We start from the raw sequence: 57,671 nt of genomic DNA, 5'->3' as shown, positions 1-57,671 counted from the left end.
TTGCGGACCTTGCCGTCGCTACATCAAGCAGCTCAAGCAAACAATCACGATGCTGTCACATTGGCGGATGAAGCAACCTACTACCGAACAACTTGAACAATTGAAAAGTAACTACCAGAAGGCCGTTTCAGAGGGATAGAGCGGGAAAAAGCAGAAAAATAGGGTGGAAGGGCTAGCCACTCTCTTTAAAAGCAAGAATGGCTATAGAGTCCAATTACGATTCTTTTTCCGGCTTAATAGTGCCTTCCATGCGCTCTAACTTATTATCAACAAAATGAAGAATTAGGCGTTTCGAGCGAGTTTCACCACTCGTCGGCTTCATGTAATACAAGTAATACCATGTATTTTCTTCTAAATTCGTGTCCAAAGCCGGCTTACCCAGAATAAAAGCGATTTGCTCTTTAGTCATCCCAGGTTCAATTTTATTGACTTCTTCTTGTTGTAAAATATTACCCTGTTGGATGGCTGGGGTATAAACACAAGCCGTCGAGAGCGCGATTAGTAGCGATAAACAAAACAGTTTTTTCATGGATTACCTAATTTCTTGAGTTATTTGTGATTTTATAGGTTCTTATTTAACTTTCCAACTTACTTTCTATACAATCTGCTGACTAGTATAATCATTTAGTCGCTCAAATCTATTGGAGGATGTATTTTTGGAAAGTAAACAGTTACGAAAAGCAGGTCTTAAAGTAACCTTACCGAGGGTTAAGATTTTGCAAATACTGGAAAGTTCCGAGGAACGCCACTTAAGTGCTGAAGACGTTTACAAGATGCTGCTTGAAGCTGGAGATGATGTAGGTTTAGCGACGGTATACCGTGTCTTAACACAATTCGAAACTGCTGGGCTGATTGTTCGTCATAACTTTGAAGGCGGACATTCTGTATTCGAACTAGACGATGGCGAGCATCATGATCACATGGTTGACGTCGAAGACGGTACTGTTACGGAGTTCATTAACGACGAAATCGAACGCCTACAGCACGTAATCGCCGAAGAACATGGTTACGAGATTGTGGAGCATAGCTTGGTTTTGTACGTTAAAAAGAAGAAATAACCTCAAAATTATCTTTTGGCGCGATTGCTTTGTTAAATCCGCCTGCTCACTCAGTCATGCATTGAGTACGCACTCCCTCGTTGCGCGGCGAACTTGCCGCGCACTCACACCAAAATCTGAATTTTGTATCATCCCTCAAAATAAAATCTAGTTTTTGAGCCGTGGCGTATTTACAACACATAAAGGTATTCCTTCCAGTCTCGCACTTCTAACTATTCGTCTTTGCAAGCGAAGCGCGGCAAGCTCGCTTTTAATCAAGAGGGCGAACTAAACCTATTCGAACTCATACCCAAAGTGCCATTTCAGCTAGTCATGAAATAGCAAACTTCCTCGCAATGACAACATCCAAGATTTTGTAAAAAAAACTGACTGTTTGTTTTTTGTACAGTTGGGCGTATACTTTTTGCCTTGGAGTCCAATTTGAACTCTATATAACGCTTGCGCTTGTGTGTTTTTATCTGAGTTATAAAAAGGAGTTAACGATGTACAAGCGTATCCAAACTATCTGCCTATTTGTGGCAGTCATACCATTTGTTTTATTCATGAGTCATTCCGTCGATGCAGCTGATGAACCTCCACCGGCAATGGCAGAAATGTGGCATTTTAAAATTGATGGAGCCGATCAAGCCAAGTTCGAGAAAGCTTTAGAAGCTCATGCGAAATTTAGAAAAAGCAAAGGTGATCCTAGGAATTGGGCCACTTTTACACCGCATACCGGCGTCATTGGGCGTGACTACTATATCCGACATTGTTGTTTTACCTGGAGTGACCATCAAAAATACAATGAACTTGAGGTGCACCAGGACTTTGTTAACCATTGGAATAATGGGCCGGGTAAATATGTGAAATTAAGTCGTCACTTTTACTCTTGGTTCGATCATAAGAATAGTAATTGGTCGAAAAACACCAAATCCAATCTGCTTCGCTTAACGCATCATAAACTAAAACCAAACTCTGATATCGGGCCAATTGTAAAAGAAATTTCAGATCTGGCGCGGGATATTGGATGGAAGAGATCTTGGGGTTGGTCTTATGAACGCGACATGGACGGAATCTATTTAACCCTAGCCATGCCAAGTGAGAATTTTGCAGGTTTTGAAGAGCCGAAACCAGGCTTTGAAGAGCTTGCTTCTAAAAGGTTAGGTGAAGATAAGCTAAGAGATTTATTTAGTCGCTTCGATGAGCATGTTGAAAGTTTAAGCTTTAGAATCATGAAGCATAGACCCGAGTTTTCAGTGGTACACGATAAATAGAACGCTGTATCTAGGTTAAAACAGCCTCAAAGACTGTTGCTTTGGGGCTTTATTCTAGGGTTTAAACCTCGATTACGCGTTGCTAATCGAGGCTACGCAGTGGTTGACCCTCAAAAGCTTGTCATTCCGGCCTTGAGGGGGAATCTAGTGACTATAATATTGTAAGCGAATCAAGCTGTAAGCTTGGTAATGTCGGTAAATCGTCTGTATGGGCTAAATAATTAGTCTTCTAAGGTTATCTTAAAGCTCTGATCCATAAATTCAATAACGTCACCAGACACTATTTTTTTTCGCTTCTGAGTCTCGACAGCACCATTAAGCTTAACCAATCCTTCGCTGATGACCGTTTTAGCCTCGCCACCGCTACCGACAATCCCTTCAAACTTAAGGATTTTAAATAGCTCGACGGGTTCTTTGTTGATAATGATAGTTTGCATAATAGGCCTACTGAATCTAAAGGTAATAATTAATATGTGAGGTAGAGGTTATTAATTTAGTAACTCTCTTGCATGATTCCGGATGGTTTCGGTTATTTCGACGCCACCAATCATTCGGGCTAATTCTTCCACACGCTGCTCTGTACCCAGCTCTTGAAGTTCGGTTTGTGTGCTTTTCTTGTCTTGGGATTTTGCCACCATCAGGTGTTGATGGCCTTGGGCGGCGACTTGCGCTTGGTGCGTGACGCAGAGGATTTGCGCCTTCTTGCCTAAGTCTGCCAAAAGCTTGCCAACGATTTCTGCGGTGCCACCGCCAATACCAACGTCGACCTCATCGAAAATCAGGGTTGGCAGCTGTATGGTTTGTGCGTTTATCACCTGTAGCGCTAAGCTGATACGGGATAACTCACCGCCAGACGCGACTTTGCGGAGCGGCTGTGGTTGTTGGCCGGGATTAGTGCTAACCATAAACTCGGCAGTTTCTAAGCCATTGGATTTATAGGTTTCTTTGTCGACTGGGTTCAAGGCAACTTCGAATACACCATTACCTAAACCTAGATCTTTCATCAGCTTCACAACTTGCTTTTCGAGGTTTTTAGCGGATTTAGCACGCTCTTTCGATACTTTTGAAGCAATTTTGTGGTATTTCGATTGCTGAGCTTCGAGTTCTTTTTCAAGCTCGTCGAAGGTTTGCTCGTCGCCGGAAAGCTGCTCGAGTTCTTGCTCAATGGCTTGCTTAGTTTCCGGCAAATCAACCATTGTCACTTGGTGTTTACGCGCTAAGTCGTGCAATAGTGTTAGCTCTTGGTCTAACTGCTGAAACTCTGCTGGATCGATATCGAGATGCTCAATATAGTCGCGCAATTCGTGGCTAGCTTCTTCAATTTCGACTAGCGCCGACTGCAACAGATCGTGTGTATTAGTAACACCTTGATCCATTTGTTGCATATCGCTGATGATATGAATAATGCGACCAAGCTGACTCGCTAGATTGTCGTCATTTTCGTGAAGCGCCATCAAGCTTTGTTGCCCTTGCTCTAATAGCTTACTGGCATTGGCTGCGCGCTTATGATCGTTTTCGATATCTTTTGCGCGGTCAATCGGCGCCTTTTCAAGCTCTTCCAACTGAAACGTCAACAAGTCGCGACGATCGTTTTTGTCTTTTAAAGATTCCTTAAAAGAAGTTAACTTCGTTGAAATGGTGCTTATTTGTTTTGAAATTTCGCGTAACTGTGAAGTGTCTTGCGTTAAATCGGCGAAACGGTCGAGAAGCTGTAAGTGAATCTGGGGTTTAAACAGTGATTGATGTTCATGTTGGCCATGAATATCCACTAGAAAATCACCAAGCTCATTGAGTTGAGTCAAATTAACCGGTTGGCCATTGATAAAAGCCCTTGAGCGACCATCATGGTTAATGACGCGACGAAGAATACAATCTTCTTCCTCATCTAGCATCTGCTCTTCAAGCCATTTTTGTACGGGTTTTAGCTTAGAAATATCAAACACGGCACTAATCTCAGCGCGTTTAGCGCCATTTCGCACCACGGCACTGTCGGCGCGAGCTCCCAGCGCGAAAGAGAGTGCATCCACCATGATGGATTTACCCGCACCAGTCTCACCGGTGACCACTGTCATACCTGATTGGAGGTCCAAATCAAGTTGTTCGATAATGGCAAAGTCTTTGATATGAATACTTGAGAGCATAGGCAGTATTATTGTTTAAGTTTGATGAGCTACAGTCGAAATATTTGGTCTTTTCCAAATATAGCAGAACCAGAAAAAAAGCATTGCAGGGACATGAAACACCACAATCGCAATAGTCCACAACATTTTCTTATCTTTTGGAACACGATTCGATTTAAACATGAAGGCTGTGTAGCCTACTATTAATGTGATACTAAGAATGACATAAGGGAGTATTAGGTTCTGGATTGATTCAATGTCCCCATTTGCAAATGGAGCCGTAACAACCGTTGAGTAAGCATAAATAATTTTCGCCAAGGGTAATAATGTCACCAGTAACGCTATAGTCGCAACAAGTCTGTTAATCATGCAAGTCCTTATTTTTATTGACTCTTTACTGAGCTAAAGCTTCGAACCCCAACCTAGCTTAGTACGAAGCAGGCTGAAGTAGTCGTAATCTTTAGGGTGCAATAGCCATAAGTCTTCTTTGCGTTTGCGAATACAAATCTTCTCCCCTGGGGCGACCGGGAATCGCACCTGTCCATCACAACTTAAGCGAGCTTCGTTCTCATTAGCTTGGCTGAATACGATATCAACTTTGCTCTCTGCGTCAATGGAGATTGGGCGACTGGATAGCGTATGTGGGAACATGGGGACGAGCGATATGGCGTTAATTGACGGTGACATAATAGGACCGCCAGCGGATAAAGCGTAAGCCGTAGAACCCGTTGGCGTCGAGATAATTAAGCCATCGCCGCGCAGACTGTAGACGAAGGAGTCGTTAATATAGACCTCGAATTCGATCATGCGCGAGATTTCACCAGGATAGAGCACGATATCGTTTAAGGCATCGCTGTAGCGTTCTTTATTGTTTTCACCATCAATGTCAGCCTCGAGCAAAAAGCGGCGTTCTTGGCTGTATTCACCACTTAACACTTCACTGACTTTTTCGGTCACTTGTTGTGGCTGTATGTCCGTTAAGAAGCCAAGATAACCACGGTTTACACCTAGCAGCGGGATATTGTAGCTCGCCATCAAACGTGCAGCATAAAGCATTGAGCCGTCGCCACCGACTACGATAACTAAATTAGCGTTCTCGCCAATCGTCTGCCAGGTCGCTTGATGATCGGCTTTAACGTCCAGATCAGACGCAACAGAGTCTTCGACGAGCGGTTGATAACCTTCGTCTAGCAAATGGCGATAGAGTGTCATAATGGTTTCGCCGACTTCTTTATGTTTCGGTTTCCCCATGATGCCGATAGTTTTAAAGCTTAAAGCAGGAGCCACGTTTGCTCATTATCCCTTGTAATTGCATTATTGACCCACATTTAAGAATATATACAGCCAATAGGCAAGGGTTTTACTCAATCAGAATTGAAACTAACGACAACACCTTAATAAGGAACTGACTGATATCCATGAGCAAATTTGACCAGCGTGCGCAGATCTTGATGAAAACCTTGGTGGAGACTTATATCTCCAGCGGTCAGCCCGTGGGCTCAAAAACCTTACTGGAGAACTCACAGTTAAGCGTCAGCTCAGCGACCGTGCGCAATGTAATGCAAGATCTTGAAAGTATGGGCTTACTAACCGCGCCGTACACGTCAGCCGGGCGAATTCCAACCTCGCAGGGCGTTCGCTTGTTTGTCGATCAGTTGCTTACCGTCTCTGATGTGGAAGAGATTTACTTGCAGCAGCTACAGCAACATCTGGGCAAAGTTTCGGAAACGGGCGAGATGTTGTCGAGCGTCAGCAATATGCTGTCTCAGGTTACTCAAATGGCGGGGCTGGTGCGAGTACCGCGCCGCGATGTGACACGAGTGAAACAAGTGGAGTTTGTACCTTTATCACAGGACGCAGAAGCGCAGAATAAAGTGTTGGTGGTGTTGGTATTAAGTGATGGTGAGGTGCAAAACCGTGTAATCCAGCTAGATACGCCGGTAACGCGCTCAGAGCTACAGCAAGCATCAAACTATGTGAATCACCATTTTGCCGGCAAGGAGCTGGACACAGTACGCCGTGAATTGCTGAACGAGCTTAAGGCAGATCGTGCGAAGATGGATCAGATGATGGCGTCGATGGTCGAAGTTGCTGAAAAAAGTTTTACAGGCAACGAAGACGACGAAGTCCAGGTCACCGGCAAATCACAACTATTAAACTGGGTGAATTCTGGTGATATTTCGGACTTACAGTCGGTATTTAACGCCTTTTCCGAGAAAACACAGATGTTGACCTTGTTGGATAAATGCTTGAACGCCGATGGTGTTCAGCTCTTTATCGGCGAAGAGTCGGGCTACGACGTCTTTTCCCAGTGCAGCGTCGTCGGAGCGCCTTACAGCATTGATGGCGAAGCGGTTGGAGTTTTAGCGGTGGTGGGGCCGACCCGCATGGACTACAACAAAGTGATCCCCATGGTCGATATTACCGCAAAATTAATATCGGCAGCCTTGAATAATGACGATGAATCCTCATATTGAGTGACACTAGAGAATTCGAGTTCGCTTGCTGCCTTTAAAGGTTTCCAGCAGGCGTTGATAGCGAGTAAGAGATAACGTTTGGAGAGACCTATGTCTGAGAAAGACAAGCAAAATCAAGAAGTTGAAAAAAACGAAGCACTAAGCGAAGAGCAAATGGAAGCTGCTGAAGAGCAAGTGAAAAAAGTTGTGGACGAAGCTTTAGAAGAAGCAGTAGAAGCGGCTGAAGAAGATAACTTAGCGGATCTAAGCGATGAAGAGCGTAAAATCATTGAGTTAGAAAAAGCGCTAGAAGAAGCAGAAGCTAAAGCTGCTGACAATATGGATTTGGCACTGCGCACCAAAGCTGAAGCTGACAACATTCGTCGTCGCTCTGAAAAAGAAGTGATCAGCGCGCGTAAGTATGCGATCGAGAAATTCGCTGAAGAGTTGTTGGCGGTAGTCGATAGTCTTGAGCAAGGCCTGCAAGCAAAGGCTGAACACGAAGAGTCGAAAGCTATGAAGGAAGGTATGGAGTTGACTTTGAAGTTAGCCCTATCGACCTTGAACAAGTTTGGTGTTGAACAGTTAAACCCTATGGAAGAAGTGTTTGACCCACAGTTACACGAAGCTATGACCATGGTTCCGAGCCCTGATCATGAGAAAAACACCGTGATCGACGTCTTCCAGAAAGGCTACTCACTCAACGGTCGTGTTATTCGACCAGCACGTGTCGTGGTCGCTCAATAGCGTAAAATAAAGTAGTTAAAAGGTGTTGAAGGAAGCTGTCTCCATAAAAAAGGGACAGCTTTTTTTATATCTATCCGTTATAAATGCCCACTTTCTGAGCATTTCGTAATACAATACCCCAAATTTTGAAACCATAATCACGAGAGAATAAAGATGGGTCGAGCCTTCCAAAACCGTAAAGAGTCCATGGCGAAAACGTCTGATCAAAACGCCAAGGTCTACAGTAAATACAGTCGAGAAATTTATGTGACAGCTAAACAGGGTGGATCTGAGCCGGAAAGTAATCTGGCCTTAAGAAGCTTAATGGACCGTGCTAAGCGTGATCAGGTACCAGCCCATGTTATCCAAAAAGCTATCGATAAAGCTGAAGGTGGGGCGGGCGAAGACTTCGCGGTGGCACGTTACGAAGGTTACGCTCCAGGCAATGTTATGGTTATTGTGGACTGTTTAACTGATAACCCAAACCGTACTTTTGGTGAGGTTCGCCAGTGTTTCGTTAAAACTAAGTCAAAAATTGGCACAGAAGGTAGCGTGATGCATATGTTCGACCACAGCGCTATTTTTGTCTTTGCTCATGATGATGAAGAAGCAGTTCTCGAAGCGTTAATGATGGCGGATGTTGATGTGACCGATATCGAACATGAAAACGGCAAAATTACCGTTTTTGCACCACAGCAAGAGTACTTTAAAGCCAAACAGGCATTACTCGATAATTTTGAAGGCATCGAGTTTGACGTTGACGAGATCCAGTTTATTCCTAAAGTGATGACGCAGATTTCTGGTGAAGATAAAGAAATGTTCGAGAAGTTTTTGGAAATGGCTGATGATCAGGATGATGTGCAAAACGTTTACCATAACGCTGAGTATTAATATTTAAGTAAATATCAGAATAAGGCTTAAAATGATTACGAAAAAGCTGGTCTTTGGAGCAGCTTTTTTTATGATTTTTTAAAAGATACCCCTTGAAAAAAGTGCCCCACCACCAATATTCCATTCTAAGTTGGGTCTGCTCGATTATTACGATAGACATTTGAGTGGCCTTTTTGAGTAACCATAAAAAAAGTAGGCTTAAGGGGTTGATCTACCTTACCCAGCCCCCACATAAGCTACAAGCAAGATTTAAAGACCCTTTTGGAGTGAAAACATGGCCAAAATAATCGGAATTGATTTAGGTACAACAAATTCATGTGTTGCCGTTATGGACGGTGACAAACCTCGTGTTATTGAAAATGCTGAAGGCACACGCACGACCCCATCGATCATCGCCTACACCGACGGTGAGACTTTGGTTGGTCAGTCTGCGAAGCGCCAAGCAGTAACTAACCCAGAGAATACCTTATACGCTATCAAGCGTTTGATCGGGCGTAAGTTCAAAGATCAGGTAGTTCAAAAAGATACGGGTATGGTTCCTTATAAAATTATCGAAGCCGACAACGGTGATGCTTGGGTTCAAGTAAACGATAAGAAAATGGCGCCGCCTCAAGTTTCTGCTGAAATCTTGAAAAAGATGAAGAAAACAGCGGAAGACTTCTTAGGTGAAGAAGTTAAAGAAGCAGTAATTACAGTTCCTGCATACTTTAACGATTCACAGCGTCAAGCGACTAAAGACGCCGGCCGTATCGCTGGTTTAGACGTAAAACGTATTATTAACGAGCCAACAGCGGCAGCGTTAGCATACGGTATGGATAAAGAGCGTGGCGATCGCACGGTAGCTGTTTATGACCTTGGTGGTGGTACTTTCGATATCTCTATCATTGAAATTGCAGAAGTTGACGGCGAGCATACGTTCGAAGTTCTTTCGACCAACGGTGATACATTCCTTGGTGGTGAAGATTTTGATATGCGCGTTATCGAGTACTTGGCAGAAGAGTTCAAGAAAGACTCAGGCATCGACCTTAAAGGCGACGCACTAGCGATGCAACGTTTGAAAGAAGCTGGTGAGAAAGCGAAGATTGAATTGTCTTCAAGCAGCCAAACGGAAGTAAACCTACCGTACATCACGGCTGACGCTACAGGTCCTAAGCACCTTAACATCAAGCTAACTCGTGCAAAATTAGAAGCATTAGTTGAAGACTTGGTAGAGCGTACGCTTGAGCCTGTAAAGCAGTCACTAAAAGATGCAGGCGTTTCTACGTCAGAAATCGACGACGTTATCTTAGTCGGTGGTCAGACTCGTATGCCTAAAGTTCAGGAAGCTGTTTCTGGATTCTTCGGCAAAGATGCTCGTAAAGACGTTAACCCTGATGAAGCAGTTGCCGTTGGTGCAGCAATTCAAGGTGCGGTACTAGGTGGTGATGTGAAAGACGTTCTACTACTAGACGTAACGCCACTAACGCTTGGTATCGAAACAATGGGTCAGGTAATGACTCCGCTGATTGACAAGAACACAACGATTCCGACTAAGGCATCGCAAACCTTCTCAACAGCAGAAGATAACCAAACAGCAGTAACGGTTCACGTCCTTCAAGGTGAGCGTAAAATGGCCTCGCAGAACAAGTCACTAGGTCGTTTCGACTTAGCCGACATTCCACCAGCGCCACGCGGTACGCCACAGATTGAAGTTACGTTCGACATCGATGCCAACGGTATCATGCACGTTTCTGCGAAAGATAAAGCGACTGGTAAAGAGCAATCGATTCAGATTAAAGCCTCTTCAGGTTTGAGCGATGAAGAAATCGAGCAAATGGTAAAAGATGCTGAGGCGCACGCTGAAGAAGATAAAAAGTTCCAGGAGCTAGTCGAAGCGCGTAACCAAGCGGATGGCCTAGTTCACGCTTCTCGCAAATCGTTAAACGACGAAAGCATTACGTTTGAAGACGGCGAGAAAGAAGCGATTGAAAAAGCGGCTAATGAGCTTGAAGAAGCGATCAAAGGCGACGACTTAGAAGATATCAAAGCGAAGACTGAAGCGTTAAGCCAGGCATCTGCGAAGATGGCTGAGCGTATGTACGCAAACGCACAGCAGCAAGCTGAAGCTGGCCAACAGGCTGGTGGTGAGCAAGCATCTGACAGCAATGCTGGTGATGATGTGGTTGATGCTGAGTTCGAAGAAGTTAAAGACGATAAAAAGTCGTAATTAAAACGTCTTTTTGACTCGATAGCTTTGTTGCTGAGTTTTCTGCGAGTGCTCATTTACCTGAGTAAACTCCGCTTCTCGAAAACTCAGCGCCTCGCTCTCAAGCCAAACAGCTCGTTTTAAGAGATTATCTTTTGGATATGATGTCCATGGATAAAAAGTTAAGGTAAACGCAGGATTTGGTTCCTGCGTTTGCGGTTTAAAAAGATTGAAGAAAAGTAGCTAATTATGTCGAAACGCGATTATTACGAAGTATTGGGTGTGTCGAAGGGCGCTGACAAAGCCGAGTTGAAAAAGGCTTATCGTCGCTTAGCGATGAAGAACCACCCTGATCGTAATCCAGATGATAAAGAAGCTGAGCAACGCTTTAAAGAAGCGAAAGAAGCCTATGAGGTTTTGAGCGATCCACAGAAGCGTCAAATGTATGATCAGTACGGTCATGCCGGCGTTGACCCAAGCATGGGTGGTGGTGCTGGTGGCTTCGGCGGTGGTGGCGAAGACTTTAACGATATTTTCGGCGATATTTTCGGCGATATCTTTGGTGGTGGCGGTGGTCGTCGCGGCGGTGGTGGCAGACGCCAAGCCCGCGGTAACGATTTACAGTACAACTTAGAGATAACGCTTGAAGAAGCAGTTAAAGGCGTTGAGAAGGAAATTAAAGTTCCGACTTACGTCAACTGCGATACTTGTGACGGCGATGGTGCAAAGCCAGGCTCGGGCACTACCACTTGTACGACTTGTGCGGGGCAAGGTGCTGTTCGCATGAGCCAAGGCTTCTTCTCAGTGCAACAAACTTGCCCAGATTGTCAGGGCACGGGTCAGATGATTAAAGATCCTTGTAACGACTGTCATGGTCAAGGTCGCGTACACAAGACGAAAGAACTTAAAGTCACGATTCCTGCGGGAATTGATGACGGCATGCGAGTTCGCTTAAGCGGAGAAGGTGAAGCTGGCGGACCTGGTGCCATTACAGGTGATTTGTATGTTCAGGTTTACGTAAAAGAGCATCCGATCTTTAAGCGTGACGGCGTTAACTTATACTGTGAAGTACCGTTAAGTTTTGTGACGGCAGCACTCGGTGGAAAACTCGATGTACCAACCCTTGAAGGCAAGGTAGCCTTAACTATTCCAGCCGAAACGCAAACAGGCCGTATGTTCCGCTTGAAAGGCAAGGGTGTTAAAGGGGTTCGCAGTAGTATGGTTGGTGACTTACTATGCCGCGTGATTCTTGAAACGCCGGTAAAGCTGAGCAAGAAGCAAAAAGAGCTTCTAGAAGAATTCCAACAAACGGTCAATGATTCGGATGGTAAAAACAGCCCGAAGCAAACTTCTTGGTTCGATGGCGTTAAAAAGTTCTGGGACACCATGACCAACTAAATCTGATCAATCTTTTGAATTGTAAAGCCCGCCTTGTGCGGGCTTTTTTGTAATTGGCGGAAAAACCATTTATGCTCATGAGCATATTTTTATGTGATTGATGGATAGAGATGATAGAGCGATTGTTGAATACTAAGATACTCATTTTTGGGGCGACGCTGGTGTTGTTAGCCGCTTGTTCGGGTAAGAAAAAATTAGAGCCGTTACCAAGTGACGCTACTATTGTTGCTTTTGGCGATAGCTTAACCGATGGCGTTGGCGCTTCAGCAGGTAAATCCTATCCAGATGTGTTATCACAGTTGTCGGGTCTAGAAGTTATTAATGCTGGGGTGTCGGGGGAAGTAACCGCTCAGGGAGTTCAGCGATTGCCTTTAGTTTTGGAAACGCACGACCCTGATTTAGTGATATTGATGGAAGGTGGCAACGATATTTTGCGTAATCTAAACCAAGCCCAAACCAAGTCTAACCTTTCGAAAATGATAGAAATGATTCGATTGTCTGGTGCCGAAGTTGTTTTGATTGGCATTCCAGAGAAAAGCTTGTTTTCAGATTCAGCGGGCTTTTATGAAGAATTAGCGCTTGAGCATCAAGTTGTGTTTGATGGTGAGACTATGTCCGATCTCTTGAAAACCCGATCCTACAAGTCCGACTCGATTCATCTTAATAACGAAGGTTACCAAGTCTTAGCTGAAACCATTTATGAACTGCTTCAAGAGCAGGGCGCACTTTAACAGTAAGATAATCAATATGAGTAAAGCACAAATAATTATTAATGCTGCAACGGGCCGCATGGGCAAAGAGCTGCTGATTGCGACGGTCAATGACAAAGATGCGGAGTTGGTCGGTGCCATTGCGCGCGAAGATCATCCTATGGCGGGCAATGATATAGCCTATCTAATCGGTGCGGAACCACAAGGTGTGCGTATCAGTGCTGACTTACCGAAGCTGTTAAGCAACGATAAGGTACTGATCGATTTCAGCCTTCCGGATTACTCAATAGAGTCCTTAGAGCACTGTGTGGCGGCAAAGACTCCAATAGTTATCGGCACCACAGGCTATTCAGAGGAACAGTTGCAGCAAATAGAAGGTGCTGCAAAGGAAATCCCCATTGTCTTAGCGGCCAACTACTCGGTCGGGGTAAACAGCCTTATAGGCTTAGTTAAGCAGGCGACGGCCTTGCTCGGCGATAAAGCTGATATTGAGATATTCGAAGCACACCATAAGCACAAAAAAGATGCACCATCAGGCACTGCGTTAGCGCTAGGCGAAGCTGTGGCTAAAGAGCAAGGAAAGGAGCTCAAAGATGTCGCTGAGTGGACTCGCCAAGGCGAATCGCCTAGAAAAGATGGCAATATCGGTTTCTCCGTGATGCGTGCCGGCGATATTGTGGGTACGCATGACGTAGTCTTTGCCTTAAACGGAGAAATGGTGACCTTAAGACACGAAGCACAGTCACGACAATGTTTTGCTAGTGGTGCTGTCGTTGCCGCCAAGTGGCTCGAGAATAAGCCTGCTGGGTTATATAGCATGCAGGACGTATTGGGGCTTCAAGTCGTCTAATTATTGCGAGTGCTAACACTTAGATAACACCTAGCTAACATCTAGAACGGTACAATCAACGTTTGTGAGACATTGACCATTCTGCTTGTAGGATATCTCGCAAAGACAGGTAATCTCGAGCGGAATTATCGAGCCGATATTGGCGATCGAATGTAAAAGTAAAAGGCTAAGTGATTGTAACTAAAAATAATTGAGAAATCACTGGATGTGGTCTACAAATTAGAGCTCTTGTACTTTAAAGGATAAAGCGTAGAGTAACAGTTGTGCAAGGGACGCACATAAGGAAGATTAGCCGAGGGACTTGGTGAAACAGGAAGTCGCAGGGAGCAACATGAAAAAGGCATGAGGCCACTCGAAAATGGGCGGAATTACCGCCCTTTTTCTATTTATAGGCTAAAAATAATGAAAAAATATCTATATTCCGATGGCTCAGAGCAGCAGTGCCGCGTATGCGAGAATCTTGTGGGGCTACTATATATCCTAGGGATTGTTGCAATTACCTGGGGAGTCGTTGACTTTATCATCACTTTCTTTACACCGCGTGGTTCATTCACTTACTGGCTCACAACAATAATGTGGTCAGGCTGGTTTGGTAGCGCAATGTTGTATGTTTCCATACGAGATACTCTACCCCTCTTGGCTCTAAAGAGCGATAAGCTGATTATTTATACAGGTCTGGTTTCCAGAGACCGAATAGAGATAGAAGATATCAAGCACTTGGAAACAGAGTATCAAGAAGAAGCAGGACTTCAGATACTTATCACTTTAACTACCAATAGCAAGTTCTATGCAGAGATCTACGATAATAGTTGCAGCATAAGGAGCTGTACTATTTTCTTTAGGAAGTATGTTCCTAGTCTTAAAATTAAGTCAGGCTATAGGTTGGGCCCTGAATTAATGGATAAGGCTAATATCGGAGAAGACTTTGAGAGTCTTACAGATAAAGAGTTATTCGAACAAATGGATCTAGCAATAAAGCGAGGGAATGATGAATTAGCCCTAAATATACTTCACTGCTTGCACAAAAAAGACTATCTAGTAGAGGGGTTAATGGAAGATATTTATTTAGGAAGTGGCGGGGAGTTTAACGATAAGAAAGCCTTGAGGCTTTACAGAGAGGGTTATGAAAGAGGAAGCAGGCATGCCGCGATTGGGTTAGCAACCATGTATTATCATGGCATTGAAGTAAAGGCAGATAAGAAACGAGCTATGGAATACCTAAAGTTTGCTGAGGGGTTTAGAGATTCAAATAAGTACTACTATCTGGGCCTGCTGCATTTTGACGGTGTTGCCAGTGGTAGCCCAAATGAGGAGAAAGCATCGTTTTATTTTAAAAAAGCAATTGCATATGGCTCTGGGAACGGCTATCTGGGGTTAGCAATGATATCTGGTAAGAAGAAACAATTTTGTAAGACCTTTAAATTAGGCCTTAAACAGATAAAAGCCGAGCAAGTTTCATAGACATGAATAAAGTGATCCCTTACAATACACGGAATTTGCCGAATATTTGTCTTTCTTGTAAAAAATGTGCGGAGTCAATGGGGTCTAAACTAACCAGATCCTGAATGAATCCGATTTTTTTGCGCCTAAAAAACGGAGGTTTCTTTGCCAACACAAGAGTCTCAGCAGCTACTTTCAAGTCTGCAACCCGCCATTTTAGTTCTCGAAGACGGTAGCGTTTTTCATGGTTCATCAATTGGTTTTGATGGACAAGCTGTCGGAGAGGTAGTTTTCAACACAGCCATGACTGGCTACCAAGAGATATTAACCGACCCTTCTTACGCTAAACAAATAGTCACTCTAACTTATCCCCATATTGGAAATACAGGTATCAACAGTGAAGATGTTGAGTCTGACCAAGTGTGGGCGGAAGGATTGATTATTCGTGATTTGCCTTTGCTACACAGCAACTGGCGTAGCGAAGAGTCACTTACTGACTATTTAAAGCGTAACAAAAAGGTCGCTATCGCAGATATCGATACTCGCCGTTTAACCCGAATTTTGCGCGATAAAGGTGCGCAAAGTGGGTGCATTATTGCAGGCGATGTGGATGAAGCCCGAGCCTTAGAACTAGCTAAACAATTTCCAGGCCTAAAGGGTATGGATCTAGCTAAAGTCGTTTGTACTAAAGAGCAGTACCAATGGAGTCAAACGAGTTGGGATTTGGTCGAAGGTTATGGCGAACGCAAGGAATCAAAATTTAAAGTCGTCGCGTACGACTTTGGTGTGAAGAAAAATATTCTTCGCATGCTCGCGGACCGCGGTTGTGATTTGACCGTTGTTCCAGCGGAAACACCAGCTAAGGATGTGTTGGCTATGAATCCGGACGGTGTTTTCTTGTCAAATGGCCCAGGTGACCCAGAGCCATGTGATTATGCAATTCAGGCTATCCAAGAGTTCCTAGAGACTGACATTCCTATTTTTGGTATTTGCTTAGGCCATCAATTACTAGCCTTAGCAAGTGGCGCAAAAACCATCAAAATGAAGTTTGGTCATCATGGTGCAAACCATCCGGTAAAAACTCTGGAAACAGACCGCGTAATGATTACGAGCCAGAACCACGGCTTCGCGGTTGATGAAAAGAGCTTACCTGATAACTTGGTAGCTACTCATCGTTCGCTTTTTGACGATTCTCTACAAGGTATTCATCGCACTGATAAGCCAGCCTTTAGCTTCCAGGGACACCCTGAAGCCAGCCCTGGCCCACAAGATGCCGCGCCATTGTTCGATCATTTTATTGAGCTAATGGAACAAGCCAAAGCCTAGGAGAGATAAAGAATATGCCAAAACGTACTGATATAGAAAGCATCTTAATTTTAGGCGCTGGCCCAATTATCATCGGTCAGGCGTGTGAGTTCGATTACTCAGGTGCACAAGCGTGTAAAGCGTTAAGAGAAGAGGGTTACCGAGTCATCTTGGTTAACTCTAACCCTGCAACCATTATGACTGACCCTAACATGGCCGATGCGACTTATATCGAGCCAATTGAGTGGGAAGTTGTTTCGAAAATTATTGAGAAAGAAAAGCCTGACGCGATTCTTCCTACTATGGGTGGTCAGACTGCACTAAACTGTGCCTTGGACTTAGCCTCTCGTGGTGTTCTTGAAATCCATGGCGTGGAGATGATTGGTGCTAACCGCGAAGCGATTGATAAAGCGGAAGACCGTGAATTATTCGCCAAATCGATGGCTAAAATTGGTCTAGACCAACCACGACAAGATATCGCAAGAAGTTTAGAAGATGCTTGGAAAGTACAAAAAGAAGTCGGCTTCCCATGTATTATTCGCCCATCGTTCACCATGGGTGGTACAGGCGGCGGTATCGCCTATAACAAAGAAGAGTTCGAAGAGCTTTGTACGCGCGGTTTAGATTTATCACCAACGAACGAGTTGTTAATTGATGAGTCGTTAATTGGTTGGAAAGAGTATGAGATGGAAGTGGTTCGCGATAAGAACGACAACTGTATCATCATCTGCTCGATTGAAAACTTTGACCCAATGGGTGTGCATACGGGTGACTCGATTACCGTAGCGCCAGCACAAACATTAACCGACAAAGAATACCAGCGCATGCGTGATGCGTCGCTTGCGGTTCTGCGCGAAATTGGTGTTGAAACGGGTGGTTCGAACGTTCAGTTCGCGATTAACCCTGAGAATGGTCGTATGACGATCATTGAGATGAACCCACGTGTATCGCGTTCATCGGCACTAGCATCAAAAGCAACGGGCTTCCCGATCGCTAAAGTAGCAGCAAAACTTGCTGTGGGTTATACCCTAGACGAGCTACAGAACGAAATTACTGGTGGCAAAACACCAGCGTCTTTCGAGCCAAGCATTGATTATGTTGTTACTAAGATTCCAAGATTTAACTTCGAGAAGTTCCCTAACACTGACGCAACGCTAACCACACAGATGAAGTCTGTGGGTGAGGTGATGGCAATTGGTCGAACTTTCCAAGAGTCGATGCAAAAAGCAATTCGTGGCCTAGAAGTCGGCTCGAATGGTTTTGAGCCTAAGCTTGATCCTGATAATGCTGAGTGGGTTGACACTTTACGACAAAACTTACGTGTTCCAGGTACTGACCGTATTTGGTATCTCGGCGATGCTTTCCGTAAAGGGTGGACAATTGATGATGTTTACGATTTAACGGGTATCGATCGCTGGTTCTTGGTGCAAATTGAAGAAATCATCAAAATCGAAGAGATGCTCAAAGGCAAATCGCTATCTGATTTTGATGAGACATTAATGCGCCATGTGAAGCGTAAAGGTTTCTCTGACGAACGTTTGGCGGATATTTTCGCATGTCGAGAGCAAGAAATTCGTAAGCGACGCAAAGAGCTAGGTGTTACGCCTGTCTACAAACGCGTCGATACTTGTGCTGCAGAATTCGCTACAAGTACAGCATATATGTACTCAACTTATGAGGAAGAGTGCGAGGCGAATCCATCGGACCGTGAAAAAATCATGATTCTTGGCGGTGGACCAAACCGAATAGGGCAAGGTATTGAGTTCGACTATTGCTGTGTACACGCGGCGTTTGCGATGCGTGATGACGGCTACGAAACTATCATGATCAACTGTAACCCAGAGACAGTTTCGACGGATTATGACACTTCGGACCGCTTGTATTTTGAGCCATTAACGCTCGAGGATGTTTTAGCGGTTGTTGATGTTGAAAAGCCGAAAGGTGTTATCGTTCATTACGGTGGGCAAACACCACTAAAATTAGCACGAGCCCTAGAAGCTGCAGGCGTACCGATTATTGGAACCTCGCCAGATGCGATTGATCGTGCGGAAGACCGTGAGCGATTCCAGCGTGCGATTAATCGTTTAGGTTTGTTGCAACCACCTAACCGTACAGCGCGCAATATCGAAGAAGGTGTTCGTTTAGCTGAAGAGATTGGTTATCCTCTTGTCGTACGTCCTTCGTATGTATTGGGTGGTCGCGCTATGGAAATCGTCTACAACGAAGATGAACTTCGCCGTTATATGAACGACGCCGTAAGCGTGTCTAATGAGTCGCCAGTATTGTTAGACCGCTTTTTAGACGACGCAATTGAGGTTGATGTCGACGCTATCTTTGATGGTGAAAATATCTTAATCGGTGGTGTCATGGAGCACATTGAGCAAGCGGGTGTTCACTCGGGTGACTCAGCCTGTTCGATTCCACCATTTAGTCTGAATCAAGAAATTCAAGACGAGATGCGCCATCAGATGTTGAAAATGGCAAAAGAGCTTCAGGTTCGTGGTTTGATGAACACTCAGTTCGCGATTCAAGGTGATAAAATTTTCATCCTTGAGGTGAACCCACGTGCATCACGAACTGTTCCGTTCGTATCAAAAGCAACCGGCACGCCATTAGCGAAAATCGCAGCCTCAGTCATGGCCGGTAAAACATTGAAAGAAATAGGTTATACCAAAGAAGTTATCCCAGCTTACTACTCAGTTAAAGAGCCGGTATTCCCATTCAATAAATTCCCGGGTTCAGATCCTATTTTAGGCCCTGAAATGAAATCGACGGGTGAAGCGATGGGTGTTGGTAAAACCTTTGGAGACGCTTTCTACAAAGCGAAACTAGGTGGTGCTAGTGGTCAAACGGTTCCATTATCTGGACGTGCTATTATTAGTGTTCGCGAAGCAGATAGAGCTGGTTTAGTCGATGTTGCGAAGAAGATGGTTGAACAGGGCTTTGAATTGATGGCTACGAGCGGTACAGCACGTGCGATTCGTGCGGCTGGTATCCCATGTCAGCGTATTAACAAAATGTTTGAAGGCCGCCCTCACATTGTGGATTACATCAAAAATGGTGAGGTTGACTACATTGTTAATACAACCGAAGGCAAGCAAGCGATTAAGGACTCTTTCTTAATCCGCCGCAGCGCCTTACAATACAAGGTTCCGTATACAACGACTTTGGCGGGTGCCGTGGCTTCTTGTGCCGCAATGAAAGAACATACCCGCAGTACTATTAATTCAGTACAAGAATTACATAAGCAGGTTAAAACAGTATGAGCAGAGTTCCTATGACTGCGGCTGGCGCAGAACAGCTACAGGAAGAGTTGAATGATCTGAAAAAAGTGCAGCGCCCGAAAGTGGTTGCTGCCATTGCTGAAGCACGTGAGCATGGCGACTTGAAAGAGAACGCCGAATATCATGCTGCGCGTGAACAACAGGGCTTTATTGAAGGGCGTATTCAAGAAATTGAAGCGAAGCTATCTAATGCCCAGATTGTGGATATCTCAAAGATTACTAATACTGGTAAAGTTATCTTCGGCTCAACCGTGGTTCTGATTAATTTAGAAGACGGCAACGAGACTGAGGTGCGTTACCAGATCGTTGGTGATGATGAAGCGGATATTAAGCAAAACAAGATCTCAATTAACTCTCCGATTGCTCGCGGTTTAATAGGTAAAGAAGAAGGCGACATTGCTGACATCCAAACTCCCGGCGGTAAGGTGGAGTATGAAGTAGGCGAAGTGCTATATATCTAACCGATGCTTCTATTGAAAAAGGCTCCTATTTAGGAGCCTTTTTTTATGGCATCGAGGGATATAGTTGAAAAGCAACGCGGATTAGTTTTAGTAAAGAAACTAAAAGAACCTCTGTCATAGATGACTTTCGCATGACTGGACTTTTTACTAGGGAACGAGAGAGTATTTAGAATATTTACTATAAAAATTAACTTTGAGTAGAAGCAAAGTAAAATGGGTTACACTTGTTAGAATCGTTACGTGCAAATAAACTGACAAAAGCAAACACAATTCACGGGGTTTTCACACGGAGTTCACAATAATTTGCTTATGAAAAAAATACCTATAGCCATTAGCTCTTGCCTATTAGGCAACAAGGTCCGCTTCGATGGTGGGCATAAGCAGTCGAAGTACTGTCTGGATACATTAAATGATTGGTTTGAGTATCAGCCGATTTGTCCTGAAATGGGAATCGGTATGCCTGCGCCTCGACCGCCTATACGTTTGATTGATGATGAGGGCGATATTCGAGTGGTGCAGGTCGATGACCAGTCTTTTGATGTCACCGATGAGTTAAAAGCTTATGCAGAGAATAAACTACCTGAGTTAGACGATATCTGTGGTTATATCGTGATTCGCAATTCACCAAGTTGCGGCATGGAGCGGGTTAAGGTTTACCACAAAAATGGTAATCCAGCCGGTAAGTCGGATCGTGGGGTTTACATTAAAGAGATCATGAAAAGTCGACCAGAGCTTCCGGTTGAGGAAGAGGGGCGTTTGCAAGACGTGAAGCTTCGTGAAAACTTTATCACTCGAGTATTTGCCTATCAGGACTTAAAGGATAGCGTAAAAGATAAGCCTTCTGTGGATGCGCTAGTTAAATTTCATAGTCGCTATAAATACTTAGTGATGGCGCATAACTATGCAGATTATAAAAAACTGGGCCAATTAGTTGCTAACAATGATGGCTTAGAACTAAGTGTGTTAATCGCTAATTATGAGCTCGCGTTAATGGAGTGCTTAAAGAAGATAGCCAACCCTAAGTCCCATAGTAATGTGCTATATCATATTTTGGGTTATCTAAAAGAGGACTTGCAGCCTGAGGCAAAAAAAGAGTTAGTCAATGTCATAGAGCAGTATCGTAATGGTTCATTGACCTTGATCGCACCAGTTACACTACTGAATCATTATATTAAGCAGTATGGGAATGACTATATTGCACAACAAGCGTATTTGAATCCTCACCCGATTGAGCTGGGCTTAAGAAACTATATTTAATAGCTATTTTTAAAGTTATATTAAGAGCTAATTTTAAGAACTAGATTTAAGGAATTTTGGCGTGGGAAAAAAATTGGTATGGTTTAGGCAAGATCTTCGTATTCATGATAACCCTGCGCTATATCAAGCGTCACAGGACGGTGAGGTTATCGGGGTCTTTATAGAGGCACGGAAACAGCGTCAACAGCATCATGAGGCCGAGGCTAAAGTTGGTTTTATATACGACAGCTTAATTGAGCTTCGTAAAGAGCTTAACGCACTCGGAGTTCCGCTTGATATCTTAAGCTGTGATTATTTTGAAGATCAGGTAGAGCTACTCTGTGAAATCATTAAAGAAAATAATGTAGATGGTATCTACTTCAATAACGAGTACCCGTTAAACGAAACGAAGCGTGATGCGGCTCTAGAAACTAAGCTCAAAGAGTGTGGGGTTGAAGTACAACGTTTTCATGGTGATTTGGCGCTAGAGCCTGGATTAGTGAAAAATAAGCAGGGCGAACCCTATAAAGTCTTTACCCCTTATAAAAAGGCTTGGATAGAAAAACATAAAACTGCGCCAATAGAACCCCTGCCTAAGCCTGATAAACAAAATTCTGAGTTCACAGAGCAAGTCACAAGTGAATTTACACAAGAATACCGTAAGGACTTGTGGAGTGCGGGAGAAAACGCAGCTTATGAAAAACTCGAAAGTTTTTTAAATGACGTAGATTTATACAAGGATAAAAGAGACATACCGTCAGTAGCGGGCACAAGCATGCTTTCTGCACATCTTGCTATAGGAACCATCTCTGGAAAGCAATGTATTCATGCTTTATTGCGTCACTACGAAGGCGACGAGGCTAAACTGTACGGTGATACCTGGTTCTCGGAGTTAGTGTGGAGAGAGTTTTACCGACAATTATTAATAGACAACCCACGATTGGCAAAGCACGAAGCCTATAATCTTGATGCAAAAGAGACTTGGACTGGGGGGCAGGACTTGTTTAAAGCTTGGAAACAAGGGCAGACAGGGTTTCCGATAATTGATGCTGCCATGAGACAACTTAACCAAACGGGCTGGATGCATAATCGTTTGCGCATGAATGCTGCTATGTTTTTAAATAAACTCTGCTTAGTGGATTGGCGCTGGGGTGAGCGTTATTTTATGCAAACCTTAATTGATGGCGACTTTGCATCGAATAATGGGGGCTGGCAATGGTGCTCTTCCACAGGTGCCGATAGTGCGCCTTATTTCAGGATTATGAGCCCGTTGTCCCAGTCTAAGCGCTTTGATGCCAACGGTGATTTTATTCGAAAGTATGTCCCCGAACTTAAAGAGCTAGACAAAAAATCAATCCATGAGCCAAGCAAGGCGCAAAGGGAAAGTCTAGGCTATCCAGAGCCGATTATTGACTATAAAGAAGCACGAAAAAAAGCACTGGAGCTTTTGGCCTAACTATTGATTCGCTCTGCTGTTGTTAATTCACTCTGCTAGGGCGTGAAATTGGCTGTCCATGGTTTCTTCACCAAACCAAACATTAAGGTAGTCTAAGCGACACTCTGTATTAGGCATGGTGTGAAGGTGTTTTTTGTTGAGATAAAGCTTAATGCCTTCATCTTTTAGGATATATAAATCATAAACATCTCCGTTCCCGACAGTCTGATAAGCGTTATTGAGGTCGGTAAAAGAGGCTAAGCATAGAGATTTTCTCTTGGGAGACAAGTTAGCTTCAAGGTATTCAATGGCGCCCTCGGTAAACTGCTTACCTTCCACTTCACGTAAGTATGAAAACCTAAGAAGTTTGGATTGTTTATCGAAAATGTTTTCGGCTGCAGCGCAATCCTTGTAATAAACTCCAACATCGACGATATCAAACCACAGCTTAGATACACGTTCTTTGTCGCAAAGCGCGAAGGTCTGATTATCGTATTGTATGGTATCGGTAATTTGAGCTTTTAAGGTTAAAGAGAAAAGCAGCAGTAATGAATAAGGAATAATCTTCATTACAGACTATCCCTTACTTTACGGACAAAGTAGCCGATATAGGGTAAGTGTTGATAAAAGCCTTCTGCACCATCCCAATAATCTTGGTGGAGTATAATTTTACCTTCATCATTAAAACGCAACTGGGTCATGCCAATTGATACAGAATGTATGTCGCGACCCTTTGCACTAAAGTCCATCACCATTTTCCAACGCAAGTAATAATCGGTTTCACTACGACTAATATCAAGTATTTCTACAGTTGTGATCGTAACATTCTCAGCGGTTTCTTCCATATAAGGAATTAACTCATCAATACTGCGGAAGGTTTTGAAAGTATCGTTGAAATAGAAAGAGTCGGCATAAACTTCGCGAATATTGCTTTCCTTGGCATCTTTGTGAAAGTCTTTAAAGACAATTTCAAAATGCGCAGCGGGGTCTGGATGCGAGCTGGTGGAAGGAATGGTTTTTATAACCGATAAAAAATCTTCTACACGTTCGTTGTACATGCGATCTCCTCCAGACGAGCAGCAAATGATTAGAAAACTCAATGATAAGAAAATACAGAGTTTAAGAAGCTTCATTGTAACGGTACCTGCTTTGTGATGTTATATTAGGATATAGCTGGCAACGTCAAATATTCGTGAACAAATGGTTCACAGTATTTTCACGGCAAAAACCGTAATCTGTTTATATAACTAAGAAAGGATTAATTGTATTGAAACAGTGGTTTGACAATAAAGCAGTTGGAACTTTAACTGATGATGGGGTTGATTGGCCCAGAGTTATTCCCTACATCCTGCTACATCTTAGCTGCCTTTTTATCTTCGTTGTTGGAGTGAGTTGGATTGCAGTGATTATTTGTATAGCAAGTTACTTTATAAGAATGTTTGCTATCACTGCTTTCTATCATCGGTACTTTTCCCATAAGACATTCAAAACGAGTAGAGTGATACAAGGTATCTTTGGGTTTTTAGGAACCACAGCGACTCAGCGAGGCCCCTTGTGGTGGGCTGCACACCATAGGCATCATCATAAGCATGCGGATACTGAGCTAGATTCCCACTCCCCGAAAGATGGTTTCATTAGAAGCCATACTCTATGGTTTCTGACTAAAAAGAATTTTCAAACGAATGAAAATCGAGTGAAAGATCTAGCTCAATATAAAGAGCTTAGGTGGCTCGATCGCTATGATGTTATACCACCAATCCTATACGCTTTTGTAATATTAATGATCGGTACATACATAGAGAATGCCCATCCAAGTCTAGGGGCTACAAAGTGGCAAATCCTAATCTGGGGATTCTTCGTGTCTACGGTGATACTTTCGCATGTCACATTTCTGATTAACTCGCTAGCGCACCGTTGGGGCTATCGAACCTATAAAACCGATGATGATAGTCGAAACAATCCTTTGCTTGCAATTCTTACGCTTGGGGAAGGTTGGCATAACAATCACCATAAATTTCCTGGCTCTATTAAACAGGGACTGCGTTGGTGGGAGATTGACATTAGCTATTATATTTTATGGGTTATGGAAAAAACTGGACTGATCTGGGAGCTTCGAAAACCTGAATTAGCAAAAATAAAGGAAGATAGGCTATGAGGGTGGCAATTATTGGCTCAGGGATATCAGGGATCTCTGCCGCTGCATATTTATCAGAACGGTGCTCAGTAACTGTGTTTGAAAAAAATAACAAGATCGGTGGTCATGCTGATACACAAACTATTGTGATTGATGGTTGGCAAATTGATGTTGATACAGGCTTCATAGTTTTTAATCCTGAAAATTACCCCCGATTTACTGAGCTAGTAACCAAATACAATGTGCCTTATAAGGATAGTGACATGAGTTTTTCGGTTTCTAATAGGCTCAGTGGTTTGGAGTACAACGCGACTTCTATAGATAAACTGTTTTGCCAACGAAAGAATGTTTTGAATCTAAATTTTTATCGAATGATTAGTGATATCAAACGCTTTTATAAAGAAGCAAAAGCGTTACTCACTGAACATGATAATAACATCAGTCTGGGAGACTATTTAAGGCAGAACAATTACAGCGACTACTTTATCGATGAACATATAGTGCCGATGGCAAGTGCTTTATGGTCGGGTAGATCCGAACTCATCCTAAAATTCCCTGCACGATATTTAGTCGCTTTTATGCAAAACCATAATATGATGCAAATCAGTAATAGACCTCTTTGGAAAACTATTAGTGGTGGCTCTCGCTCGTACTTGGAAGCGATTAAGGCAAATTCAAACTTTAGGATAAAACTTAATGCTGAAATTCAGTCGGTGGTAAGAAGCGAGACAGACGTAGTTATTAAAATGCGTGATGCAGAGGATGAAGTCTTTGATAAGGTAATCTTTGCTTGTCATAGCGATCAAGCTTTAAAGCTCATTGAGACACCAAGCGATGATGAAAGGGAAGTATTAGGTGCTATAAAGTATCAGCACAATGATGTTTGCTTACATTGGGATACAAATCTTTTACCCCGACAAAAGAAAGCCTGGGCCAGTTGGAACGTCATTCGAAGTGAAGCGAGTAAAGAGCACTGCACAGTAAGCTATTATATGAACCTTTTGCAATCATTAGATACAGATAAACCAGTCATCGTAAGCTTGAATATGAACGAGTTAGTGGATAAGGAAAAAGTTTGGAAGTACCTCGAATATGAACACCCCATTTATACACAAGAAACCATAAAAGCGCAGAAGAAAAGATATTTATTGCAGGGCTTTTCATCAAGTTATTTTTGTGGCGCTTACTGGGGTTGGGGTTTTCATGAAGATGGAGCTCGAAGTGGCTTAGAGGCAGCGCAGCAATTACTACTGGATGTAGACAATGCTGAATAATGCCTTAGTTAAGGGCTGGGTTAGACATCGTAGGTATAAGCCAAAGCGTCACCAGTTTGAATACAAGATGACATGGACACTCTTAGACCTCGATAAAGTAGAACAGACGTTCGAGCAATGTCGATATTGGAGTATTGAAAAAACAAATATCGTTTCTTTTCGACAGAAAGACTTCCATCAAGACCACGCTAGTAAAAGTTATCGTCACCCCCCGCCGCAAGTGACTATGCAAAATATTATTCAGTCGATAGGTAGGGAAAAGGGCAAGGAGTTTAATGGTAAGGTTTTCATGATGTCACACTTAAGAAACTATGGGTATAACTTTAACTCCGTGTGCTTTTACTTCTGTTATGACCTAAATAATAAACTTGAATATATTGTGAGCGAGATAACCAATACTCCATGGGGGGAGCGACACAGCTATATATTCGACTGTATAGAAGATGATGATTCCAAGCGTCAATCGATAATGCAGTTTAACTTCAACAAAGAGTTTCATGTATCACCATTTATAAAGATGGATATGCATTACCGGTGGACCTTTAAGGTGACGCAAAAAAAACTTCGTGTCCATATGGTTATATTAACCAACGAAGGGAAGAAGTATTTTGACACAACCTTCACGGCAGAGCTTCTACCATTAACCAATAAAGCTATGAAGCAGTATGCCTTTAGAAATGCACTACAACCGCAAAAGATGAGCTTTTTAATCTATTGGCAGGCTCTGAAATTATGGCTTAAGCGATTCAAGGTTTATGACCATCCAAAGCATTATTAGTATCGGGAGCAGAGATGTCACAATTTACACGAACAGAAAAACAAAGCAGCAATAGCGGGGAGCAAGCTGTATTCAATCGCGGCATGCTGCGCATAATTCGTAATCAGGTTAAAGACACTTTAAGCGGTATTACTCATGGAGGAATAATAATTTCCGACCCCATCGAAACGTTTGTTTGTGGTGATCAACAAACCGACCTCTCTGTTGTTTTGACGATCCGGGATTTGGATTTCTACCGATTAATTGCGCTTGAAGGAAGTAATGGAGCGGCCCAAGCCTATATTGATGGCAAGTGGGAAGTTGATGACCTTACTGGCCTTGTTCGAATTCTAGTAAGAAATATTGAGTTGTTAGATGCTATGGAAGGTGGCTTGGCTTGGTTGAAAAATAGCATCTTGAAAATATGGCACCATTTCAACAAGAACAGCGTTGGTGGTAGTAAGAGTAATATTTCTGCGCATTACGATCTTGGAAATGATTTCTTTAACTTGTTCTTAGATCAACACATGATGTATTCATCAGCCATATTCAAAGGCAATGAGTCATTAGAAGAGGCTTCAGAATATAAACTGAAGACGATTTGCGAAAAGTTATCATTGCAGCCAACGGATAAAGTAATTGAGGTTGGAACTGGTTGGGGCGGTATGGCGATTTATGCAGCAAAAAACTATGGATGCCATGTCACGACAACTACTATTTCAGAACAACAATACCAATACACTAAGCAAAGAATTGCCGAAGAAGGATTGAACGATAAGATTACTCTACTGAAACAAGACTATCGTGAGCTAAGAGGCCAGTATGATAAATTGGTTTCAATTGAGATGATCGAAGCTGTTGGTCATCATTATTTAGACACCTATATTGAGCAATGTAGCAAACTTCTGAAGGCAGACGGATTGGCTTTGATTCAGGCTATTACAATCGAAGACCGCCGCTACAAGCAAGCACTCAAATCTGTTGATTTCATTAAACGATATATTTTCCCAGGAAGCTTTATTCCTTGTGTTTCAGCAGTCGTATCTAGTGCCGCAAAAGTTTCAGATTTAAGGTTAATTAATCTAGAAGACTTTGGCGAAAGCTACGCAAAAACCTTGAGTCACTGGAAGGCGCGGTTTACTCAAAATCTAGAGCGAATAAAAAATCAGGGCTATAGCGAGGAGTTTACTCGTATGTGGCTATATTATTTTAGTTATTGTGAAGGTGGCTTTATCGAGAAATCGATAAGCGATACTCACTTATTGTTTGCTAAGCCACAGAACAAAAGAAAGCAATGGCTGGCCCAAGAATGAAGTTTAAAAACCTCGTTAACTTCATCTTGTTACAGCTAGTATGGGTTGGCTTTATTGTAGGTATAACTTTTGACCAGATGTGGTTAGGACCTATAATATTTATCGTGTTGATGGTGTGGCAGTTACGATCTGATGTAAGGGAAGGTAGTGATTTTGTAGTGATTAGCTGTAGTTTTATATCAGGGTTTGTCCTAGCGTCAATATGGTCAAGTAGTGGCTTAATTGAATTTAAAGAACATTGGCCATCACCTGATATAGCGCCTTGGTGGATATTGGCGCTGTGGATTGCACTTGGAGCAAGCTTTAACCATTCTTTGAAGTGGGTGCAGGCAAGCCCTTATTTGGCTGGTGCAGTGCTTGCAATCGGTGGGCCATTATCCTACTTGGCGGCTGAGCGAATAGGTGCTATTGAGATTAACACGCCAGTATTGACGCTGAGTTTAATGGCTGCAGGGTGGTTTACGATAGGCTTTTTGTTAACCATTATTGTAAAAAAGTATCGCCTATTCGAGAAATGGTGGATAGCTGATGCCTAATATCAATCTTCTCCTAGCATTGTTATGCTTAAATTTAATCGCACAAATTACAGCATGGTTTTGGCAAAAAAAATATCAACACGCTGACATCGTTGATATTGTTTGGGCTGGAATGATTGTGGTAAATGGATTGATTCTATTCTTTTTAGCTACAGGCGATTGGTTTTATCGGTTTGTCGTTTTGGTCATCCCAGTAGCATGGTATTTTAGACTTTTTTGGCATCTAATTTCACGTTATGACTTATCTAAAGAAGATGGCCGGTATGCGCATTTAAGAAGCTACTGGAAAGAGAATACTCAATTAAAATTTCTATTCTTTTTTGTGGGACAGGGACTCATCATTAGCTTGTTCAGTTTCCCAGCATCGGTTTTGGCGAACCATCAAGGTGCTATCGGTGTTGCGCAGCTAGCTGCGCTATTAATTATAACTGTGTCCTACATAGGCGTTTGGCTATCTGACAGACAGCTACACCAGTTTAAAAGGAATGCTGCGAGCTCAGGGAAAGTCTGCGATCACGGACTTTGGAAATACTCACGCCATCCTAATTATTTTTTCGAATGGACGCACTGGTTCGCTTACCCACTGTTGTTGATCGGCAGTGAGCTAGTCTGGCTGATGATTGTATTCCCATTCATTATGCTTCTTTTTCTTTTGAAACTCACAGGGATCCCCTTTAACGAACAACAAAACTTGCGTTCAAAAGGTGAAGCCTATCGTCAGTATCAGGAGCGCACTAATAAATTTTTTATCGGCCCACCTCAAAGCTAAATGCTCTGGAGCTAATTGTGATTCAAACGATTATTAAACTTATGGAATCTGGTACTTTGCCGGATGCGGTTATTCGGGCTGGTATTCGTAAGCTATGTCAGCAAAGGCTGGTTGATGAGCACGTCAATGACATTGAGGCTCAAGGTGAGCAGTACAATCGCTTTTTAGGAGAGTTACGCAATAGTGACATCGCTATTAAGACTGACAAGGCGAATGAGCAACACTATGAGGTCCCCGCAGATTTTTACAAGTTAGCGTTAGGAGAACATTTAAAATACAGCAGTTGCTTATGGAACGAAGATACACAAGACTTGACGGCTGCAGAAGCCAAGATGCTTGAGTTGTATACGGTTCGCGGTCAATTTGAGGATGGGCAAAAAATTTTAGAGCTTGGCTGTGGTTGGGGCTCTTTAACACTTTACCTCGCCGGGAAGTATCCAAATAGTCAGGTTACCGCGCTCTCTAACTCACATTCGCAGCGAGAGTTTATTATGAAGGAAGCTGAATTTAGAGGTTTAAGTAATATAGACGTTATTACTGTGGATATTAATGATTTCAAGACAGAGCAAAGGTTTGACCGTATAGTTTCAATCGAGATGTTCGAGCATGTACGAAACTACCAGAAGCTCTTTCAGAACATGGAGCAGTGGCTAGAAAAGCAAGGAAGATGTTTCATTCACATCTTCTGCCATCGATATTTGATGTACCCCATTGAAGAGGAAGGTGATGATAACTGGATGGGGAAGTACTTCTTCAGCGGAGGTCAGATGCCTGCCGCTGATACATTCTTGAATTTTCAGCAAGGATTGACCTTGGATAAACGATGGTTATTAAGTGGGCAGCATTATGAAAAAACCTCAAATGCTTGGCTTGAGAATATTGACCGCAAGAAAGAAACTGTATTAACACTATTTAAAAAAGTGTATGGTGAAAAAGAAGGAAAAATTTGGTTGCAGCGGTGGCGTATATTTTTCATGTCATGTGCAGAACTTTTCGGCTTAAACAATGGCAACGAGTGGCTAGTCGCTCACTATCGATTCAAGAAATCAACTAACGAAAATGGCTAAGAAGCAGAAGCGAATACACCATAAACTGATTAAGGCAATGCTGATTCAGCTTGTCCTAATTAGCGGTGTCACTCTGCTCAGCGTTTATGGCGCAGGAAAAGTTGTCGAAAAAGTTTTAATTAAACAGGCACTAGAGGGCGAAGCCGAATTTTATTGGCAACATTATGAGCAAGATCCCAATAGTAACCTGCCAAAAACGTTAAATTTAACGGGATATATGGAGCAAGAGGGCGATAAACAAGCTGTGCCAGAAGACCTAGCAAAGCTTCCTCTAGGCTATCAACGTCTTGAAACGCGGGAAAAGAGGCCGTTAGTGCACGTTTCTCAGCGACATGGGAAGAAACTTTATTTAGTTTTTGAAGAAGGTCAAGTAGCCAAACTTGCTCTTTTCTTTGGTATAACACCCCTCGCCTTGGTCTTACTCATTATTTACCTGCCTGCATGGATCAGTTATCACATGGCCAAACGCGCTGTTTCGCCAGTGATAAAGCTATCGAGGAAGATGGAAAGTGTGGATGGTCATGAAGGCTTTGAAATCGATTTTTCTGATATCGAAAGGGATGCCAATGCCGAAGTTGATGTACTACTTAACGCCTTTAAGAAGTACGCCAAACAGGTTGAGGAGTATGTGGAAAGAGAAAAAAACTTTACGCGCTACGCTAGTCATGAATTGAGAACGCCGTTAGCAGTTTTAAAGGGATCTTTGTCGGTGCTCGATCGGCAAGACTTGAGCGAGCGTCAGCAAACGGTAGTGGATCGAATGCATCCCATGATTAAGGATATGGAAGGATTACTCGAAGCTCTGTTGCTTTTGTCGCGTGATCAAACGCCCGAAATTTCAGACAAGCCAGTTTTGCTCAATGACCTAGTCGAACAGCAATTAAGGCAAATCGAGAAAATTAATGTCGGCAAAGATATTAATGTCACTACTGTTTACCAAGATCAGATCAAAGCCAAAGTTTCAAAGCGCCTCTTTTGTATTTGTCTCAATAACATCATTAGTAATGCATTTAATTACACTGACAAAGGTGAATTAGTAATTACTCTGAGGGGACGCGATATAATAGTTGAAGACACGGGTTGTGGTATTCATCCAGATGCATTAAAACGCGTTTATGAGCCCTTTTTTCGCGAAGATCGTGAAAGTATGAAAGTGAAAGGCTTTGGGCTTGGGCTACCAATTGTTAATAGAGTCTGTCAGCAAATGGACTGGAAACTGTCTATAGAAAGCGAGAAGGGTAAAGGTACTAAAGTAACGCTCACGGTGCCTGAAAGCGTGTCCTAGACTGCTGAGCTTACTTATTGTCTGGCGGCACTATTTTTAGACCTAAACTCGGGACCGTGTGAAGTAGTGCATTATCAAATGGTTTATCGATGACTTTGCGTAAATTGTATAAGTGACTCCGCAGAACATCGCTATCAGGTACTAAGTCACCCCACAGCTCGCGCTCGATTTCTTCTCTGGAAACGAGCTCAGGGGAGCGGCGCATCAAGACTTTGAGTATTTGTAATCCCGTTGGCGATAGCTTCAAGTTTTTACCGGCGCGGGTAACAGTCATGGTTTTAAGATCGAGCTCAAGATCGTGTATCTTTAAAGGCTTACTGCTGAAGTCGCCCTTGTGACGCTTAATGATAGAGTTGAGACGAGCATTCAACTCTTCAAAATCAAACGGCTTAATTAAGTAATCGTCTGCACCAGTATCGAAACCTTCCAGTTTATCTTGCAGCTGGTCACGCGCTGTTAGCATGAGAATAGGGATATCAGACTTGGCTTCTTGGCGGACTTTGCGACAGATGTCATAGCCACTCATGCTCGGTAACATGACATCTAGGATTAAGGCGTCGTAGCTGTTTTTTAGAGCTAGATTTAAGCCTGTTTGACCGTCGTTGGCATAGTCCACGATATAACCGCAAAGTTCCAAAAACTCTCCAGTCGTTGCTGCCAATTCAGCATGGTCTTCAACCAGTAAAACGCTATAGGCCACTCGTGACTCCTTAATTATTTCTCACAGTCCGGATGATTACTTGGGTAATACGATCTTTACATCATCAGAGCGACGATACAGAGCAACTACATGGCCGATAACTTGAACTTCTTGTGCTTTGGTTTTTTTGCAAATTTCAGTGATCATCGCCTTTTTGTCATCACGCTCTTCAGTACGAATGCGAACCTTAATCAGTTCGTGGTGATTAAGAGCAAGATTGATCTCTTCTAATACGTTTTCAGTTAACCCTTTATCACCGATCATCACGACGGGCTTAAGTTTGTGCGCTTTGCTACGCAAAAATTTTACTTGAGTTTTGCTTAACGGCTTGTTTGTTTGTGACATTTAATAGACTTAATGGTTATGAATTGCGGTTATTTTACCTTAAAAACGGTACAATAGAGACTAGTTTTAATCAATACAAGTATTTTTCTAAGCTATGTCACGAACAAAAAGCAGCCAGCGCTGGATGAAGGAGCATTTTGACGATCCTTATGTCAAAAAGTCGCAAAAAGACGGGTATCGTTCGCGTGCTGTCTACAAGCTGGAAGAGCTTGATCTCAAATATCGCCTTATAAAGCCGGGTTGTACTATAGTCGATCTAGGGGCTGCTCCTGGCGGGTGGTCACAATACGCTGCTTATAAGGTTGGTAGTAAAGGCAAAATCTTTGCGTTAGACATACTGCCGATGGATCCCTTACCCGATGTGTCTTTTATTCAAGGCGATTTCAGGGAGGAATCCGTGCTTAATGAGCTGATGGCTTTGATCGGTGAAGAAAAAGCGACCCTTGTATTATCGGACATGGCCCCCAATATGAGTGGGATGGATGCTATTGATCAGCCCAAAGCAATGTACCTTGCTGAACTGGCATTAGAGCTAGCGCGAGATGTCTTGGCACAGGGTGGCAGTTACGTGGTTAAAGTATTCCAGGGCGAAGGTTTTGACGAATATATTAGGCAGTGCAAAGACTCTTTTGCTAAGGTCATGATTCGCAAACCAGACGCCTCTAGAGCTCGCTCCAGAGAAGTCTATGTGGTTGCACAAGGCTTTAAAGGCTAAATTAGCGGGTGTTAGGCAATATTTAAATAAGTATTGCTAGAAAAACATTATGGAAATAATTACGTTTTGTTAAGATACTGGCTTGATTTTATGCCAATTTATGCAGTAATTGGGCTTACCAATCTCATAAAGCGTGGCATAATGCTGAGTCAGTAAGTAAAGACAGGTAACTGTCGGAGTTGAGGTCAAATTTTGAGCGATTTAGTAAAAAATATTCTATTTTGGGTTATAGCGGCAGTGATTTTGTTTGTCGTTATCGATGCTATTCAGGAGAAGCAGCTAGACGATAGTAAAATCGCATTCTCTGAGTTTGTTGAAAGGATTGAAGCAAAACAGGTGGATAATGTCATTATTGACCCTAATACTGGTACGGTTTCAGGTCAAGATTCAGGCTCGAGTCGCTCGATTAATGCCGAAATCCCTCCTGGTGGCCACGAAAAGCTGAATGAAATTCTTCTAGATAATAAGGTTCAGTATTCGGGTAAAAAGCGCGAAACAGGCGGTTTCGGTACCTTCTTATTAAGCTTCGGCCCAATCCTATTATTAATTGCTGTCTGGATTTATTTCATGCGCCAAATGCAAGGCGGTGGTAAGGGTGGCGGTGCACTTTCCTTTGGTAAAAGTAAAGCTCGCATGTTGAGTGAAGATCAGGTTAAAACCACTTTCGCAGATGTTGCTGGTGTAGAAGAAGCCAAAGAGGAAGTAGGCGAGTTAGTCGATTTCTTACGTGATCCACGTAAGTTCCAACGTCTAGGTGGTAAAATTCCACGTGGCGTTTTAATGGTAGGCCCTCCTGGTACGGGTAAAACCTTATTAGCACGAGCCATTGCAGGCGAAGCTAAAGTTCCTTTCTTTACGATTTCAGGCTCTGACTTCGTAGAAATGTTTGTTGGTGTTGGTGCTTCTCGTGTTCGTGATATGTTCGAGCAAGCGAAGAAACACGCGCCATGTATTATTTTTATCGACGAGATTGATGCTGTGGGTCGCCATCGTGGCGCAGGACTTGGTGGTGGCCATGACGAGCGCGAGCAGACTTTGAACCAGTTATTGGTTGAAATGGATGGCTTTGAAGGTGGTGAAGGTGTCATTGTCATTGCTGCTACCAACCGTCCAGATGTCTTAGACCCCGCTTTATTGCGTCCAGGCCGCTTTGACCGTCAAGTAATCGTTGGTTTGCCTGATATAAAAGGCCGTGAGCAAATCATCAAAGTCCATATGAGAAAGATTCCAGTGGATGACGATGTTGAGCCGAGTTTGATTGCACGTGGTACGCCAGGATTCTCCGGAGCTGATTTAGCCAACTTAGTAAACGAAGCTGCGTTATTCGCTGCTCGTGATAGTCGACGCACTGTTGGAATGGAGCAGTTTGAAAAAGCTAAAGATAAAATTTTAATGGGTGCAGAACGTCGCTCAATGGTGATGACGGAAGAAGAAAAACTGAATACTGCTTACCATGAAGCGGGGCACGCAATCGTTGGTCTTCGCGTCCCGAGCCATGATCCTGTGTATAAGGTCAGCATTATTCCTAGAGGCCGTGCGCTTGGTGTAACCATGTACTTGCCTGAGCAAGATCGCTACTCCTTGTCTAAAGAAGCGCTGGAAAGTCAGCTGTCTTCTTTATTTGGAGGGCGCATTGCCGAAGAAATTCTGAATGGGCCTGAACAAGTTACTACAGGTGCTTCTAATGATATTGAGCGCGCCACTGATATTGCACGTAATATGGTGACTAAGTGGGGCTTATCAGAAAAGTTAGGGCCTTTATCGTACGCAGAAGATGAAGGTGAAGTATTCTTAGGGCGCTCGGTCACTCAGCATAAGAATATTTCTGATGATACGGCTAGAATTATTGATGCCGAAATTAGAGAGTTTATCGACCGCAACTATGATCGCGCTAAGAAAATTCTAAATGAAGAAATCGATAAGTTGCATGCTATGGCGCAAGCGTTAATGAAGTACGAAACCATTGATGCCAAGCAAATTGAAGACATTATGAAAGGCGAAGAGCCGAGACCTCCTGCTGATTGGTCTGATAAAAACACTCAAGATAGTCGTCAGGATGACACGCGTGAGGAAAATCGCAGAGAGCAAGCATCTGCTCAAGAGCCTGCCGATAATCATACCGAAAACGACCGTTCTTAAGATGATTATGACAAGGGCCTCAAGGGGCCCTTTTTTCATGATCATAGAACTGGAAAGACAATAATGAGTAAACTGACAAAACTGCTATTACAGCCTAAACCCCTGGTTATGGGGATTCTAAATACAACCCCAGACTCATTTTCAGATGGTGGACGATTTCTCGATAGAGCCTCAGCAGAAGCCCAAGTGCTGACGATGTTAGAATCGGGTGCCGACATTATCGACATCGGTGGTGAGTCTACGCGGCCAGGGGCGGCGGAAGTTTCTGTGCAGCAAGAGTTAGAACGTGTTTTACCTATGATTGAGTGTGCCAAACAAAATGGCGCCATTGTTTCTGTTGATACTAGTAAACCAGAAGTGATGCAGGAAGCGTTAAAATACAAGGTCGATATAATCAATGATGTGCGTTCATTAACAACACCTGGTGCCTTAGAAGCTGTAGCTAACTCAAATGCTTACACCTGCATTATGCATATGCAGGGGGAGCCACAAACCATGCAGCAGAATCCGCAATATGACAATGTTGTTAGTGAGGTTCAGGATTCATTAATAAAACGTATTGCAGAATGCGAGGCAGAAGGGGTTTCACAACAAAGAATAATTATTGACCCAGGCTTTGGTTTTGGTAAAACTTTAGAGCACAACTGCCAATTAATGAGGCAATTAATGAGTTTCAATAAAATTGGCTGCCCTATATTGGTTGGTGTCTCTAGGAAAACCATGATTGGGCAAATTTTGGATAAAGATATAGCTGAGCGAGGTTTAGGTAGTGTTGTCGCTGCTTCTTATGCCGCGCTGAACGGAGCGAAGATTTTACGCGTGCATGATGTTGAGGAAACGGTGCAGGCAATGAAAATTATAAACGCTTTTCAATAACGATAAATAAAAATAGGAATTAAAGTGAGCAACAGAAGATATTTTGGTACTGACGGTATTCGAGGCACTGTAGGGGAGTTTCCAATCACGCCTGAGTTTGTTTTGAAGCTTGGTTGGGCATTGGGACAAGTGCTAGGCAATAAAGGAAAGGTTGTCATTGGCAAAGATACCCGAATATCAGGTTATATGTTTGAGTCAGTATTGCAGGCAGGTTTAACGGCAGCTGGTGTTAATAGTATGTTAGTGGGGCCAATGCCAACCCCGGCAATTGCATATTTAACCCGAACCTTTAGAGCCGATGCTGGGATTGTTATTAGTGCCTCTCATAACCCTTACCATGACAATGGCATCAAATTCTTTTCTGCGGATGGTACCAAGTTCCCTGATGAAGTAGAACTTGAAATAGAGGCTTTGCTCGATAAAGAGATGACGGCTCAGGAAAGTCATAAGCTGGGTAAGGCCTATCGATTGGAAGATGCATCGGCACGTTATATTGAATTTTGTAAAGCCAGTTTTCCGAATAATTTGACATTAAAAGGACAGAAACTGGTGGTAGATTGTGCACATGGAGCAACGTATCACATAGCACCTTATGTGTTTAAAGAGTTAGGTGCCGAGGTTATTAAGATCGGATGTGAGCCAAATGGATTAAACATTAATTTAGACTGCGGAGCCACAGACACAAAGGCGCTTTCTAATGCTGTGTTAGAACATAACGCCGATTTAGGCATTGCGTTCGATGGTGACGGTGACCGCGTCATGATGGTCGATAAGAAAGGTCGACTCGTAAATGGTGATCAACTGATTTGGGTTTTAGCAAAATCGCTGAACAAGAATGATAAAGACTTTAGTGGTGTTGCTGGGACTTTGATGACGAACATGGCAATCGAAGTGGATTTTAAGAAACACAATATTGACTTTGAAAGAACCAATGTTGGTGACCGTTATGTGATGCAGTCGTTAAAGAAGAACGGTTGGAAGCTTGGCGGCGAATCTTCAGGGCATGTAATATGTTTAGATTATAACTCTACGGGTGACGGTATTATTTCAGCGTTGCAGGTCCTAAAGGCTTTAAATAACGAAGGGCAGACATTAGAGCAATTTGCTGAAAGCCATCCGTTATTTCCGCAAACGTTAATCAATGTCAGAGTTAAAGATGCGGATGAAATTTTATCAAAGTCTGAGTTACAAGCAGTGATAAAAGACGTTGAAACTCAACTTAGTGATAAAGGTCGCGTACTTATCCGAAAGTCTGGGACCGAGCCTCTAATACGAGTTATGGTTGAAGCAACAGACCTAGAGCTATCAAAAAATAGCGCGAAACACATAGCTGACAAGGTGAAGGAGCTTATTTAGAATATTGTAAAATTGTTCAAAGTTACGTATATTTCTGAGTGTAAGTTATTGTTTCATGTATAATAGCTGTACTCTTTAAATTCAGAAAACAAAAGGAAGAGGGCAAAGTTATGAAGAAGAAGTTAATAGCAGCAGCTTGTTTGTTGGCCTTAGGTTCAACAGCATACGCTGGAGAAGGTGAAGTACAAGACCGTCATGGTTTTTATGGCTATGTAGGTATTCACGATTTAGATTTAGATGTATATCGTCAAACTAACGAAAGAATCGGAAGTGATTTTGGTTTCGGTTGGGCGTTAAACAAGAACTGGCAAGTTGAAGGCTTGTATAGCTATACAGACGATGCTTATAACAACGCAATCGGTGCGCGTACAGACATCATAACTTACGGTTTAGATGTTATGTATAACGATACGGATTGGATGGGTAGCACTCAAACACACCCATTCTTAAAAGTGGGTTACGGTAAGCACGAAGATAAGTACGACGTGTATCATTCTGATTTTGAAGACGAGTTCTACAAAGTTGGTTTAGGTATACAGCACTTCGCTAATGACAACGTATTTTTACGCGTTGGTTATGACTTCCTAGATTCAGGAGAGCGTGGCGATGACAAAATGGCTTATTTCAACATTGGTTACTTCTTTGGTGATACGGTTCGCGCAGGCGCTCCAGCACCTAAAGTAGAGCCAAAGAAAGAAGCTAAAGACTCTGACGGTGATGGCGTACTAGACGCTGACGATCGTTGTCCAGGTACTCCAGCCGGTGCTGCAGTAGACGCATACGGTTGTGCGCTTGATAGTGACGGTGACGGTGTAGCGGATTACAAAGATGCATGTCCTGGTACTGAAGCTGGTGCCAAAGTTGACGAGCGTGGCTGTAAAGTTGAGCCGAAAGAAGAAGTTGTCGTTGACATGCGTTTGAACTTTGACGTTGATAAGTACCAAATCAAACCAGAAATGGTTTCTGAAATTGCGAAAGTTGCAGAGTTCTTGCGTCAATATCCTGGCGTAAATGCTCAAATCCAAGGTCACACAGATAGCACTGGTTCTAACCAATACAACCAAGGCTTATCTGAGCGTCGTGCAGGTGCAGTAAAAGATTACCTAATCAATAACTTCGGTATTGATGGTTCTCGTTTAAGTGCTGTAGGTTATGGTGAAGAGCGTCCAATCGCAGATAACTCAACTGCTGAAGGTCGTGCCCTTAACCGTCGTGCAGAAGCACACGCAGAAACTAAGAAATAATTACTTTTAGTAGTTATGATAGTAACAAAGCCCAGCAACTGCTGGGCTTTGTTTTTTATAGGAAATAGGCTACTATCAAATGAAGCGTAATAACTATAAAGCTAAATTTTAAAAGGAGCCGCCTATGCTAAAATCAGTCACAGTACGTGATTATATGACTTCAGCAATGATTACTTTGAAGCCAGAAACTGATGTCGTTGAAGCTGCACAAACGATGATGGAATACAGACTTACCGGTGCACCTGTTGTTGACGACCACAATCGCTTGGTCGGCTATTTATCAGAAAAAGATTGTTTACACACTGTGTTAAGTGCGATTTACCACGGTGACCTAGGTGATCAGGTTGTTGATAGGATGGCGAAGGAGGTCCGTACAGTACATCCTGATGATAATATAGCGGATGTCGCTGAAAGATTTTTAGAAGATAGCTGTAGAATGTATCCAGTGGTCGAAAAGAGCCAACTTGTTGGTATGATTTCAAGACAAAGTATTCTTAAAGCCTTCCAACACTTCTCTTAACCAGTCACTGCCATTCAAATTAAATAAAGCAAAAGAGTAATTCTTAGGAATTACTCTTCGATTACTGTAATATCTAAACGGTGTTCATTATTGCGCATACGCGCACGCTTTTTCGCGCACGGCTTGTCGCAGTCGCAGGCTTTTTCAATACCAAGCGCATCCAGTCCGCCACAACTACCGCTTATACGCTTTTGCTGAAAAATATAACCAACGGCCATAATTATGATGACGCCAATAAAAAGTGCAAAAGCTAATAAAAATGTACTGCTCATAATGACTCTAATATCTCGTTAAGTGGGTGTATTTTATCATACTCCAATGACGAATATACAGTTTAAAAAACACACAACCTGTGATGTGATTTATCTGCAATATCAAGGATTAAGATTGCTGTGAAGTTTAGTGTGTCAAAATATAGCTACCGAACTGATCATTACTATGAGTGTTAGCCTCTTCATCCTGCTTATTACTATGTTCGACAATAAATACAGGTAGATCAAGGCGGTTAGCTAACTCTAGTGAGCGCTCGACTCCCATCACCGAAAAAGCTGTTGCATAAGCATCAGCGTACATATTCTGTGAGTGTATCACTGAAACAGAGGATAAAGTATGCTCGACAGGATAGCCGGTCTCAGGATCGATAGTATGTGAAAAACGCTTTCCATCAACAGTATAGTAGTTACGATAGTCACCAGATGTAGCGATAGAGGTATCTGTGAGACCCACCACAAGCATTTCACGCTGCGAGAGAGAGGATGGGTTTTCTACTGCGACTCGCCAAACGGTAGAGCTAGGGTTGCGTCCTTTGGCTTTTGTCTCGCCGCCAATCTCAACTAAGTAATCAAAAACGCCATGCTGTTCCACGATATGGGCTACACGATCGACGCCATAACCTTTTGCGATGGCCGATAAGTTAATCGTAATTTCTGGTAATCTCTTACTGATACATTGATTAGTGAAATCATAATTAAGTTTATTGGTACCGACTTTAGCTAATAGAGAGTTCACCTCAACTGAAGTAGGTACTTTTTCGTCATACTCTTCTACGTTGAATCCCCAACGTGAAATAAGAGGACCCATAGTAATATCAAAAGCTCCATTAGTGGCATGGTAGACTTTCTGTGCAGCGACAAGCACTTCCCAACTTTTGTCTGAGAAATGAAAGCATGAATCATCTTTTAAAGAATTAAATCGGTTAATTTCGCTGTCAGGTATGTACGTAGACATAAGCTGATTAATATCTTTGAGTTCCGTTTCTATATCTTCGTATACGGCTTCAGGAGAAGCTGTATCTGACTTAAGGATAACGCTGTAGGTCGTGCCCATAGTAGAGCCCGTAATTTTACTGTATGGAATGTCCTGTGAGCATGAAATACAGAGCAGACTAAGTATGGTAAGAAGTATAGTGCGCATAATCATAGTACCTAAGCGAGTAAGTATGTAATCGTGAAAAGCAGAAACAAAAAAGGCGACCCTAAGGCCGCCTATTTTAAAAGAGTTAGTAGTGATTAGCCACCAAAGTCATCGAGTAAGATGTTCTCTGGCTCCACGCCTAAATCTTCTAGCATTTTGATACATGCCGCGTTCATCATTGGAGGTCCACACATATAGAACTCACAATCTTCAGGGGCTGGGTGATCTTTCAAATAGTTATCATACAAGACATTATGGATAAAGCCTGTATAACCTTCCCAGTTATCTTCAGGTTGTGGATCTGAAAGGGCCACGTGCCATTCGAAGTTCTCGTTTTCGCGAGCTAGCATGTCGAAATCTTCTACATAGAACATTTCACGTTTGCTACGTGCACCATACCAGAAGGTCATTTTACGCTTAGACTTCAAACGACGAAGTTGATCGAAAATGTGAGAGCGCATAGGTGCCATACCTGCACCACCACCAATAAAGACCATTTCAGCGTCTGTATCTTTAGCGAAGAACTCACCATAAGGACCAGAAATAGTTACCTTGTCGCCTGGTTTAAGTTTCCAGATATATGATGACATTTTACCCGCTGGTAAGGACATATCGCGTGGCGGAGGCGTTGCAATACGAACGTTCAGCATGATAATGCCTTCTTCCTCTGGGTAATTCGCCATAGAGTAGGCGCGAATCACTTCTTCTTTTGATTCGGCTTCTACGTCAAATAACTTAAACTGCTCCCAGTCTGGACGATACTCTTCAGGAATATCAAACTCACTGTACTTCAATTTGTACGGAGGACATTCGATTTGAATATAACCACCAGCGCGGAAAGGAACACTTTCACCATCGGGAATACGTAAAACAAGCTCTTTAATGAAAGTGGCTTTGTTATCATTAGAAATAACTTCACAGTCCCACTTCTTAGTACCGAAAACTTCTTCTGGTACTTCGATTTTCATGTCTTGTTTAACAGCAACTTGGCAAGAAAGACGGTAACCTTCGGCGGCTTCCTTCTTTGTGATATGGCTTTCTTCTGTTGGAAGAATTGAGCCACCACCTTCAGTTACTTTACATACACACTGGCCACAAGTACCGCCGCCACCACAGGCAGATGATACGAAGATACCGTTGTTGGCTAGTGCACCGAGTAGTTTACCGCCAGCTTCAGTAGTAATAGATTTATCAGCGTCGTCATTGATGTTAATTGTAACGTTACCAGTAGCTACTAGCTGCTTACGTGCGAATAGAATAATCATCACAAGCGCTAGAATCACTATGGTAAATAAGGCAACGCCTAGAATAATTTCACTCATTGGTTGTTTCCTTATAGATTACAATTTAATACCAGAGAATGACATGAAGCCGATCGCCATTAATCCAACAGTGATAAAGGTAATACCTAAACCACGTAAGCCATCTGGAACATCTGAATACTTCATTTTCTCACGAATACCAGCCAAAGCTGCGATTGCTAGGGCCCAACCAAAACCTGAACCAAGGCCAAATACAACAGACTCAGCAAAGTCGTAGTCACGCTCTACCATGAATAGTGAACCACCCATGATGGCGCAGTTAACCGTAATCAATGGCAGGAAGATACCTAGCGATTGGTATAACGCTGGGAAGAACTTGTCTAAAGTCATTTCCAAGATCTGTACCAATGCCGCGATAACGCCGATATAGACAATCAAACCCAAGAAGCTTAAGTCAGCCTCCGGGAAGCCTGCCCACGCTAAAGCGCCGTCAGCCAAAAGGTAATGAACCAATAAGTTGTTCACTGGAACGGTAATGGTTTGCACGATGATAACCGCGATGCCAAGACCAATTGCAGTTTGAACTTTCTTAGAAACCGCTAAGAAAGTACACATTCCCAGAAGGAATGCCAATGCCATGTTTTCTACGAAAACAGAGCGGATAAATAATGATAAATAATGTTCCATTATTCTTTATCCTCCACTTGGTCTTTTTTCCAAGCACGTAGTGCCCAGATAAGGAAACCAATAATAAAGAATGAACTTGCTGGAAGAACCAACATACCGTTTGTCTCGTACCAACCACCGTTTGCGGTAGAAGGCAAGATTGTATAACCCAGTAACTCACCTGAGCCGAATAGCTCGCGAATGATACCGACTACAATCAATAGCACAGAGTAACCAAGACCGTTACCGATACCATCAAGAAGGCTCATGAATGGACCATTCTTCATAGCGTAGGCTTCGGCACGACCCATAACGATACAGTTGGTAATAATTAAGCCAACAAAGACCGATAGCTGCTTAGATACTTCATAGGCGTATGCCTTAAGTACCTGATCAACCAAGATTACTAATGACGCGATAATCGTCATTTGCACGATGATTCGAATACTTGATGGAATCTGCTTACGAATCATACTGATCAGCATGTTCGAAAGAGCAACAACCACAGTAAGAGCCAAACTCATTACTAAAGCTGTTTCAAGCTTACTCGTAACCGCTAGCGCAGAGCAGATACCTAGTACCTGCAAAGCAATCGGGTTGTTATTGAAAATCGGTGAAAATAAGACCGATTTGGCTTCTTGTTTATCAAATGCCATCTTAAATTTCTCCCGCTCTTACACGTTCCAAGAATGGACCGAAGCCATCCTCGCCTAACCAGTAGTGAAGTGTGTTCTCAACACCGTTACTGGTTAAGGTTGCACCTGAAAGGCCGTCTACTTGGTTTTCAGTTTGAGCCGAGCCTTTAACTAGCTTAATTACTGGCTCACCTTGCTCATTTAGAACCTGCTTATTTGGCCACTGTGACAACCAAGTTGGGTTTTCAATCTCGCCACCAAGCCCAGCTGTTTCACCTTGCTCGTAATATTTAAAGCCAACAACAGTTTTAGTATCAGGCTCAAGAGCTAGGAAACCATACATAGTCGACCATAGGCCATAACCGTGTACTGGTAGTACGATAGTGTCGAGTTCGTCACCATTGTGAACTAAATAAACGTTCGCAAACTGTGAGCGACGCTTAATACCAGCGATGTCTGCTTGGCCCTGTAAAACCTTGTTAGTTTTTGGGTCTTTAGCAAATTTACGTTGGTTAAAGCCTTTAGGAGGCTCAATGAACTCCCCCGTTGATAAATCAACAACTTTCGTTTCTACCTGCTTAAATAGCTCATCAATCTCAGACTGAGTGCCACCTTGCTCAAGCAAACGTGCTGCAATCAAAATATTACGCTTACGATCGAGTTCTTTATTTAGCTCTTGTTGTGGCTTTAGCTGAATCGCAGCAAAAGATACGACTACAGAGCAAACCAAACTCAAGACAACTGCGACAACAATCGTTTTGATAGGACTTTCTTTCTTAGACATTACGACGAGTCCTCCGTTTGATGTTCGCCTGAACCACAAAGTGGTCGATTAACGGCGCAAATAAGTTAGCGAATAGGATGGCCAACATCATACCTTCTGGGAAGGCTGGGTTGACGACACGAATCATCACAACCATAAAGCCGATTAGGGCACCAAATATCCATTTACCTTTGTTAGTCAGTGACGCAGATACAGGGTCTGTAGCCATGAAGAACATACCAAAGGCAAAACCACCTGTAACTAAGTGCCAGTACCAAGGCATTGCAAACATCGCATTCGACTCACTACCGATACCGTTGAGGATATAGCTGGTAGCAATCATGCCAAGAAGTACGCCAAGAACAATACGCCATGAAGCGATTCGCATGTAGATAATGAATAAACCACCGATCATCAACATTAATGTTGAAACTTCACCAATAGAGCCAGGAATGCGCCCCATGAAAGCGTCCCACCAGCTTGCGTTGATGCTGTAGTCAGTGATAGTGCCAGCCGCTGCAGCCGCTAATGGCGTCGCACCTGAGTAGCTGTCGACAGCTGCCCAAACGGTTTCACCAGAAATATCTGCTGGGTAGGCGAAGAAAAGGAAGGCGCGACCTGCTAATGCTGGGTTCATGAAGTTCTTACCAGTACCACCGAAGATTTCTTTGGCGACAACCACACCGAAAGAAATACCTAAGGCAACTTGCCACAACGGGATTTTAGCTGGAAGAATCAGAGCGAATAGCACTGAGGTAACAAAGAAGCCTTCGTTAATCTCATGTCCGCGAACTGTGGCGAAAAGCACTTCCCAGAAGCCACCGACAATAAATGTCACGGCATAAATTGGTAGGAAGAAACAAGCGCCGTAGAACATAAGGCCAAAGATTCCAGTGTCAGGCGTAATAGCGCCGCCCATGAACTGGAAGAAGTCAACTTGCCACATATCAGGAAGGCTCATACCTGCCTGTAATGCAATTTGAGCTTGATAACCGACGTTCCACATACCCCAGAACATGGCAGGGAAAGTAGCGAACCACACCATGATCATGATACGTTTTAAGTCGATATTATCTCGAACGTGGGTAGCGCCTTTAGTGACGTGACCCGGAGTGTAGAAAATCGTAGCTGCTGCTTCGTAAAGCGCATACCACTTTTCCCACTTACCGCCTTTCTCAAAATGCGGTTCATTCTTTTCAATTAAATTCTTTAAACCCATCTTAGCCATCCTTCTCAATCTTAGTCAGATTTTCGCGGAGAATTGAGCCAAATTCGTATTTGCCTGGGCAAACGAATGTACATAAAGCAAGATCTTCTTCGTCCAGCTCTAGGCAACCAAGTTGCTGGGCTGTATCGGTGTCGCCACATACTAATGCGCGGATTAGTTGCGTCGGCAGGATATCAAGAGGAAGAACACGCTCATAGTTACCAATTGGCATGATTGCGCGGTGTGAACCACCCGTAGAAGTGTTTAATTTGAACTTCTTTTTAGGGAAGATATGACCTAGGAAAGCACGAGTTACTGAGAACTTGTCGCTTCCTGGCATAGCCCAGCCAAAGAATTCTTTTTCACGTCCTTCAGGGATAACGGTAACCTGGTTATGATAGCGACCAACAAAACCACGAGCTTCAACCGCATTCACTCCGTTCAAAACAGAACCAGCGATTAAGCGATTGTCGTTATCATTGATTTCGTTCTGCAGTAGCTCATCAACGTTAGCGCCTAGACGAGTACGAACCAAGCGAGGGTTTTTAACTTCAGTACCACCTAAAGCAATAATGCGCTCTACAAAAAGCTCGCCATCCGCAAATAAACGACCAAGTGCGATAACGTCTTGGTAACCCATGTGCCAAACAACGTTTTCCGCTGATGCTGGACATAAGTGATGGATGTGTGTACCAACCAGTCCCGCAGGGTGTGGGCCGGAGAAGCTTTCATAGTTTACTTTAGCGTTAGATGACTTCTCAATGTTGGAGTCGGCTTTTGTAGCGACGAAGACTTTGTCTTCAGCCAGTTGAGCCAAGATATCCAAACCCAGATTAAAGTCAGCGTTACGCTCTTTAATAACCACTTCTGGATCGCCCGCTAAAGGATTAGTATCCATTGCGCTAACAACGATCGACTTAGTGGTCGAATCAATTGCTGGAACTTTCGAGAATGGGCGGGTACGCAAACCAGTCCACATGCCAGACTCAACCATTTGATCAACAATGGCTTGACGGTCAAGGCTTGAGATTTGGTCCGCAGAATATTTGTTAAAAGACACGGCTTCTTCTTGCTCTGCGATTTCAACCACAACGGAAAGCAACTTTCGCTTTGCACCGCGGTTTACAGCAGAAATAGTTCCTGCCGCAGGAGCTGTGTATTTTACCCCGGGAGTTTTCTTGTCTTCGAAGATTAACTGGCCTTTCTTAACTTGATCACCAACCTGAACGTGCATGGTCGGTTTCATGCCAACATAATCTTCGCCTAAGATGGCGACGGTTTTGACCGTAGCACCAGTTGAGATCGTTTGCTCTGGCTTTCCCTCTAGAGGAAGATCCAGGCCTTTTTTAATCTTAATCATAGGTCGCTACTTAAATAATACCTGATGGTTGTCACTTCAATAATTGCAACGTCATCTTGACCAAAAACAAAAACCTGGCGTACAGCACTCTGTAACCAGTCTAATCTATTGTTTTTTGGTCTATTTCCATTACAATCGCTCAACATTGAGGTCAAAAAATGTTCAATAACCTCAAACGGCGCGTATTATACTTGGATCAGAGCGGTAAAATCCATGATTTTCGGGATAAAACCAAGGATTGAACTTAAAATCTCTAAATCTTAAGCAACAATGCTTGTGTTAAAGCCAAGGCTCGGTTAATATTTGCGCCCTTTTGTAAAAAGGTGGGTTTCTTATTGTCCGGGCTTTGAGCGTTGCAAATTACTCAGTATCCCCACGTCAGTAAGTAGCTAACAGTCTTAGTTTAAGAGGTGTGAAGTGCGCAAAACCTTGATCGCAGGAAATTGGAAAATGCACGGTAATCTAGACTCCCTAGAGAGCTTGGTTAGTGGCATCAAAGGTCAGTTAGATAATAGTTGGCAATGCGATATACTTGTCTGTCCACCTTTTATACATATAGACAGAACGATTCAGCTGACTAAAGGCAGTAAGATTGCCGTTGGTGGTCAGAATCTTTCAGAGCAAGACCAAGGGGCTTTCACTGGCGAGATTAGTGGTGACATGCTCAAAGATATAGGCTCAAAATACGTTTTAGTGGGCCACTCAGAGCGTCGAAGCCTTTATCATGAGACTAACGATTTAGTAGCGGCTAAATACGCTAAAGCTCTAGAAGCCGGATTAACCCCTGTATTATGTGTGGGTGAGACGCTTGAGCAGCGTGAAAGCGGCACTACTATGGATGTGGTTAAAGCTCAAATTGATGCGGTGCTGTCCTTTTATCAGGACAACGCAGAGGGTTTAGAAAAGCTTGGCCAAGGCGTTATTGCTTATGAGCCTGTTTGGGCTATCGGCACTGGTGTCACGGCAAGCCCAGAGCAAGCGCAAGACGTACATGCTTCCATTCGTCAGTATTTATCAGAAATGAATGAAGCGGTTGCGGATAAAGTACAGATTTTATATGGCGGTAGTATGAAAGCAGCAAACGCTGAGCAATTACTAGCGCAAAAAGACATTGATGGCGGTTTAATAGGGGGAGCATCCCTAAAAGCCGATGAGTTTATCGCAATTTGTAAAATTGCAGGTTAAGAGAAGCAGGTTAAGAGTATGGAATTATTTTTAATGATCAGTCTGTTAGTAGTAGCTCTACTATTGATTGGTATTATTTTGATCCAACAAGGTAAAGGTGCCGAGATGGGAGCCTCTTTTGGTTCAGGAGCCTCGAGTACACTATTTGGAGCACCAGGTTCAGGTAACTTTTTGACTAAAAGTACCACAATATTGGCAATTATCTTCTTTGCTATAGCGCTTGCGATTAGCGCGATCAATAACAACGAAGAAGCCAACAAATCTAGCCTTGTTGACGCTGCTGCTCAATCTGAGCAAACTGGCGAATCAGCTCGTTCAGCGGAAATCCCAAGCGAAACTAGTGAAGAAATCAGTACAGAAATTCCTGCTGAAACAAAAGTTGAGATAAGCACAGAGATCCCAACAGCTGATAAAGACCAAGATACAATCGCTGAGTCTATCGATGCCGCAGCAGAAGATGCTGAACAGTCAAAAGACGGCGATAACTAAAAGACTTTTTTAGCTCAGGTGGTGGAATTGGTAGACACGCTATCTTGAGGGGGTAGTGGCCGTAGGCCGTGCGGGTTCAAGTCCCGCTCTGAGCACCAAAGTTTTAAATCAAGACGCCTTAGGGCGTCTTTTTTTATGCTTTGAGTTTTTCGACATTAAGGCTCTTTGAGCATATCTTTTAGCGAAAGGTGATTAAAAAAGTCATTATCAAGACATAGCTCGAGCTGTTGTAACCAACGTAAAAGTTGACTTTTAGCTTGGCTAGTTAGGGCAGACAATCTGGTATCACTACTATTAAACCATAGTAGCTCAAGAAGAGAGCCAAGTTTTATTGATATAAGATTATTGGGGATACTCGCTGTGGGGACTGATAACGCCTGGTGTGCAAGGCTTTGAAAGCGTCTTAGTTGACTATGAGTGATAGACATTTTCTCGGCGATGACCGTGCTACCTAAGAGTTCAGCAAGGTCTTGAATGGTTTTGATATTGAAGTGGCTCAGGGCTTGTTTGTACTTTTTACCAATACCACTAAGTTTATCGACAGAGGTAGTCGCAAGGAATTGCGATACATAGCTCGGGAGAATGTGGTTTTTGTCGGTTATCGAGTCTAGGCTAGTTGTATCGGTAGGACTATAGCTTACATCAATCAACCATCCCTTTTCAGCTGGAGGAAAGCGCTCTGTATTAAGTGTAATTTTATTGTCTTCGTTAGTTTGAGCACTTTGGCCCATGCGAACCCGAACATTAGAAAGCTTTATACCAGGACTGCTACCATAAACCTCGGCACTCGTAACCGCAGTCGCAATCTCGCCGTGGATCAGTAACACAATGTCTTCAACAGTAAAGTCAGTCATATTCGAACACTAGCGGATTGTTTTAAAATTAAGCTCGACTTCGCTAAAGATGTTAGCTTTTGTTTCAACATCTTGAGGCGACTTATTACTGGCGGGCTTAACTGTTAACCTAACTTGTTTATTGATATTAGGCTTTAAAATACCAACAAAACGGTTTATCGGTTGAATGGGCTCTAATTTATTCGTTAAGGCTAGTTTGGAAGTGGTCGCTACATGCAGCTTACCCTTCGATAAACTATGAATAGACGCGTTTGAGGTATTAGATTCTTTACCCTGGCTATCAGGGTTCTCTTTGGCGGAATCCCCATTAGCAATATTTGTACTAAAAGTTAACTTAGCGTTAATTTTGCCACTGTCGACTACAATGTTGGATAGGCCCTGTTCGATAAGTTTGGTCATGATGTTGCGTTTTTGAACCGCATAGGGCGTGGCTGCTTTGCGGTAGATTTTCAAGACCCCAGCGTCCGTCAAAGTTTTACTCTTACTATGATAATCAGATTTAGACAACTTTACGCCGAGCTTTTCAAATACAGCCGGGAACTCAGGAGTATTTCCAGATGCAGGCTGGTAAGGAGCACCTGAGTAGATAGCATGTAGCTGGTCATCATTATTCGCGGGAAAGTGCTCCGCTAAAAGTTCATCCACTTGTTGAATAAAAGAATCTTGCTGTAATAGGTGGTCGATAAAAGAGTCCTGAGGTAAGATCATGAGCTCTTGAAGTTCATTGAACTTTTCTTGTTGCTCCGCTTGAGAGGTCACTACCGCATCGAAGACCTCTGAAATGAGTTTCGCCACAAACTCGGCGAAACCCATATCGATAGGAGTTAAATTATCATTAGACATTTAACTAACCTTCATTTTGGTCTAAGGGTAAATAGTCGGTTTTGAAATTAATAAACACACGACCGTAAATTTGAACACTGCTACTTGAACGATCAACATCCGTTTTAGTGGCTGTAGAAATTTTGACACTATTGTAAGACGTTGAAGCAGATGCCTTGACCCAACCGGAAAGTAAACCTCCAGTTTTTGCTTTAGCTCTAAAGTTGAAGTCCTTACGTTGATAATCCGTAGAACGATTTTGATAGTAAGAAGAGCCATAGGTATTGAAGGTGAGACGTGTTTCAATTTCACCGTTTTCAACAACAAGTCGCAATAAGCCTTGCTTAACCATTTCTTTAAGCAAGGTATATTTGTCAGCCGACAAACGGTTTGCCACGGCATCGAGAATACTTTGAAATTTATTCTCGGTGACATTGCCGGCAGCTGCGACTTTATTATCAGAAGCAATGTCCGCATCTTTAACTTCCAAAGCATCGTTCAGCGAGCTGGCTTGTTGAGCAGTTAAGGAATCGCCAATCTTTAGATCCGGATTGTTGTTATCACTGTCTGCCCCAAGCACTCTGCCTAGGAACTGTAATAACATTTCTCCACTAATATCATCGCGGGTGTCGTTGATAAAAGTTTTGAGGTTTTTGCTAGTTTGCTTTAAAAGCTCAACGTAAGCTTCAGTTTGTCGTAGATTTGAAGCAATGAGTGAGTCAAAAACATCACTAACGAGCTTTGTGGTGAATTCCGGAAAGCCAATTTCCGGTAGGTGGGTGGCCAGTTCGACGGCCTCTTTTGATCCAGACATACTATACTCCTTGTATTCGTTCTGGTGAAAAACAAAATCCTTTGTATAAAATTTATGCTAGTCCAAGGATGAGCTTCTGTCAACGTATGCAAAAGTGACTTATTAACGAAAGTTGAGGAGGTTGCTAATATTTCCTGTGCTATTTTATGTGGGAAAAATTAAATGACGTTCAATAAATATGTTAAAAAAGTTGACGACGAATAGAGCATTAATCATGTTTGTTTTCTTTACAGAAAGTCATGTGTCATGGAAGTATTTCAATTTTATTTTTCAGATATGAACGATGCGTCCCATTATTGGTAATGATAAGTGTTAGTGGTGTTTAAAGCTAGTATAATAGTCTCTCGTTAGGTGAGCCAGCAGTTTATCAGTTGACTTTTTCATTACTTCGCAAAAGAGGATTTGCAAATGAAAAGTGTAATCACTCCAAAAAAAGAACGTGTCGAGCATGATGTTGAAGGAATCTTTTTAGACCTTTGTCGCGCTTTGATCGTGATATTATTATTAGCTGTAGTTGGATATGCAGTATTCGGATAATTGATGTTTTCTAACTGGAATATATGGGGTGATAGTAGGGACGTTACTATCAGCCCATAGAGCTTTGTCAAAATAGAAAACTTACATAAAATATCAAACCACCCTAACAGCGCCTTTATCAGCACTCAGAGCATGTTTGGCATAGATTTTTAAAGAAGTGGAGACTTTTCTTTTACGGTTATCAGGGTTCCACCCTAGATCTATACGACGTAGGCGTCGTTGTTCTAATAGTGACTTACTAACATTAAGACTTAAGGTTCTATTCGGAATATCGATAGCGATAGAATCCCCATCTTCTACTAAACCGATCACACCTTCATTCGCGGCCTCGGGTGATACATGACCAATCGACAAACCAGAGGTTCCTCCAGAAAAGCGACCATCAGTGATTAATGCACAATATTGATCAAGACCTTTAGATTTTAGATAGCTGGTTGGATAGAGCATCTCCTGCATACCGGGACCGCCAGCAGGACCTTCGTAGCGGATTACAACTACGTCACCCCTACAAATCTCGTCGTTGAGAATGGCTTTGACGGCGCTGTCTTGGCACTCGAAGACACGAGCTGGGCCAGTGAAAATCATAAGTTTAGAAGGAACGGCTGCTGTCTTAATGATGCTACCGTTTTTGGCAAGGTTGCCATAGAGAACTGCCAGCCCGCCATCTGGACTGTAAGCATTTTTAACACTGCGTATGCAACCATGCTCGCGGTCGAGATCTAAACCATCGTATAAGCAACTTTGACTAAAGGCTTGCTGGGTGGGAATGCCTGCTGGGCCGGCGCGATAAAGCTGTTTAACCTGCGGGTTGTTAGTGGTGGTGATATTCCATTCAGCAATGACTTCACCTATGGGCTTATTAAGAACCGTTGGTTGATTTAGATCTAAAAGGTTTGCACGTTTGAGCTCTCCTAGAATCGCCATTACGCCGCCCGCGCGGTGGACATCTTCCATGTGGTACTCTTTCGTCGCTGGCGCAATTTTGCTCAGGTTGGGTACCTGTCGCGAGAGCTCATCAATGTCCTTCATCGTGAAGTCAATCTCGCCTTCGTTAGCCGCCGCCAATAGATGGAGCACTGTATTGGTGGAGCCGCCCATGGCAATATCTAAAGACATAGCATTCAAAAAAGAGGCGCGATTAGCAATATTGCGAGGTAGAACCGACTCGTCATCTTGCTCATAGTAGCGTTTGCAAAGCTCAACAATCTGTTGGCCTGCTTGTAAAAATAACCTTTCACGAAATTTATGAGTGGCAAGTAAAGTGCCATTACCTGGCAGAGCCAGACCAAGCGCTTCGGTCAAACAGTTCATGGAGTTAGCAGTGAACATACCCGAGCATGAGCCACAGGTAGGGCAGGCACTACGCTCGATATTATCGCTGTCTTCATCAGAAACATTATCGTCCGCAGCAGCCACCATGGCATCCACTAAATCAAGCTTAATAAGCTGATCGGAAAGCTTGATTTTACCGGCTTCCATCGGGCCACCTGAGACAAAAATCACAGGGATATTAAGGCGCATAGAAGCGAGTAACATCCCAGGCGTAATTTTGTCACAGTTTGAGATGCAGACTAAAGCGTCGGCACAGTGTGCATTAGCCATATACTCAACAGAGTCGGCGATAATTTCACGCGATGGTAACGAATAAAGCATACCCTGATGGCCCATGGCAATACCATCGTCTACTGCAATGGTATTAAATTCTTTAGCGATACCACCGGACTTCTCAATCTCTCGAGCGACAAGTTGCCCCATGTCTTTGAGGTGAACATGACCAGGTACAAACTGGGTAAAAGAGTTACAAACGGCGATAATGGGTTTGCCAAAATCACCATCTTTAACACCGGTCGCGCGCCACAAAGCACGTGCCCCCGCCATGTTTCGACCATGAGTGGATGTTTTCGAACGGTAATTAGGCATATTCCTTATCCTTAACCGCAGTAACCGGCTCTAACCAACCTTGCTCGTCTTGTGTTGTGCCATTAAATAATCCAAAAAATGCTTCTTGTAATTGCTGCGTAACGGGGCCGCGAGAGCCTGAACCTACGGGCATATCATCAACACTTTTAATCGGCACTACTTCGGCCGCAGTGCCGGTCATAAAGGCTTCATCGGCTAAGTACAAGGCTTCGCGTGTCATGTTTTGCTCCTGAACGTCGTAACCTAAACCACGCGCGAGCTGTATGATAGTATCGCGAGTAATGCCCGGTAAAATTGAAGCGGTAAATGGAGGTGTGTATAGGGTATTATTTTTTACCACAAAAACATTCTCGCCTGAGCCTTCAGAGATGTAGCCATTAACGTCAAGCGCAATCCCCTCGACATAGCCTTTGCGCGTAGCTTCTTCAACGATCAACTGCGAAGACAAATAGTTACCGCCCGCTTTTGCCGCTGCTGGGATAGTGTTTGGAGCCACTCGATTCCACGAAGAAATACACACATCAACACCTTGCTCAATCGAATCGTTGCCCAAATAGGAGTCCCAAGGGAAGGCAGCCACTGAAACTTCTACGGGATTATGTTTAGGATTGACGCCAATCGAACCATAACCAAAAAAAGCGACAGGGCGTAAATAGGCATTCTCCAATTGATTACTTTTGACCACTTCATGACAAGCGCTAACTAGCTCATTAAAAGAGTAGGGAATTTGCATGCGATAGATTTTCGCCGACAAATATAAACGCTCAATGTGTTCTCTCAACCTAAAAAATGAAGGGCCGTTATGGGTCTGGTAGCAGCGAATACCTTCGAAGACGGACGAGCCATAATGTAGTGCATGGGTAAGCACATGAACCTGGGCATTTTGCCAAGGCATAAGTTCGCCATTGAACCAGATATTATCAGGGGGATTAAAGGTTGCCATTGTTTTGTACCTCTTGGTGAGAATTATTAGTGTCTAAGTTAATGTGTTGTGAGTCAGAGTTAAAAGCACTCGTCATTTCACTATTTTTATATTTAATTAAAAACAACTGATAGCTATCGATGAGAGCTTGTGTGCTGGCTTTTAGAATATTGTCTGAGCAACCAATCGTTGCCCAGCGTTCATCGCCATAGCCGGACTGAAGCCAAACACGAGTCGTTGCTGCCGAAGCATTTTCTGGATCTAAAATTGATACTTTATAATCCGTTAACAACATCTGTTCGACTTGAGGGTAAAAGTTGCTCAATGCTTTCTTGAGCGCGCGATTGAGTGCATCAACTGGTCCAGTCGCCTCTTCGACCATATGAGTCGTTTCGTTATTAACGCTGAGTTTTACGCTGGCAGTACACAGCTCAGTGTCTAGTTCTGATGATCGTTTGAGGTTAGTCACCGTGACTTGAATATTCTCCACAGTGAATAGAGGAGCAAAACCTTCCTCATGCTTGCGCACTAACATTTCAAAGGAGCCTTCAGCGTTCTCTAAAGTTAAGCCGTTTTGTTCAAGTGCCTTGATACTGTTTAACACTTGGCTGAAATTTTGTGATACGTCGAGACCTAGCTTTTCTGCTTGTAATAGCACGTTCGATTTACCCGAGAGCTCAGAAATACTAATGTCACGTTGATTACCAACTAGAGCCGGAGCAATATGCTCATAAGTCTGGCTTGCCTTTGCGATAGCGGCGACATGGATGCCACCTTTATGGCTGAAAGCATGATTGCCCACATAAGCCGCATCATTTTTAAGTGGCATATTGGCCACGTTGGCGACTTGTTGGGATAACGCCGTAAGCTGTGATGCTTGAATCTTAGGGTTTAATGAAAAGTTTTGATTAAAGCTAGGCTTTAGCAATAAGCTGCCGAGTAATGATATTAAATTTGCATTACCACAGCGCTCACCGTAACCATTGACTGTGCCCTGCAATAAAGTCACGCCCGCATTCACAGAAGCCAAGCTGTTTGCTACGGCGAGTTCACAATCATTGTGACAGTGAATGCCAAGGCTCAGTTGTGGGTATTTACTTTTTACTTGCACGACAATCGTAGCGATCTCATGTGGCATAGTGCCACCGTTGGTATCGCACAATGTGATATTGTCGACACCAGCTTTGATAGCTGCCTCAAGACACTGAAAACTGTAGTCAGGATTATCCTTAAAGCCATCGAAAAAATGCTCGGCATCTAAGATAACTTCACGCCCCCGTGACTTAAAAAAGTCGACACTGTCATAAATCATCTTGAGGTTTTCAGAAGTCTCAGTGCGCAGAACAGTTTCAACATGGTACTGCCAAAACTTACTGACTAAAGCGACGACAGGCGTTTGTGCATCCAACAAAGAGGCTAGCTGTGGATCTTTATCAGTCGCAGTATTGGGTTTTCGTGTGGCGCCAAACGCAACCAATTTAGAATGCTTTAAGCCTAAGTATTGAGCGTGCTTAAAATAGGCTTCGTCCTTTGGGTTAGAACCGGGCCAGCCCCCTTCGATATAATCCATACCAAAGTCATCCAACAGCTTGGTGATTTTGAGCTTGTCTTGTAAAGAAAAACTAATGCCTTTGTATTGAGCGCCATCGCGTAATGTTGTGTCATACAAGAATAGTTTCTTATTCATGGCTGAGGCTGCTCCTTATGCTCGCCGCGTTATAATGACGAACTTCAATAACATCGACTAGCTTGTGTAGTTGGTGGTAGAGGTTATCGGCAGAGCGTTCACTGCTTAGCTGCAATATGATTTCCATATTTTTTTCTACGTGGTTGGTCGCGTCACTGCCTTGGGCAAAGCAATAATTAACCTCGAAGCCACGGTGGCGCACTAAACGTAAAACTCTCTCAAGAGTCCCACTAGCTTGTCGAGTTACTACTTTATAGGTATTGGTGTTCATCGGAAGCCCTTACTCGATTGTGTTGAAGATGGATTGCAATTAGCCGACTGGTCATCAATAAAGTCAGCATTACTTTTGCCAGGAGGTACTAACGGCCAGACGTTTTCATCGGGATCAATCGCCACGTGCAGAAGGTAGCTTTTATCAGAGCTGAGGAAATCGTCCAGCGCATCATCTACTTGTGTGGCTAGATGAATACTTTTGCTTTGGATGCCGAAGGCATGAGCCAGCTCGGTGAAGTCAGGGTTGTCAGAAAGATCCGTTTCGCTGTAACGTTTTTCAAAAAATAACTGTTGCCACTGGCGAACCATGCCGAGCCGTTGGTTGTCGAGTAACAATATTTTTACGGGGATGTTATAGCGCTTTAAAGTGGCCAGTTCTTGAATGTTCATCATGATAGAACCATCGCCTGACACATTGATAACGGTAAGTTCGGGATTAGCAAGCTTGGCGCCTAACGCTGCTGGCAGGCCATAACCCATAGCGCCAAGACCACCACTACTCAGGTGGTGCTGGCATGAGTCGAACTGCATATGCTGTGCAACCCACATTTGATGTTGGCCAACGTCACAGGCAACAATGGCGGGCTGTTGCTGAAAGCGATGTGATAGCTTTTGTAGCAGAAGTGGGGCATAAATTGTGCTAAAGGGCGCATCGTAACGAAAGCCCAGTTGCTCTTTGTTGGTTAGACAATAATGGCGCCACTGATGAGCTATTTGATGAATGAAGTTGCCTGAAGTGGTCTCAATGATGGCACTCAATATCTCCTTCATATCGCCAACTAAACTGACATCTGCAAGCCGAAGCTTACTGACCTCGGTTTGATCGCAGTCGATATGTATGACTTTGGCATGGGGAGCAAACTGCTTTAAGTCACCAGTAGCGCGATCATCCAGCCGCGCACCGAGCACCAGCAATAGGTCACATTCTTGAACTGCAAGGTTGGCGGATTTAGTGCCGTGCATACCCAACATTCCAAGGTTATAGAGGTGTGAACTTGCGAGTGCGCCAATACCTTTTAAGGTG

At 43.2% G+C, this 57,671-nt stretch carries 58 protein-coding genes and 1 tRNA gene (2 of these 59 cut by a window edge); 34 read left to right on the top strand and 25 right to left on the bottom strand.

Going from position 1 to position 57,671, the window contains the following annotated elements; translation table 11 throughout:
- A protein-coding gene (locus ABD128_RS06390; RefSeq protein WP_343988199.1) for a zf-HC2 domain-containing protein crosses the window boundary here: on the top strand, positions 1-139 show its 3' portion. The gene continues 98 nt to the left of window position 1, outside the view; 139 of the gene's 237 nt are visible here — the last part of the coding sequence; the start codon falls outside the window, past its left edge; the stop codon is at positions 137-139.
- Positions 140-214: 75 nt separating this feature from the next.
- Here ABD128_RS06390 and ABD128_RS06385 read toward each other — a convergent pair whose 3' ends face one another.
- Complete coding sequence (locus ABD128_RS06385) at positions 215-529, bottom strand: outer membrane protein assembly factor BamE (protein ID WP_343988196.1); 315 nt, start codon at positions 527-529, stop codon at positions 215-217.
- A gap of 127 nt (positions 530-656) precedes the next feature.
- On the opposite strand from ABD128_RS06385, the gene fur reads away from it, so the two are divergent.
- Together fur and ABD128_RS06375 are read left to right on the top strand one after the other, a co-directional pair.
- A complete protein-coding gene (gene fur, locus ABD128_RS06380; RefSeq protein WP_110199813.1) occupies positions 657-1,058 on the top strand; it encodes a ferric iron uptake transcriptional regulator in 402 nt (133 codons plus the stop codon).
- 482 nt (positions 1,059-1,540) lie between these two features.
- Positions 1,541-2,311 (top strand): hypothetical protein, encoded by a 771-nt coding sequence (locus tag ABD128_RS06375; RefSeq protein ID WP_343988191.1) that lies wholly within the window; start codon positions 1,541-1,543, stop codon positions 2,309-2,311.
- Positions 2,312-2,532: 221 nt separating this feature from the next.
- On the opposite strand, the gene ABD128_RS06370 is transcribed toward ABD128_RS06375, so the two are convergent.
- Genes ABD128_RS06370 through nadK form a run of 4 tightly spaced genes read right to left on the bottom strand, consistent with a single transcriptional unit; the run spans position 2,533 to position 5,718 of the window.
- Positions 2,533-2,748: an RNA-binding S4 domain-containing protein gene (locus ABD128_RS06370; RefSeq protein WP_343988188.1), complete on the bottom strand. Its 216-nt coding sequence runs from the start codon at positions 2,746-2,748 to the stop codon at positions 2,533-2,535.
- A gap of 51 nt (positions 2,749-2,799) precedes the next feature.
- Positions 2,800-4,452, bottom strand: a complete 1,653-nt coding sequence (recN, locus tag ABD128_RS06365) for a DNA repair protein RecN (RefSeq protein WP_343988185.1) — start codon at positions 4,450-4,452, stop codon at positions 2,800-2,802.
- Positions 4,453-4,467: 15 nt separating this feature from the next.
- Positions 4,468-4,800, bottom strand: a complete 333-nt coding sequence (locus tag ABD128_RS06360) for a hypothetical protein (RefSeq protein ID WP_343988183.1) — start codon at positions 4,798-4,800, stop codon at positions 4,468-4,470.
- Positions 4,801-4,833: 33 nt separating this feature from the next.
- On the bottom strand, positions 4,834-5,718 hold the full coding sequence (nadK, locus tag ABD128_RS06355; protein ID WP_343988181.1) for an NAD(+) kinase: 885 nt from the start codon (positions 5,716-5,718) through the stop codon (positions 4,834-4,836).
- Between the two features lie 131 nt (positions 5,719-5,849).
- Here nadK and hrcA point away from each other — a divergent pair, with 131 nt between their 5' ends.
- The 13 genes from hrcA to phrB all read left to right on the top strand — a co-directional run bounded on the left by hrcA (position 5,850) and on the right by phrB (position 22,829).
- Positions 5,850-6,908 (top strand): heat-inducible transcriptional repressor HrcA, encoded by a 1,059-nt coding sequence (gene hrcA, locus ABD128_RS06350; protein WP_343988178.1) that lies wholly within the window; start codon positions 5,850-5,852, stop codon positions 6,906-6,908.
- A 90-nt stretch (positions 6,909-6,998) separates the two neighbouring features.
- Positions 6,999-7,634, top strand: a complete 636-nt coding sequence (grpE, locus tag ABD128_RS06345) for a nucleotide exchange factor GrpE (RefSeq protein ID WP_343988175.1) — start codon at positions 6,999-7,001, stop codon at positions 7,632-7,634.
- Between the two features lie 153 nt (positions 7,635-7,787).
- Positions 7,788-8,504, top strand: a complete 717-nt coding sequence (locus ABD128_RS06340; protein ID WP_343988171.1) for a YebC/PmpR family DNA-binding transcriptional regulator — start codon at positions 7,788-7,790, stop codon at positions 8,502-8,504.
- A 274-nt stretch (positions 8,505-8,778) separates the two neighbouring features.
- Entirely contained in the window at positions 8,779-10,710 is a 1,932-nt protein-coding gene (dnaK, locus tag ABD128_RS06335; RefSeq protein ID WP_343988168.1) for a molecular chaperone DnaK, read from the top strand.
- A gap of 228 nt (positions 10,711-10,938) precedes the next feature.
- The gene (gene dnaJ / locus ABD128_RS06330) at positions 10,939-12,087 is read left to right on the top strand and encodes a molecular chaperone DnaJ (protein WP_343988165.1); all 1,149 of its coding nucleotides are present in this window, start codon (positions 10,939-10,941) and stop codon (positions 12,085-12,087) included.
- A gap of 125 nt (positions 12,088-12,212) precedes the next feature.
- Positions 12,213-12,818, top strand: a complete 606-nt coding sequence (locus tag ABD128_RS06325) for an arylesterase (protein WP_343988162.1) — start codon at positions 12,213-12,215, stop codon at positions 12,816-12,818.
- A gap of 16 nt (positions 12,819-12,834) precedes the next feature.
- Positions 12,835-13,647: a 4-hydroxy-tetrahydrodipicolinate reductase gene (gene dapB / locus ABD128_RS06320; RefSeq protein WP_343988160.1), complete on the top strand. Its 813-nt coding sequence runs from the start codon at positions 12,835-12,837 to the stop codon at positions 13,645-13,647.
- Positions 13,648-14,049: 402 nt separating this feature from the next.
- Positions 14,050-15,108 (top strand): tetratricopeptide repeat protein, encoded by a 1,059-nt coding sequence (locus ABD128_RS06315; RefSeq protein WP_343988156.1) that lies wholly within the window; start codon positions 14,050-14,052, stop codon positions 15,106-15,108.
- 144 nt (positions 15,109-15,252) lie between these two features.
- Positions 15,253-16,413 carry a glutamine-hydrolyzing carbamoyl-phosphate synthase small subunit gene (carA, locus tag ABD128_RS06310; protein ID WP_343988153.1) on the top strand — a complete coding sequence of 387 codons (1,161 nt, stop codon included), beginning with the start codon at positions 15,253-15,255 and terminating at the stop codon, positions 16,411-16,413.
- A gap of 14 nt (positions 16,414-16,427) precedes the next feature.
- Positions 16,428-19,658: a carbamoyl-phosphate synthase large subunit gene (gene carB / locus ABD128_RS06305; RefSeq protein WP_343988151.1), complete on the top strand. Its 3,231-nt coding sequence runs from the start codon at positions 16,428-16,430 to the stop codon at positions 19,656-19,658.
- Positions 19,655-20,137: a transcription elongation factor GreA gene (gene greA, locus ABD128_RS06300; RefSeq protein ID WP_343988148.1), complete on the top strand. Its 483-nt coding sequence runs from the start codon at positions 19,655-19,657 to the stop codon at positions 20,135-20,137. Before carB ends, greA begins: the two co-directional genes overlap by 4 nt.
- A 309-nt stretch (positions 20,138-20,446) precedes the next feature.
- Entirely contained in the window at positions 20,447-21,394 is a 948-nt protein-coding gene (locus tag ABD128_RS06295; protein ID WP_343988145.1) for a YbgA family protein, read from the top strand.
- Between the two features lie 61 nt (positions 21,395-21,455).
- Entirely contained in the window at positions 21,456-22,829 is a 1,374-nt protein-coding gene (phrB, locus tag ABD128_RS06290; RefSeq protein ID WP_343988143.1) for a deoxyribodipyrimidine photo-lyase, read from the top strand.
- 27 nt (positions 22,830-22,856) lie between these two features.
- Here phrB and ABD128_RS06285 read toward each other — a convergent pair whose 3' ends face one another.
- Both ABD128_RS06285 and ABD128_RS06280 read right to left on the bottom strand, forming a co-directional pair.
- A complete protein-coding gene (locus tag ABD128_RS06285) occupies positions 22,857-23,378 on the bottom strand; it encodes a chalcone isomerase family protein (RefSeq protein ID WP_343988140.1) in 522 nt (173 codons plus the stop codon).
- Entirely contained in the window at positions 23,378-23,866 is a 489-nt protein-coding gene (locus ABD128_RS06280) for a nuclear transport factor 2 family protein (RefSeq protein ID WP_343988137.1), read from the bottom strand. The genes ABD128_RS06285 and ABD128_RS06280 overlap by 1 nt, the downstream gene beginning before the upstream one ends.
- A 377-nt stretch (positions 23,867-24,243) precedes the next feature.
- Here ABD128_RS06280 and ABD128_RS06275 point away from each other — a divergent pair, with 377 nt between their 5' ends.
- The 8 genes from ABD128_RS06275 to ABD128_RS06240 are packed head-to-tail and all read left to right on the top strand — an operon-like array spanning position 24,244 to position 31,943.
- Positions 24,244-24,963, top strand: a complete 720-nt coding sequence (locus ABD128_RS06275) for an acyl-CoA desaturase (protein WP_425545682.1) — start codon at positions 24,244-24,246, stop codon at positions 24,961-24,963.
- The gene (locus ABD128_RS06270; RefSeq protein WP_343988134.1) at positions 24,960-26,216 is read left to right on the top strand and encodes an NAD(P)/FAD-dependent oxidoreductase; all 1,257 of its coding nucleotides are present in this window, start codon (positions 24,960-24,962) and stop codon (positions 26,214-26,216) included. Before ABD128_RS06275 ends, ABD128_RS06270 begins: the two co-directional genes overlap by 4 nt.
- Positions 26,206-26,994, top strand: a complete 789-nt coding sequence (locus ABD128_RS06265; RefSeq protein ID WP_343988131.1) for a DUF1365 domain-containing protein — start codon at positions 26,206-26,208, stop codon at positions 26,992-26,994. Before ABD128_RS06270 ends, ABD128_RS06265 begins: the two co-directional genes overlap by 11 nt.
- Positions 26,995-27,008: 14 nt before the next feature.
- Complete coding sequence (locus ABD128_RS06260) at positions 27,009-28,286, top strand: class I SAM-dependent methyltransferase (protein ID WP_343988128.1); 1,278 nt, start codon at positions 27,009-27,011, stop codon at positions 28,284-28,286.
- Positions 28,268-28,822: a DUF2878 domain-containing protein gene (locus tag ABD128_RS06255; RefSeq protein ID WP_343988125.1), complete on the top strand. Its 555-nt coding sequence runs from the start codon at positions 28,268-28,270 to the stop codon at positions 28,820-28,822. The genes ABD128_RS06260 and ABD128_RS06255 overlap by 19 nt, the downstream gene beginning before the upstream one ends.
- Positions 28,815-29,591: a DUF1295 domain-containing protein gene (locus ABD128_RS06250; protein WP_343988122.1), complete on the top strand. Its 777-nt coding sequence runs from the start codon at positions 28,815-28,817 to the stop codon at positions 29,589-29,591. The genes ABD128_RS06255 and ABD128_RS06250 overlap by 8 nt, the downstream gene beginning before the upstream one ends.
- Positions 29,592-29,632: 41 nt before the next feature.
- Entirely contained in the window at positions 29,633-30,658 is a 1,026-nt protein-coding gene (locus tag ABD128_RS06245; protein WP_343989369.1) for an SAM-dependent methyltransferase, read from the top strand.
- Positions 30,651-31,943, top strand: a complete 1,293-nt coding sequence (locus ABD128_RS06240; protein WP_343988118.1) for a sensor histidine kinase — start codon at positions 30,651-30,653, stop codon at positions 31,941-31,943. Before ABD128_RS06245 ends, ABD128_RS06240 begins: the two co-directional genes overlap by 8 nt.
- 10 nt (positions 31,944-31,953) lie before the next feature.
- On the opposite strand, the gene ABD128_RS06235 is transcribed toward ABD128_RS06240, so the two are convergent.
- Together ABD128_RS06235 and yhbY are read right to left on the bottom strand one after the other, a co-directional pair.
- A complete protein-coding gene (locus ABD128_RS06235) occupies positions 31,954-32,643 on the bottom strand; it encodes a response regulator transcription factor (RefSeq protein WP_343988115.1) in 690 nt (229 codons plus the stop codon).
- Between the two features lie 36 nt (positions 32,644-32,679).
- A complete protein-coding gene (gene yhbY / locus ABD128_RS06230) occupies positions 32,680-32,988 on the bottom strand; it encodes a ribosome assembly RNA-binding protein YhbY (RefSeq protein WP_343988112.1) in 309 nt (102 codons plus the stop codon).
- Positions 32,989-33,082: 94 nt separating this feature from the next.
- Between yhbY and rlmE the strand changes: the two genes are divergently transcribed.
- The 6 genes from rlmE (at position 33,083) to ABD128_RS06200 (ending at position 39,838) form a co-directional block, all read left to right on the top strand.
- Entirely contained in the window at positions 33,083-33,703 is a 621-nt protein-coding gene (gene rlmE, locus ABD128_RS06225; protein ID WP_343988109.1) for a 23S rRNA (uridine(2552)-2'-O)-methyltransferase RlmE, read from the top strand.
- 192 nt (positions 33,704-33,895) lie between these two features.
- Positions 33,896-35,842 carry an ATP-dependent zinc metalloprotease FtsH gene (ftsH, locus tag ABD128_RS06220; protein ID WP_343988106.1) on the top strand — a complete coding sequence of 649 codons (1,947 nt, stop codon included), beginning with the start codon at positions 33,896-33,898 and terminating at the stop codon, positions 35,840-35,842.
- Between the two features lie 63 nt (positions 35,843-35,905).
- The gene (gene folP, locus ABD128_RS06215; RefSeq protein WP_343988103.1) at positions 35,906-36,718 is read left to right on the top strand and encodes a dihydropteroate synthase; all 813 of its coding nucleotides are present in this window, start codon (positions 35,906-35,908) and stop codon (positions 36,716-36,718) included.
- A gap of 24 nt (positions 36,719-36,742) precedes the next feature.
- On the top strand, positions 36,743-38,074 hold the full coding sequence (gene glmM, locus ABD128_RS06210) for a phosphoglucosamine mutase (protein ID WP_343988100.1): 1,332 nt from the start codon (positions 36,743-36,745) through the stop codon (positions 38,072-38,074).
- A gap of 110 nt (positions 38,075-38,184) precedes the next feature.
- Positions 38,185-39,318, top strand: coding sequence for an OmpA family protein (locus ABD128_RS06205; RefSeq protein WP_343988097.1), 1,134 nt, complete (start codon positions 38,185-38,187; stop codon positions 39,316-39,318).
- A 124-nt stretch (positions 39,319-39,442) separates the two neighbouring features.
- Complete coding sequence (locus ABD128_RS06200; protein WP_110199743.1) at positions 39,443-39,838, top strand: CBS domain-containing protein; 396 nt, start codon at positions 39,443-39,445, stop codon at positions 39,836-39,838.
- Positions 39,839-39,888: 50 nt separating this feature from the next.
- Here the strand turns inward: ABD128_RS06200 and nqrM are convergent, their stop codons facing one another.
- From nqrM to ABD128_RS06160, 8 genes are all read right to left on the bottom strand, one after another.
- Entirely contained in the window at positions 39,889-40,110 is a 222-nt protein-coding gene (nqrM, locus tag ABD128_RS06195; protein WP_110199741.1) for a (Na+)-NQR maturation NqrM, read from the bottom strand.
- Positions 40,111-40,237: 127 nt separating this feature from the next.
- A complete protein-coding gene (locus ABD128_RS06190) occupies positions 40,238-41,251 on the bottom strand; it encodes an FAD:protein FMN transferase (RefSeq protein WP_343988091.1) in 1,014 nt (337 codons plus the stop codon).
- Between the two features lie 95 nt (positions 41,252-41,346).
- Positions 41,347-42,573 (bottom strand): NADH:ubiquinone reductase (Na(+)-transporting) subunit F, encoded by a 1,227-nt coding sequence (gene nqrF, locus ABD128_RS06185; protein ID WP_343988088.1) that lies wholly within the window; start codon positions 42,571-42,573, stop codon positions 41,347-41,349.
- Positions 42,574-42,591: 18 nt separating this feature from the next.
- Positions 42,592-43,200 carry an NADH:ubiquinone reductase (Na(+)-transporting) subunit E gene (nqrE, locus tag ABD128_RS06180; protein WP_110199735.1) on the bottom strand — a complete coding sequence of 203 codons (609 nt, stop codon included), beginning with the start codon at positions 43,198-43,200 and terminating at the stop codon, positions 42,592-42,594.
- Positions 43,200-43,835: an NADH:ubiquinone reductase (Na(+)-transporting) subunit D gene (locus ABD128_RS06175; RefSeq protein WP_343988084.1), complete on the bottom strand. Its 636-nt coding sequence runs from the start codon at positions 43,833-43,835 to the stop codon at positions 43,200-43,202. Before ABD128_RS06175 ends, nqrE begins: the two co-directional genes overlap by 1 nt.
- Position 43,836: 1 nt before the next feature.
- Positions 43,837-44,598, bottom strand: a complete 762-nt coding sequence (locus tag ABD128_RS06170; RefSeq protein ID WP_343988081.1) for a Na(+)-translocating NADH-quinone reductase subunit C — start codon at positions 44,596-44,598, stop codon at positions 43,837-43,839.
- Positions 44,591-45,796: an NADH:ubiquinone reductase (Na(+)-transporting) subunit B gene (locus ABD128_RS06165; protein ID WP_343988078.1), complete on the bottom strand. Its 1,206-nt coding sequence runs from the start codon at positions 45,794-45,796 to the stop codon at positions 44,591-44,593. Before ABD128_RS06165 ends, ABD128_RS06170 begins: the two co-directional genes overlap by 8 nt.
- Before the next feature lies 1 nt (position 45,797).
- Positions 45,798-47,144: a Na(+)-translocating NADH-quinone reductase subunit A gene (locus ABD128_RS06160; RefSeq protein WP_343988075.1), complete on the bottom strand. Its 1,347-nt coding sequence runs from the start codon at positions 47,142-47,144 to the stop codon at positions 45,798-45,800.
- A gap of 417 nt (positions 47,145-47,561) precedes the next feature.
- Between ABD128_RS06160 and tpiA the strand changes: the two genes are divergently transcribed.
- The 3 genes from tpiA (at position 47,562) to ABD128_RS06145 (ending at position 48,916) form a co-directional block, all read left to right on the top strand.
- Positions 47,562-48,329 carry a triose-phosphate isomerase gene (gene tpiA / locus ABD128_RS06155; RefSeq protein WP_343988072.1) on the top strand — a complete coding sequence of 256 codons (768 nt, stop codon included), beginning with the start codon at positions 47,562-47,564 and terminating at the stop codon, positions 48,327-48,329.
- Between the two features lie 18 nt (positions 48,330-48,347).
- On the top strand, positions 48,348-48,818 hold the full coding sequence (gene secG, locus ABD128_RS06150) for a preprotein translocase subunit SecG (protein ID WP_343988070.1): 471 nt from the start codon (positions 48,348-48,350) through the stop codon (positions 48,816-48,818).
- 12 nt (positions 48,819-48,830) lie between these two features.
- Positions 48,831-48,916, top strand: a tRNA-Leu gene (locus tag ABD128_RS06145).
- Between the two features lie 57 nt (positions 48,917-48,973).
- Here the strand turns inward: ABD128_RS06145 and ABD128_RS06140 are convergent.
- Genes ABD128_RS06140 through ABD128_RS06130 form a run of 3 tightly spaced genes read right to left on the bottom strand, consistent with a single transcriptional unit; the run spans position 48,974 to position 51,308 of the window.
- Entirely contained in the window at positions 48,974-49,672 is a 699-nt protein-coding gene (locus ABD128_RS06140) for a hypothetical protein (protein ID WP_343988067.1), read from the bottom strand.
- Between the two features lie 9 nt (positions 49,673-49,681).
- Positions 49,682-50,515 carry a hypothetical protein gene (locus ABD128_RS06135; protein ID WP_343988065.1) on the bottom strand — a complete coding sequence of 278 codons (834 nt, stop codon included), beginning with the start codon at positions 50,513-50,515 and terminating at the stop codon, positions 49,682-49,684.
- Between the two features lie 4 nt (positions 50,516-50,519).
- Complete coding sequence (locus ABD128_RS06130) at positions 50,520-51,308, bottom strand: hypothetical protein (RefSeq protein ID WP_343988061.1); 789 nt, start codon at positions 51,306-51,308, stop codon at positions 50,520-50,522.
- Positions 51,309-51,716: 408 nt separating this feature from the next.
- Between ABD128_RS06130 and ABD128_RS06125 the strand changes: the two genes are divergently transcribed.
- On the top strand, positions 51,717-51,845 hold the full coding sequence (locus tag ABD128_RS06125) for a hypothetical protein (protein WP_343988058.1): 129 nt from the start codon (positions 51,717-51,719) through the stop codon (positions 51,843-51,845).
- Positions 51,846-51,938: 93 nt separating this feature from the next.
- On the opposite strand, the gene ilvD is transcribed toward ABD128_RS06125, so the two are convergent.
- The 5 genes in view from ilvD to ilvG are tightly spaced (each overlapping or abutting the next) and all read right to left on the bottom strand, a layout consistent with a single transcriptional unit that may run on beyond the window.
- Positions 51,939-53,765 carry a dihydroxy-acid dehydratase gene (gene ilvD, locus ABD128_RS06120; RefSeq protein WP_343988054.1) on the bottom strand — a complete coding sequence of 609 codons (1,827 nt, stop codon included), beginning with the start codon at positions 53,763-53,765 and terminating at the stop codon, positions 51,939-51,941.
- Entirely contained in the window at positions 53,758-54,708 is a 951-nt protein-coding gene (locus ABD128_RS06115; RefSeq protein WP_343988051.1) for a branched-chain amino acid transaminase, read from the bottom strand. The genes ilvD and ABD128_RS06115 overlap by 8 nt, the downstream gene beginning before the upstream one ends.
- On the bottom strand, positions 54,695-56,374 hold the full coding sequence (gene cimA / locus ABD128_RS06110) for a citramalate synthase (protein ID WP_343988048.1): 1,680 nt from the start codon (positions 56,372-56,374) through the stop codon (positions 54,695-54,697). Before cimA ends, ABD128_RS06115 begins: the two co-directional genes overlap by 14 nt.
- Positions 56,367-56,645 carry an ACT domain-containing protein gene (locus tag ABD128_RS06105; RefSeq protein ID WP_343988045.1) on the bottom strand — a complete coding sequence of 93 codons (279 nt, stop codon included), beginning with the start codon at positions 56,643-56,645 and terminating at the stop codon, positions 56,367-56,369. The genes cimA and ABD128_RS06105 overlap by 8 nt, the downstream gene beginning before the upstream one ends.
- On the bottom strand, positions 56,642-57,671 hold the 3' portion of the coding sequence (gene ilvG, locus ABD128_RS06100) for an acetolactate synthase 2 catalytic subunit (protein WP_343988042.1). It continues 710 nt past the right edge of the window; only the last 1,030 of its 1,740 coding nucleotides appear in the window; its start codon lies off the right edge, out of view — the gene reads right to left on this strand; the stop codon is at positions 56,642-56,644. Before ilvG ends, ABD128_RS06105 begins: the two co-directional genes overlap by 4 nt.

The organism is Kangiella japonica, assembly GCF_039523535.1.
Taxonomy (GTDB): Bacteria; Pseudomonadota; Gammaproteobacteria; order Enterobacterales; family Kangiellaceae; genus Kangiella; species Kangiella japonica.
Note: the sequence above shows the minus strand (reverse complement) of the source record. Positions and strands in the feature narration are given on the sequence as shown.

What these genes read in the sequence shown, in the direction of transcription:
- ABD128_RS06245 (WP_343989369.1), top strand. Translation starts at nt 29,633, where the DNA reads ATGGAATCTGGTACTTTGCCGGATGCGGTTATTCGGGCTGGTATTCGT.
- rlmE (WP_343988109.1), top strand. Translation starts at nt 33,083, where the DNA reads ATGTCACGAACAAAAAGCAGCCAGCGCTGGATGAAGGAGCATTTTGAC.
- ABD128_RS06190 (WP_343988091.1), bottom strand. Translation starts at nt 41,251, where the DNA reads ATGCGCACTATACTTCTTACCATACTTAGTCTGCTCTGTATTTCATGC.
- ABD128_RS06165 (WP_343988078.1), bottom strand. Translation starts at nt 45,796, where the DNA reads ATGGGTTTAAAGAATTTAATTGAAAAGAATGAACCGCATTTTGAGAAA.
- dnaJ (WP_343988165.1), top strand. Translation starts at nt 10,939, where the DNA reads ATGTCGAAACGCGATTATTACGAAGTATTGGGTGTGTCGAAGGGCGCT.
- ABD128_RS06170 (WP_343988081.1), bottom strand. Translation starts at nt 44,598, where the DNA reads ATGTCTAAGAAAGAAAGTCCTATCAAAACGATTGTTGTCGCAGTTGTC.
- ABD128_RS06255 (WP_343988125.1), top strand. Translation starts at nt 28,268, where the DNA reads ATGGCTGGCCCAAGAATGAAGTTTAAAAACCTCGTTAACTTCATCTTG.
- ABD128_RS06370 (WP_343988188.1), bottom strand. Translation starts at nt 2,748, where the DNA reads ATGCAAACTATCATTATCAACAAAGAACCCGTCGAGCTATTTAAAATC.
- ABD128_RS06250 (WP_343988122.1), top strand. Translation starts at nt 28,815, where the DNA reads ATGCCTAATATCAATCTTCTCCTAGCATTGTTATGCTTAAATTTAATC.
- ABD128_RS06340 (WP_343988171.1), top strand. Translation starts at nt 7,788, where the DNA reads ATGGGTCGAGCCTTCCAAAACCGTAAAGAGTCCATGGCGAAAACGTCT.
- ABD128_RS06285 (WP_343988140.1), bottom strand. Translation starts at nt 23,378, where the DNA reads ATGAAGATTATTCCTTATTCATTACTGCTGCTTTTCTCTTTAACCTTA.
- folP (WP_343988103.1), top strand. Translation starts at nt 35,906, where the DNA reads ATGAGTAAACTGACAAAACTGCTATTACAGCCTAAACCCCTGGTTATG.
- ABD128_RS06270 (WP_343988134.1), top strand. Translation starts at nt 24,960, where the DNA reads ATGAGGGTGGCAATTATTGGCTCAGGGATATCAGGGATCTCTGCCGCT.
- ABD128_RS06260 (WP_343988128.1), top strand. Translation starts at nt 27,009, where the DNA reads ATGTCACAATTTACACGAACAGAAAAACAAAGCAGCAATAGCGGGGAG.
- ABD128_RS06360 (WP_343988183.1), bottom strand. Translation starts at nt 4,800, where the DNA reads ATGATTAACAGACTTGTTGCGACTATAGCGTTACTGGTGACATTATTA.
- ABD128_RS06105 (WP_343988045.1), bottom strand. Translation starts at nt 56,645, where the DNA reads ATGAACACCAATACCTATAAAGTAGTAACTCGACAAGCTAGTGGGACT.
- grpE (WP_343988175.1), top strand. Translation starts at nt 6,999, where the DNA reads ATGTCTGAGAAAGACAAGCAAAATCAAGAAGTTGAAAAAAACGAAGCA.
- nqrF (WP_343988088.1), bottom strand. Translation starts at nt 42,573, where the DNA reads ATGAGTGAAATTATTCTAGGCGTTGCCTTATTTACCATAGTGATTCTA.
- ABD128_RS06275 (WP_425545682.1), top strand. Translation starts at nt 24,244, where the DNA reads ATGTTTGCTATCACTGCTTTCTATCATCGGTACTTTTCCCATAAGACA.
- greA (WP_343988148.1), top strand. Translation starts at nt 19,655, where the DNA reads ATGAGCAGAGTTCCTATGACTGCGGCTGGCGCAGAACAGCTACAGGAA.
- ilvD (WP_343988054.1), bottom strand. Translation starts at nt 53,765, where the DNA reads ATGCCTAATTACCGTTCGAAAACATCCACTCATGGTCGAAACATGGCG.
- ABD128_RS06175 (WP_343988084.1), bottom strand. Translation starts at nt 43,835, where the DNA reads ATGGCATTTGATAAACAAGAAGCCAAATCGGTCTTATTTTCACCGATT.
- ABD128_RS06280 (WP_343988137.1), bottom strand. Translation starts at nt 23,866, where the DNA reads ATGTACAACGAACGTGTAGAAGATTTTTTATCGGTTATAAAAACCATT.
- ABD128_RS06160 (WP_343988075.1), bottom strand. Translation starts at nt 47,144, where the DNA reads ATGATTAAGATTAAAAAAGGCCTGGATCTTCCTCTAGAGGGAAAGCCA.
- ABD128_RS06200 (WP_110199743.1), top strand. Translation starts at nt 39,443, where the DNA reads ATGCTAAAATCAGTCACAGTACGTGATTATATGACTTCAGCAATGATT.
- secG (WP_343988070.1), top strand. Translation starts at nt 48,348, where the DNA reads ATGGAATTATTTTTAATGATCAGTCTGTTAGTAGTAGCTCTACTATTG.
- nqrE (WP_110199735.1), bottom strand. Translation starts at nt 43,200, where the DNA reads ATGGAACATTATTTATCATTATTTATCCGCTCTGTTTTCGTAGAAAAC.
- ABD128_RS06135 (WP_343988065.1), bottom strand. Translation starts at nt 50,515, where the DNA reads ATGTCTAATGATAATTTAACTCCTATCGATATGGGTTTCGCCGAGTTT.
- ABD128_RS06125 (WP_343988058.1), top strand. Translation starts at nt 51,717, where the DNA reads ATGAAAAGTGTAATCACTCCAAAAAAAGAACGTGTCGAGCATGATGTT.
- carB (WP_343988151.1), top strand. Translation starts at nt 16,428, where the DNA reads ATGCCAAAACGTACTGATATAGAAAGCATCTTAATTTTAGGCGCTGGC.
- recN (WP_343988185.1), bottom strand. Translation starts at nt 4,452, where the DNA reads ATGCTCTCAAGTATTCATATCAAAGACTTTGCCATTATCGAACAACTT.
- ABD128_RS06240 (WP_343988118.1), top strand. Translation starts at nt 30,651, where the DNA reads ATGGCTAAGAAGCAGAAGCGAATACACCATAAACTGATTAAGGCAATG.
- hrcA (WP_343988178.1), top strand. Translation starts at nt 5,850, where the DNA reads ATGAGCAAATTTGACCAGCGTGCGCAGATCTTGATGAAAACCTTGGTG.
- ABD128_RS06115 (WP_343988051.1), bottom strand. Translation starts at nt 54,708, where the DNA reads ATGGCAACCTTTAATCCCCCTGATAATATCTGGTTCAATGGCGAACTT.
- ABD128_RS06315 (WP_343988156.1), top strand. Translation starts at nt 14,050, where the DNA reads ATGAAAAAATATCTATATTCCGATGGCTCAGAGCAGCAGTGCCGCGTA.
- cimA (WP_343988048.1), bottom strand. Translation starts at nt 56,374, where the DNA reads ATGAATAAGAAACTATTCTTGTATGACACAACATTACGCGATGGCGCT.
- ABD128_RS06265 (WP_343988131.1), top strand. Translation starts at nt 26,206, where the DNA reads ATGCTGAATAATGCCTTAGTTAAGGGCTGGGTTAGACATCGTAGGTAT.
- dapB (WP_343988160.1), top strand. Translation starts at nt 12,835, where the DNA reads ATGAGTAAAGCACAAATAATTATTAATGCTGCAACGGGCCGCATGGGC.
- ABD128_RS06385 (WP_343988196.1), bottom strand. Translation starts at nt 529, where the DNA reads ATGAAAAAACTGTTTTGTTTATCGCTACTAATCGCGCTCTCGACGGCT.
- nqrM (WP_110199741.1), bottom strand. Translation starts at nt 40,110, where the DNA reads ATGAGCAGTACATTTTTATTAGCTTTTGCACTTTTTATTGGCGTCATC.
- ABD128_RS06130 (WP_343988061.1), bottom strand. Translation starts at nt 51,308, where the DNA reads ATGTCTGGATCAAAAGAGGCCGTCGAACTGGCCACCCACCTACCGGAA.
- dnaK (WP_343988168.1), top strand. Translation starts at nt 8,779, where the DNA reads ATGGCCAAAATAATCGGAATTGATTTAGGTACAACAAATTCATGTGTT.
- ABD128_RS06205 (WP_343988097.1), top strand. Translation starts at nt 38,185, where the DNA reads ATGAAGAAGAAGTTAATAGCAGCAGCTTGTTTGTTGGCCTTAGGTTCA.
- ABD128_RS06295 (WP_343988145.1), top strand. Translation starts at nt 20,447, where the DNA reads ATGAAAAAAATACCTATAGCCATTAGCTCTTGCCTATTAGGCAACAAG.
- ABD128_RS06375 (WP_343988191.1), top strand. Translation starts at nt 1,541, where the DNA reads ATGTACAAGCGTATCCAAACTATCTGCCTATTTGTGGCAGTCATACCA.
- yhbY (WP_343988112.1), bottom strand. Translation starts at nt 32,988, where the DNA reads ATGTCACAAACAAACAAGCCGTTAAGCAAAACTCAAGTAAAATTTTTG.
- ABD128_RS06140 (WP_343988067.1), bottom strand. Translation starts at nt 49,672, where the DNA reads ATGACTGACTTTACTGTTGAAGACATTGTGTTACTGATCCACGGCGAG.